The organism is Streptomyces sp. NPDC099050 (assembly GCF_044759865.1).
Classification (GTDB): Bacteria; Actinomycetota; Actinomycetes; order Streptomycetales; family Streptomycetaceae; genus Streptomyces.
The window spans coordinates 1-56,157 of sequence record NZ_JBIWAE010000005.1; the positions used below are offsets into that span (position 1 = coordinate 1).

49 protein-coding genes (1 of these 49 only partly in view) are annotated in these 56,157 nt (G+C 72.3%); 23 read left to right on the plus strand and 26 right to left on the minus strand.

Translation table 11 applies throughout. The features are described from left to right. The 5 genes from ACIQV3_RS10160 to ACIQV3_RS10180 all read right to left on the minus strand — a co-directional run. Positions 1-95, minus strand: a 95-nt coding sequence (locus tag ACIQV3_RS10160; protein WP_346073301.1) for a chorismate synthase, incomplete at its 3' end; no start/stop codon positions are given. After that, complete coding sequence (locus ACIQV3_RS10165; RefSeq protein ID WP_403711663.1) at positions 92-1,282, minus strand: 3-hydroxybenzoate 6-monooxygenase; 1,191 nt, start codon at positions 1,280-1,282, stop codon at positions 92-94. The genes ACIQV3_RS10160 and ACIQV3_RS10165, both read right to left, overlap by 4 nt. Positions 1,283-1,307: 25 nt before the next feature. Beyond that, positions 1,308-2,609: a 3-phosphoshikimate 1-carboxyvinyltransferase gene (gene aroA / locus ACIQV3_RS10170; RefSeq protein WP_403711665.1), complete on the minus strand. Its 1,302-nt coding sequence runs from the start codon at positions 2,607-2,609 to the stop codon at positions 1,308-1,310. Continuing rightward, entirely contained in the window at positions 2,606-4,735 is a 2,130-nt protein-coding gene (gene tkt, locus ACIQV3_RS10175) for a transketolase (protein ID WP_403711667.1), read from the minus strand. The genes aroA and tkt overlap by 4 nt, the downstream gene beginning before the upstream one ends. A gap of 53 nt (positions 4,736-4,788) precedes the next feature. Further along, on the minus strand, positions 4,789-5,490 hold the full coding sequence (locus tag ACIQV3_RS10180; RefSeq protein WP_403711669.1) for an SDR family NAD(P)-dependent oxidoreductase: 702 nt from the start codon (positions 5,488-5,490) through the stop codon (positions 4,789-4,791). 223 nt (positions 5,491-5,713) lie between these two features. Between ACIQV3_RS10180 and ACIQV3_RS10185 the strand changes: the two genes are divergently transcribed. After that, on the plus strand, positions 5,714-6,223 hold the full coding sequence (locus tag ACIQV3_RS10185; protein ID WP_403711671.1) for an AtaL-like protein: 510 nt from the start codon (positions 5,714-5,716) through the stop codon (positions 6,221-6,223). Positions 6,224-6,315: 92 nt separating this feature from the next. Here the strand turns inward: ACIQV3_RS10185 and ACIQV3_RS10190 are convergent, their stop codons facing one another. The 5 genes from ACIQV3_RS10190 to ACIQV3_RS10210 form a co-directional block, all read right to left on the minus strand. Next, positions 6,316-6,639, minus strand: a complete 324-nt coding sequence (locus tag ACIQV3_RS10190) for a hypothetical protein (RefSeq protein ID WP_403711673.1) — start codon at positions 6,637-6,639, stop codon at positions 6,316-6,318. Beyond that, positions 6,636-8,555, minus strand: a complete 1,920-nt coding sequence (locus ACIQV3_RS10195; protein ID WP_403711675.1) for an anthranilate synthase family protein — start codon at positions 8,553-8,555, stop codon at positions 6,636-6,638. Before ACIQV3_RS10195 ends, ACIQV3_RS10190 begins: the two co-directional genes overlap by 4 nt. Further along, positions 8,552-9,226, minus strand: coding sequence for an isochorismatase family protein (locus ACIQV3_RS10200; protein ID WP_403711677.1), 675 nt, complete (start codon positions 9,224-9,226; stop codon positions 8,552-8,554). The genes ACIQV3_RS10195 and ACIQV3_RS10200 overlap by 4 nt, the downstream gene beginning before the upstream one ends. A gap of 67 nt (positions 9,227-9,293) precedes the next feature. After that, entirely contained in the window at positions 9,294-10,064 is a 771-nt protein-coding gene (locus ACIQV3_RS10205) for a 2,3-dihydro-2,3-dihydroxybenzoate dehydrogenase (protein WP_403711679.1), read from the minus strand. A gap of 28 nt (positions 10,065-10,092) precedes the next feature. Next, complete coding sequence (locus ACIQV3_RS10210) at positions 10,093-11,190, minus strand: 3-deoxy-7-phosphoheptulonate synthase (RefSeq protein WP_403711681.1); 1,098 nt, start codon at positions 11,188-11,190, stop codon at positions 10,093-10,095. A 375-nt stretch (positions 11,191-11,565) separates the two neighbouring features. Here ACIQV3_RS10210 and ACIQV3_RS10215 point away from each other — a divergent pair, with 375 nt between their 5' ends. Beyond that, the gene (locus ACIQV3_RS10215) at positions 11,566-12,597 is read left to right on the plus strand and encodes a transaldolase family protein (RefSeq protein WP_403711683.1); all 1,032 of its coding nucleotides are present in this window, start codon (positions 11,566-11,568) and stop codon (positions 12,595-12,597) included. Here ACIQV3_RS10215 and pabB read toward each other — a convergent pair. Continuing rightward, a complete protein-coding gene (pabB, locus tag ACIQV3_RS10220; protein WP_403711685.1) occupies positions 12,518-14,656 on the minus strand; it encodes an aminodeoxychorismate synthase component I in 2,139 nt (712 codons plus the stop codon). The two genes, ACIQV3_RS10215 and pabB, sit on opposite strands and share 80 nt — an antisense overlap. 23 nt (positions 14,657-14,679) lie before the next feature. Further along, positions 14,680-15,429 (minus strand): methyltransferase domain-containing protein, encoded by a 750-nt coding sequence (locus ACIQV3_RS10225; protein WP_403711687.1) that lies wholly within the window; start codon positions 15,427-15,429, stop codon positions 14,680-14,682. Positions 15,430-15,713: 284 nt separating this feature from the next. Between ACIQV3_RS10225 and ACIQV3_RS10230 the strand changes: the two genes are divergently transcribed. Next, positions 15,714-17,639 (plus strand): helix-turn-helix domain-containing protein, encoded by a 1,926-nt coding sequence (locus ACIQV3_RS10230; protein WP_403711689.1) that lies wholly within the window; start codon positions 15,714-15,716, stop codon positions 17,637-17,639. Between the two features lie 77 nt (positions 17,640-17,716). Here ACIQV3_RS10230 and ACIQV3_RS10235 read toward each other — a convergent pair whose 3' ends face one another. From ACIQV3_RS10235 to pdhA (ACIQV3_RS10255), 5 genes are all read right to left on the minus strand, one after another. Next, a complete protein-coding gene (locus tag ACIQV3_RS10235) occupies positions 17,717-18,871 on the minus strand; it encodes an IS701 family transposase (protein ID WP_403711691.1) in 1,155 nt (384 codons plus the stop codon). Positions 18,872-19,181: 310 nt separating this feature from the next. After that, a complete protein-coding gene (locus ACIQV3_RS10240) occupies positions 19,182-20,129 on the minus strand; it encodes a GNAT family N-acetyltransferase (protein WP_403711693.1) in 948 nt (315 codons plus the stop codon). Between the two features lie 117 nt (positions 20,130-20,246). Then, positions 20,247-21,671, minus strand: a complete 1,425-nt coding sequence (locus tag ACIQV3_RS10245; protein ID WP_403711695.1) for a dihydrolipoamide acetyltransferase family protein — start codon at positions 21,669-21,671, stop codon at positions 20,247-20,249. A 13-nt stretch (positions 21,672-21,684) separates the two neighbouring features. Then, positions 21,685-22,665 (minus strand): alpha-ketoacid dehydrogenase subunit beta, encoded by a 981-nt coding sequence (locus ACIQV3_RS10250; RefSeq protein WP_388501272.1) that lies wholly within the window; start codon positions 22,663-22,665, stop codon positions 21,685-21,687. Between the two features lie 5 nt (positions 22,666-22,670). Further along, the gene (gene pdhA / locus ACIQV3_RS10255; protein ID WP_385367010.1) at positions 22,671-23,876 is read right to left on the minus strand and encodes a pyruvate dehydrogenase (acetyl-transferring) E1 component subunit alpha; all 1,206 of its coding nucleotides are present in this window, start codon (positions 23,874-23,876) and stop codon (positions 22,671-22,673) included. A 325-nt stretch (positions 23,877-24,201) separates the two neighbouring features. Between pdhA (ACIQV3_RS10255) and ACIQV3_RS10260 the strand changes: the two genes are divergently transcribed. Together ACIQV3_RS10260 and ACIQV3_RS10265 are read left to right on the plus strand one after the other, a co-directional pair. Continuing rightward, positions 24,202-24,864 carry a response regulator transcription factor gene (locus tag ACIQV3_RS10260; protein ID WP_266906697.1) on the plus strand — a complete coding sequence of 221 codons (663 nt, stop codon included), beginning with the start codon at positions 24,202-24,204 and terminating at the stop codon, positions 24,862-24,864. 145 nt (positions 24,865-25,009) lie between these two features. Then, positions 25,010-25,426 carry a pyridoxamine 5'-phosphate oxidase family protein gene (locus ACIQV3_RS10265; protein ID WP_383945415.1) on the plus strand — a complete coding sequence of 139 codons (417 nt, stop codon included), beginning with the start codon at positions 25,010-25,012 and terminating at the stop codon, positions 25,424-25,426. A 91-nt stretch (positions 25,427-25,517) separates the two neighbouring features. Here the strand turns inward: ACIQV3_RS10265 and ACIQV3_RS10270 are convergent, their stop codons facing one another. After that, positions 25,518-27,116 carry a protein kinase gene (locus tag ACIQV3_RS10270; protein WP_403711699.1) on the minus strand — a complete coding sequence of 533 codons (1,599 nt, stop codon included), beginning with the start codon at positions 27,114-27,116 and terminating at the stop codon, positions 25,518-25,520. Between the two features lie 262 nt (positions 27,117-27,378). Here ACIQV3_RS10270 and ACIQV3_RS10275 point away from each other — a divergent pair, with 262 nt between their 5' ends. The 10 genes from ACIQV3_RS10275 to ACIQV3_RS10320 all read left to right on the plus strand — a co-directional run bounded on the left by ACIQV3_RS10275 (position 27,379) and on the right by ACIQV3_RS10320 (position 39,775). Continuing rightward, positions 27,379-29,070 (plus strand): protein kinase, encoded by a 1,692-nt coding sequence (locus tag ACIQV3_RS10275; RefSeq protein WP_403711702.1) that lies wholly within the window; start codon positions 27,379-27,381, stop codon positions 29,068-29,070. A gap of 100 nt (positions 29,071-29,170) precedes the next feature. Further along, positions 29,171-29,746: a hypothetical protein gene (locus tag ACIQV3_RS10280; RefSeq protein WP_403711704.1), complete on the plus strand. Its 576-nt coding sequence runs from the start codon at positions 29,171-29,173 to the stop codon at positions 29,744-29,746. A gap of 130 nt (positions 29,747-29,876) precedes the next feature. Then, on the plus strand, positions 29,877-30,536 hold the full coding sequence (locus tag ACIQV3_RS10285) for a PadR family transcriptional regulator (protein WP_403711706.1): 660 nt from the start codon (positions 29,877-29,879) through the stop codon (positions 30,534-30,536). Positions 30,537-30,569: 33 nt separating this feature from the next. After that, positions 30,570-31,301 carry an ABC transporter ATP-binding protein gene (locus tag ACIQV3_RS10290; RefSeq protein ID WP_403711708.1) on the plus strand — a complete coding sequence of 244 codons (732 nt, stop codon included), beginning with the start codon at positions 30,570-30,572 and terminating at the stop codon, positions 31,299-31,301. Next, positions 31,298-34,147: an FtsX-like permease family protein gene (locus ACIQV3_RS10295; protein WP_403711710.1), complete on the plus strand. Its 2,850-nt coding sequence runs from the start codon at positions 31,298-31,300 to the stop codon at positions 34,145-34,147. The genes ACIQV3_RS10290 and ACIQV3_RS10295 overlap by 4 nt, the downstream gene beginning before the upstream one ends. A gap of 95 nt (positions 34,148-34,242) precedes the next feature. Further along, positions 34,243-34,782, plus strand: coding sequence for a bacterial proteasome activator family protein (locus ACIQV3_RS10300; RefSeq protein WP_356506752.1), 540 nt, complete (start codon positions 34,243-34,245; stop codon positions 34,780-34,782). A gap of 609 nt (positions 34,783-35,391) precedes the next feature. Continuing rightward, entirely contained in the window at positions 35,392-36,321 is a 930-nt protein-coding gene (locus ACIQV3_RS10305; protein ID WP_403711712.1) for an NTP transferase domain-containing protein, read from the plus strand. Beyond that, the gene (locus ACIQV3_RS10310; RefSeq protein WP_403711714.1) at positions 36,318-37,664 is read left to right on the plus strand and encodes a molybdopterin molybdotransferase MoeA; all 1,347 of its coding nucleotides are present in this window, start codon (positions 36,318-36,320) and stop codon (positions 37,662-37,664) included. Before ACIQV3_RS10305 ends, ACIQV3_RS10310 begins: the two co-directional genes overlap by 4 nt. Next, positions 37,652-38,752: a potassium channel family protein gene (locus ACIQV3_RS10315; RefSeq protein WP_403711716.1), complete on the plus strand. Its 1,101-nt coding sequence runs from the start codon at positions 37,652-37,654 to the stop codon at positions 38,750-38,752. Before ACIQV3_RS10310 ends, ACIQV3_RS10315 begins: the two co-directional genes overlap by 13 nt. A 45-nt stretch (positions 38,753-38,797) precedes the next feature. After that, complete coding sequence (locus tag ACIQV3_RS10320) at positions 38,798-39,775, plus strand: NAD(P)H-quinone oxidoreductase (RefSeq protein WP_403711718.1); 978 nt, start codon at positions 38,798-38,800, stop codon at positions 39,773-39,775. Between the two features lie 186 nt (positions 39,776-39,961). Here ACIQV3_RS10320 and ACIQV3_RS10325 read toward each other — a convergent pair whose 3' ends face one another. The 3 genes from ACIQV3_RS10325 to pdhA (ACIQV3_RS10335) are packed head-to-tail and all read right to left on the minus strand — an operon-like array spanning position 39,962 to position 43,514. Next, complete coding sequence (locus ACIQV3_RS10325; protein WP_403711720.1) at positions 39,962-41,353, minus strand: dihydrolipoamide acetyltransferase family protein; 1,392 nt, start codon at positions 41,351-41,353, stop codon at positions 39,962-39,964. Continuing rightward, positions 41,353-42,366, minus strand: coding sequence for an alpha-ketoacid dehydrogenase subunit beta (locus ACIQV3_RS10330; protein WP_403711722.1), 1,014 nt, complete (start codon positions 42,364-42,366; stop codon positions 41,353-41,355). The genes ACIQV3_RS10325 and ACIQV3_RS10330 overlap by 1 nt, the downstream gene beginning before the upstream one ends. After that, positions 42,363-43,514: a pyruvate dehydrogenase (acetyl-transferring) E1 component subunit alpha gene (gene pdhA / locus ACIQV3_RS10335; RefSeq protein ID WP_403712285.1), complete on the minus strand. Its 1,152-nt coding sequence runs from the start codon at positions 43,512-43,514 to the stop codon at positions 42,363-42,365. Before pdhA (ACIQV3_RS10335) ends, ACIQV3_RS10330 begins: the two co-directional genes overlap by 4 nt. A 177-nt stretch (positions 43,515-43,691) precedes the next feature. On the opposite strand from pdhA (ACIQV3_RS10335), the gene ACIQV3_RS10340 reads away from it, so the two are divergent. Then, positions 43,692-44,279, plus strand: coding sequence for an Lrp/AsnC family transcriptional regulator (locus ACIQV3_RS10340; RefSeq protein WP_403711724.1), 588 nt, complete (start codon positions 43,692-43,694; stop codon positions 44,277-44,279). A 114-nt stretch (positions 44,280-44,393) separates the two neighbouring features. Here ACIQV3_RS10340 and ACIQV3_RS10345 read toward each other — a convergent pair whose 3' ends face one another. Then, on the minus strand, positions 44,394-44,981 hold the full coding sequence (locus tag ACIQV3_RS10345) for a TetR/AcrR family transcriptional regulator (protein WP_403711726.1): 588 nt from the start codon (positions 44,979-44,981) through the stop codon (positions 44,394-44,396). Then, positions 44,978-46,561, minus strand: coding sequence for a 3-hydroxyacyl-CoA dehydrogenase (locus tag ACIQV3_RS10350; RefSeq protein WP_403711728.1), 1,584 nt, complete (start codon positions 46,559-46,561; stop codon positions 44,978-44,980). Before ACIQV3_RS10350 ends, ACIQV3_RS10345 begins: the two co-directional genes overlap by 4 nt. Positions 46,562-46,715: 154 nt before the next feature. Here ACIQV3_RS10350 and paaN point away from each other — a divergent pair, with 154 nt between their 5' ends. Continuing rightward, on the plus strand, positions 46,716-48,398 hold the full coding sequence (gene paaN, locus ACIQV3_RS10355; protein ID WP_403711730.1) for a phenylacetic acid degradation protein PaaN: 1,683 nt from the start codon (positions 46,716-46,718) through the stop codon (positions 48,396-48,398). 3 nt (positions 48,399-48,401) lie between these two features. Here the strand turns inward: paaN and ACIQV3_RS10360 are convergent, their stop codons facing one another. From ACIQV3_RS10360 to ACIQV3_RS10370, 3 genes are all read right to left on the minus strand, one after another. Next, positions 48,402-49,166, minus strand: coding sequence for a TrmH family RNA methyltransferase (locus ACIQV3_RS10360; protein WP_403711732.1), 765 nt, complete (start codon positions 49,164-49,166; stop codon positions 48,402-48,404). A gap of 193 nt (positions 49,167-49,359) precedes the next feature. Continuing rightward, positions 49,360-50,574, minus strand: coding sequence for an HTTM domain-containing protein (locus ACIQV3_RS10365; RefSeq protein WP_403711734.1), 1,215 nt, complete (start codon positions 50,572-50,574; stop codon positions 49,360-49,362). After that, complete coding sequence (locus ACIQV3_RS10370; protein ID WP_403711736.1) at positions 50,559-51,224, minus strand: DUF5819 family protein; 666 nt, start codon at positions 51,222-51,224, stop codon at positions 50,559-50,561. The genes ACIQV3_RS10365 and ACIQV3_RS10370 overlap by 16 nt, the downstream gene beginning before the upstream one ends. 145 nt (positions 51,225-51,369) lie before the next feature. Here ACIQV3_RS10370 and paaA point away from each other — a divergent pair, with 145 nt between their 5' ends. From paaA to ACIQV3_RS10400, 6 genes are all read left to right on the plus strand, one after another. Beyond that, positions 51,370-52,431: a 1,2-phenylacetyl-CoA epoxidase subunit PaaA gene (gene paaA, locus ACIQV3_RS10375; protein ID WP_403711738.1), complete on the plus strand. Its 1,062-nt coding sequence runs from the start codon at positions 51,370-51,372 to the stop codon at positions 52,429-52,431. Further along, on the plus strand, positions 52,428-52,712 hold the full coding sequence (gene paaB, locus ACIQV3_RS10380) for a 1,2-phenylacetyl-CoA epoxidase subunit PaaB (RefSeq protein WP_254382163.1): 285 nt from the start codon (positions 52,428-52,430) through the stop codon (positions 52,710-52,712). The genes paaA and paaB overlap by 4 nt, the downstream gene beginning before the upstream one ends. Beyond that, complete coding sequence (gene paaC, locus ACIQV3_RS10385; protein WP_403711740.1) at positions 52,709-53,467, plus strand: 1,2-phenylacetyl-CoA epoxidase subunit PaaC; 759 nt, start codon at positions 52,709-52,711, stop codon at positions 53,465-53,467. Before paaB ends, paaC begins: the two co-directional genes overlap by 4 nt. Then, a complete protein-coding gene (paaD, locus tag ACIQV3_RS10390; protein ID WP_403712287.1) occupies positions 53,464-53,964 on the plus strand; it encodes a 1,2-phenylacetyl-CoA epoxidase subunit PaaD in 501 nt (166 codons plus the stop codon). Before paaC ends, paaD begins: the two co-directional genes overlap by 4 nt. Continuing rightward, positions 53,965-55,110 carry a 2Fe-2S iron-sulfur cluster-binding protein gene (locus ACIQV3_RS10395; RefSeq protein ID WP_403711742.1) on the plus strand — a complete coding sequence of 382 codons (1,146 nt, stop codon included), beginning with the start codon at positions 53,965-53,967 and terminating at the stop codon, positions 55,108-55,110. Positions 55,111-55,225: 115 nt separating this feature from the next. Next, a protein-coding gene (locus ACIQV3_RS10400; RefSeq protein ID WP_403711744.1) for an acyl-CoA dehydrogenase family protein crosses the window boundary here: on the plus strand, positions 55,226-56,157 show its 5' portion. It continues 211 nt past the right edge of the window; 932 of the gene's 1,143 nt are visible here — the first part of the coding sequence; its start codon is at positions 55,226-55,228; its stop codon lies off the right edge, out of view.

The window sequence follows — 56,157 nt, forward strand, 5'->3', positions numbered from 1 at the left end:
GTGGTGACCGGAACGCCGGCGGGAAGCCCCTCCAGCGTCGCTACCAGAGCCGGGCCGTGAGATTCCCCGGCCGTCAGCCAACGCAACCTGCTCAATTTCCGTCTCCCCAAGCGAAGTCGTAGGCGCCGTGCAACCAGGCCGCCTTGTCGTACATGTCCTCGTCGGACAGCGCGGCCAGCATCGCGTTGCGCTCCACCCGCGCCTCTCCGGCCGCGTGGTAGAGCACGCGGCCCATCTCCCGCGCCACCAGCTGCACCCGGGCCGTACGCTCCCGGCGCGCCGCGTTGTACTTCTCCAGACGCTGAACGAAGTCGTCCTCGCTGCCGTCCAGCAGGACCGACAGCAGGACCGCGTCCTCGAGGGCCTGGCACGCACCCTGCGCCGCGTACTGGAGCATCGGATGCGCGGCGTCACCGAGGAGTGCGACCCGGCCCTCGGTCCAGCGGTCCACCGGGTCGCGGTCGCACAGCACCCAGGACTTCCAGTCCCGCCCCAGCTCCAGCACCCTGCGGGCCGGGCCGGGCAGTCCGGGGAAGGAGTCCATCACGTGGCCGTGCTCGGCCGGGACTCCGGCCAGGGCCTGCGCGGCTCCGTCGTCCCGGGTCGCGGCCAGATTGAAGTGGCTGCCACCCGTGACCGGGTAGTGCACGAGGTGCCACTTCGGGCCCGCCCACAGGACCACGTTGTTTCCCCGCAGGTCCTCGGGCACCTCCTCCACGGGGATCACCGAGCGGTAGATGGTGTGGCCGGAGATGCGCGGGGACCCGTCGCCGACCAGCTGTCGGCGGACCGCGGAGTGCAGGCCGTCGGCGCCGATGAGCGCGTCGCCGGTGCGCCGCCTGCCATCGGCGAGAACGGCCGTCACCCCGCCCGCCCACTGCTCGTACGCGACGACGTGGCACCCTCCGAGCAGTTCGATGCCGGGGGAACGGCGGGCGGCCTCCAGGAGCGGCAGGTAGAGGTCCACCCGGTGCACCACGGCGTACGGGTTGCCGAACCGGGCCCGGTACTTCTCCGTCACCGCGAGGGCCGCGACCTGCTCGCCGGTGACGCCGTCCATGAAGCGCAGTTCGTCGATGAGGACGGCGCGTTCGCGGACCTCCCGGCCCACTCCGAGCAGGTCGAGCGCGTGGAAGGCGTTCGGGCCGAGCTGGATGCCGGCGCCGACCTCCGTGAAGAGGTCCCTGCGCTCGAGGACCGTGACCTGGTGGCCGCGTCGCGCGAGCCCGAGTGCCGCAGCGAGTCCACCGATGCCACCACCGGCGATGAGTATGTCGGCCATGGGTGTCTCACCTTCCCTTTCCTGATCAGTGGCTGCCGGCGCGCGATCGATGCGCGCGGCTCGTGTGGGCCGGGAAGAGCCGCTCCAGCTCGGCGTGGAAGCCGGGGAAGGTCTTGCCGACGCAGGACGGATCGTCCAGCGTGATGCCGGGGACGCGCAGTCCGAGCACCGAGAACGCCATCGCGATCCGGTGGTCGCGGCGGCAGGCGATCCGGGCGGCCGTGGGGCGGCCCGGATGGACGGTGAGCCGGTCCGGACCCGATTCGGTACGGATCCCGCAGGCCCGCAGGTTCTCCTCGACCGCGGCGATCCGGTCGGACTCCTTGAGCCGCGCGTGCCCGATGCCGTGCACCGTGATGGGCGCGTCGGCGAGCGGGGCCACCGCCGCCAGCGTCATGAAGGTGTCGGAGATGTCGCCCATGTCGATGTCGAAGCCGCCGCGCAGCGGACCGGTACCGGTGACGGTCGTGGCCCGGTCGGTGATCTCCACGCGGGCGCCCGCCCGGGCCAGCACCCGGACGAAGCCGAGGTCGCCCTGGACGCTGTTCCTGCCGAGGCCCGGCACGGTGACGCCGCGCCCCGTGATCGCGGCCGCGGCGAAGGCGTACGAGGCGGTGGAGGCGTCCGGCTCGATGTCGAGGCGGGCGGCCCGGTAGCCGCCGGGCAGCACCTGGATCGTCCCGGCCCCGAACTCGTCGAAGGGGCCGAACTCGTCGACGTACGCGCCGAAGTGGCGCATCAGCGCCTGGGTCATGGTGATGTACGGACGGCTGACCAGTCCGGCGCCCCGTACGACCAGCGGCTGCCGCATCAGCGGGCCCGCCAGCAGCAGACCGGTGAGGTACTGGCTGCTGAGCGAGGCGTCCACGGTCAGCTCGCCGCCGGCCAGACCCCGGGCGGAGACCGTCAGCGGCAGTCCGCCCACCGGCTCGGCCACCCGGGCGTCGGCGCCGAGCCGGGCCAGCGCGTCGGCCAGCGGCCGCAGCGGCCGGGCCCGTAGCTGCTCGGTCCCGTCGAAGCCGAACTCGCCCTCGCCGGACGCCGCGAAGGGCGGCAGGAACCGGGCCGCCGTACCCGCGTCCTCGCACCACACGGAGCCGCCCCCGCTCGGGGCGCCGCCCGTTCCGGTCACCTGCCAGGCGCCGTCCTCGGCCGTCTCGATGTGCACTCCGAGCCCGGTCAGGGCCTCCCGGAAGGCCACCGTGTCCTCGCTGACCAGCGGATCCCGCAGCAGCGAGACGCCCTCGGCCGCGGCGGCCAGCAGCAGCGCCCGGTTGGTGATGCTCTTGGAGCCCGGGATCCGGGCGATCAGCGCCGGCTCGCTCACCGCGTGCCCCGCTGCGCCGCGACGCGGGCCAGGCTGGCCCGGGCGGTGGCGGCCACGTTGCCGGCGGTGAAGCCGTGGCGCTCGTACAGGGAGGTGTACGGGGCGCTGGCGCCGAACTGGTCGAGCCCCACCGGGATCCCGGCGTCGCCGAGCAGCTGGTACCAGCCGAGCGCGGATCCGGCCTCGACCGAGACCCGGGCCCGCACGGAGCTCGGCAGCACCTGCTCCCGGTACTCGGGGGTCTGCTCCTGGAACCATTCCAGGCACGGCATCGACACGACCCGGGTGGCGATGCCCTCGCCCTCCAGGACGGCGCGGGCGTCCAGCGCGATGTGCACCTCGCTGCCCGTGGCGATCAGCACCACGTCGGGGGCGCCGCCGGCGGCCTCGGCCAGGACGTAGCCGCCGCGTGCGGTGCCTTCGGCCGATTCCACACCGGAGGCGGCGGAGCGGTCGAGGACCGGCAGGTTCTGCCGGGACAGGCACAGGCCGGCGGGCCGGTCGTCGTGCTCCAGTACGGTGCGCCAGGCCACGGCCGTCTCGTTGGCGTCGGCCGGGCGTACGACGTCGAGGCCCGGGATGCCGCGCAGCCCCCACAGGTGCTCGATGGGCTGGTGGGTGGGTCCGTCTTCGCCGAGCCCGATGGAGTCGTGGGTCCAGACGTAGGTGACGGGCAGCTTCATCATGGCCGCGAGGCGCACGGCGGGGCGCATGTAGTCGGAGAAGACGAGGAAGGTGCCGCCGTAGGGGCGGGTTCCGCCGTGCAGGGCGATGCCGTTCAGGATCGCGCCCATGGCGTGCTCACGGATGCCGAAGTGCAGGGTCCGGCCGTACTGGTGGCCGGGGAAGGTCTCCGTCGCCCGGTCGGCGGGGACGAAGGAGGGTTCGCCCTTCATGGTGGTCAGGTTGGACTCGGCGAGGTCCGCGGAGCCGCCCCACAGTTCGGGCAGCGTCGCGGCCAGCGCGCTCAGCACCTCCCCGGACGCCTTGCGGGTGGCGACCTGCCCGCCCGCCTCGAAGACGGGCAGCGCCTCCCTCCACCCCGCGGGCAGTTCGCGCACGCTGATCCGGTCGAACTCGGCCGCCCGCCCGGGGGCGCCGGCGCGCCAGTCCGCGTAACGCTTCGCCCAGGCCTTCACGTCGGCGCGGGCCCGTTCGCCGACCTGCCGGGCGTGCGCGAGCACCTCGTCCGGTACCTCGAAGGAGCGCTCGGGGTCCAGGCCCATGGCCTTCTTGGTGGCCGCGGCCTCGGCCGCGCCGAGCGCCGAGCCGTGGATCTTTCCGCTGTTCTGCTTGCCCGGCGAAGGCCAGCCGATGATGGTGCGCAGCGCGACGAGCGAGGGCCGTCCGGTCTCCTCACGGGCGGCCGACAGGGCGTCGTGCAGGGCCGCCATGTCCTCCACGTACGCCCCGGTCACGGTCCAGTCGACTTGCTGCACGTGCCAGCCGTAACTGCGGTACCGCGCGGGCACGTCATCGGAGACCGCGATCAGCGTGTCGTCCTCGATGGAGATGCGGTTGTCGTCCCAGAGCACGACCAGGTTGCCCAGCCGCTGATGGCCGGCGAGGGAACCGGCCTCGTGGCTGATGCCCTCCTCCAGGTCGCCGTCGGAGACGAACGCCCAGACGGTGTGGTCGAAGGGGCTCTCGCCCGGGGAGGCGTCCGGATCGAACAGACCGCGCTCGCGGCGGGCCGCCATGGCCATCCCGACCGCGTTGCCCAGGCCCTGGCCGAGCGGACCGGTGGTGGTCTCGACGCCGGGGGTGTGCCCGTACTCGGGGTGCGCCGGGGTCAGACTGCCCTCGGTGCGCAGTGCCTTGAGGTCGTCGAGTTCCAGGCCGTAGCCGGAGAGGTAGAGCTGGGTGTAGAGGGTCAGGCTGGAGTGCCCGCAGGAGAGCACGAAGCGGTCGCGGCCGGCCCACTGGGGGTCGGCCGGGTTGTGCCGCAGCAGCTTCTGGAACAGCAGGTAGGCGGCCGGCGCCAGGCTCATGGCGGTACCCGGGTGGCCGTGGCCCGCGGCTTCCACGGCGTCGATCGCCAGCGCGCGGGCGGTGTCGACGGCGCGCCGGTCCAGGTCGCTCCACTCGAAGGTACGGGGGGATCTCTGCGCGGGGCTGCTCGTCATGGTGCTCGGGACTCCTCTGCTCGGCCGGGCCTCGGGGCTCGACTGGGTGCTGGTCACACGCTGGTCTTGCGGTCGAGTACGAGGTCGTGCCCGACGATGTACGCGGCCGCGTCGGAGGCCAGCCAGACGACGGTGTCGGCGATCTCCTCGGGGCTGCCTCCCCGGCCGAGCGGGCAGGGGCTGATGGCGTTGATGCGGATGGCCTTGCCGAAGTACTCCTTGGCGGCGGTCCGGGTGAGGGCGCTGACCGCCGCCGTGGACGCGGCGTACGCGCCCAGGCCCGGCAGCATGCCCTGAGAGCCGATGTTGCTGGCCGTGTTGACGATGACCCCGCCGCCGGCCAGCTCCATGTGGGCGATCTCGTGCTTCATGGACAGCCAGACGCCGGTCAGGTTGGCCGTCAGGCTCTGGGCCCAGGCGCTCTCGCTGATGTCGGCGACGCGTCGGTGCGGGCCCAGCTCCGTGGTGTTGTTGAAGGCCACGTGCAGGGCCCCGTGGCGGCGCACGGTCTCGGCGACGATGTGGGCGGCGCCCACGTCGGCGCCTTCCGTGGCGTCCGAGACCTCGCCGACCACGCTGTCGGCCTTGCCGCCTTCGTCGAGGATCTGCCGGACCGTTCCTTCGAGCGTCTCCGGGTGGCGGCCGGCGACCACCACCGTGGCTCCGAGCCGGGCGAAGGCCACCGCCGCTGCCCGGCCGATGCCTTCGCCTCCACCGGTAACGAGGACGACCCGGCCGTCGAACCGTTCAGACATCAGTGTTCTCCTGATTCTCCGCAGGGGGATCCGAGAGGGCGTTCACTCACACCGAACGCATTCGACCAGCGGCCACCTTGCAAGGATCCGGGCCTCTGGGGGCAGTGCCTTTCGGGCACTTCGTCAGGTCCTGGAGGCATCTGACGGACTGCCCGGACCCCCTTTGACACCGCGGTGCGGCCAGCCGATGCTGCACGCCGGTAAGCGGCCGAGAGGGAGATCAATGCTGACGCTTTCGTGGACCCGTCCGGTCGTCGACACAGGTCGGGAGGGTCAGGGCGGTCCCACCCGGGAGAACCTGTGGCAGGCCCTGCTGCACAAGGCGGAGCATCCGACGGACTACGTGCCCGCCATCGTGGAATGCCGGATCCACGACCGGTACGCGGACGGACTCCTCCGGGAGATCCGGCGCGGGCAGCACACGTTCCTCCAGCGGGTCACCGCCCAGGAGAGCGCCGGACGCATCGTCTACCGGCATCTGGACCCCACCGACATCGCGGAGATACGCAACGAGATCGGCGAGGACGAAGAGGGGCGGCTCACCCTGACGCTGAGCATCACCCTGACCGAGGGCAGGACGGCCGCGGTCCTGGTGCAGAACCCGTATCTGCGGGACCTGGACGGCGATTTCCACGGCACGCTGGACGCCATGACGGCCGTTCTGCGCAAGGTCTCGACGGAGCCCGCGACGGCGGGGACGCCAACGGCCCCTCCCGACCCGGACGGGTCGTGAGGGGCCGTTTCGCCCTCGTCCTCGGTACGGGCCCCGGACCGGGCCTCGCACCGAGCCTCACACCGGGCCTCACACCGGGCCTCGCACCGGCCTCAGATCAGGCCGGGGCCCGGCAGCCCGGGCAGCGTGTGGACGCCCTCGACCGTCGCCTCCACGTCGAACACCGTGTACTGCACCGGTGCCCGCCCGATGAGCTCGGCGGCCCGCGGGGCGAGCGGCCGGGCCGCCGCCTCCGCGGACTCCCACAGCAGCACCGCGCCCCAGCGCTCGGTCGCCGGATCCGCGATCCAGAACTTCAGCCGCAGACCCTCGACCGAAGCGAACCGGTCGACCGCCTCGTCGCGCAGGTACGACCGCAGCGACTCGATGCTGTGCCCCGAGCCGGCGAGGTCCCACCAGGCCACCGTCGCCTTCATACGAGCTGCTCCTGCTCCTGTTCCCGCTCCTGCTCCTGTTCCCGCTCCCGCAGCAGTCCGGCCAGGGCCTCGCCGACGATGCGGACACCGTCCTCGGTGAGCACCGACTCGGCGTGGAACTGCATGGACCGGAAGCCGGGCCCGCGCAGCGCGTGCACCTCGTCGGTCCCCGCCTCCCGGCACACCTGGACCGTGCCGACGCCGGGCACCTCGACCGTGTCCGAGGCGCTCTGCGCCGCGAAGGTGTTGTAGAAGCCCACGCGCTCGCGCCGCCCGAACAGCTCGATCTCCCGCTGCACCCCCTGGTTGGGCTGCTCCCTGCGCCGCAGGCCGAAACCGAGCTTGGTGCTGAGCACCTGGTGGCTGAGGCACACGGCGAGGAACGGCCGCCGCTCCGTGAGCAGGGTGTCGACCGCGGCCCGCAGGTGCGCGATCTTCGGGTGGTCCACCTCCCGCGGGTCACCCGGTCCCGGGCCCATGACGACGAGGTCGTACGGGGCGAAGTCGTAGGGCTCGTCGAAGCGGGTGACGGTGACCTGCGCGTCCAGGGCCCGCAGCTGGTGCTCGATCATCGCGGTGAAGGTGTCCTCCGCGTCGACCACCAGCACCTTGCGGCCCGCGAGCAGCGCGACCGGGCGGGCCCGGTCGGCTTCGTCGTCCAGCCAGAAACCGGCGATCGTGTCGTTGCGCCGGCTGAGCGCCGCCCGTACCTCGGGGTGGTCGCCGAACCGGCTCGGTCCGGCCTCCTCGAACACGGCCAGCAGACCGGACGCCTTGGCGCGGGTCTCGGCGACCTCGGACAGCGGGTCGGAGTGGCGCACGAGGGTGGCGCCGACGCCGATCCGCATCCGCCCCCCGTCGTCGATGTCGGCGGTCCGGATGAGGATCGCCGAGTCCAGCGTGCGCTCACTGTTCTCGTCCTGGCCGATGAGGGCCAGGACGCCGCTGTAGTAGCCGCGCCCCTGCGGCTCGTACTTCTTGATGACCCGGCCCGCGCTCTCCAGCGGGGACCCGGTGACCGTCGGCGCGAACAGCGTCTCGTGGAGGATCTCGCGCGGGTCGCGGGAGGTGCGGCCCTCGATGAAGTACTCGGTGTGCGCGAGCCGGGCCATCTCCTTCAGATAGGGCCCGACGACCCGGCCGCCCGACTCGCAGATCCGGGCCATCATCTTGAGTTCCTCGTCGACGACCATGTACAGCTCGTCGGCCTCCTTGCGGTCGGCGAGGAAGTCCATGACACCGCTCAGTTCGGGTCCCGAGGCGGGGAAGCGGTAGGTGCCGCTGATGGGGTTCATCACGGCACGGCCGCCCGACACGCTCATGTGGCGCTCGGGAGAGGCGCCGACGAGCGTGCGGTCGCCGGTGTGCACGACGAAGGTCCAGTACGCGCCGGTCTCCCGCTCCAGCAGCCGGCGGAAGATCCGCAGCGCCGTGGCGACGGAGTAGTCGCCCACGTCGGCCACGAACGAGCGCTTCAGCACGAAGTTGGCGCCCTCGCCGGTGCCGATCTCGTCCGCGATGACACGGCGGACCGTTTCGGCGTACGTGTCGTCGTCGATGTCGAAGTCTCCGCCGGGCACGAGGCGGACGGGGCCGTCGGGGATCTGCCGCAGCACGGCGTCGAGCGGCACCTTCGTCTGCTCGTCGATCACCATGGCGAGCAGCGGGGTGCCGTCGTCCGGTGCCTCGAAGCCGCGCTCGGCGAGCTGCCGGTACGGGATCAGGGTGAGGACGTCCTGACGCGCGCCGGCACCTTCCAGGACCTCGCCGAGGGGTACGTCGGCCAGGGTCGCGGCCTCGGTGAACGAACCGAGGAACAGGTCGAGCCGGCCGCTGGGATCGGTCTCCGGACGGTGGATCAGCGCGAAGGCCGGCGGCCGGTCGCTCAGGATCCGGCCCAGCTGGTCCGCAGTCATGCCGAAACCCTTTCCGCGTGCGCGTCCGCCCGGTCCGGGAGGGACGTGAGGAGCTGCTTCGTGGTGGTCAGGGCGGCGCACCGGCCGGCCGCGTACTCCAGCGCCATCCGGTGCTCCTCCCAGCTGAAGTCGGCGACGGCATCGGCGACCAGGAAGGGCTGGATGTCGTTGGTGAAGGCCTCCACCGCCGTCATCAGGACGCCCACGTGGGCGTACACGCCGCAGATGATCAGCTGGTCGCGGCCGTGTGCGCGCATCCGCTCCAGCAGATCGGTCTTGAAGAAGGCGCTGTAGCGCCACTTGGTGAGCATCCAGTCCCCGGGGGCCGGTGCCACCGGGTCCACGACCTGGCGGTGTTCGGGGCTCGGCCGCATGCCCGGGCCCCAGAAGTCGGCGAGCAGGCCGCGCTCCTGGGGGGTCATGCCGCCGGGCTGCGCCGTGTAGGCCACCGGGATGCCGAGCGCCGCCGCGCGCGTGCGCAGCTCTCCGGCGTTGCGGGTCAGGTCCACGACGGGCTGCTCACCGGCAGGGAAGGCGGTCAGGAAGAACTTCTGCAGGTCGTGCACCAGCAGGACGGCGCGGTCCGGGTCGACTTCCCAGTCGACGGCGGCGGCGGGCAGGTCGGCTGCCGAGGGCATCGGATACGGGCTGATAGCAGGTATGCCTGCCATGCGTTTCTCCCTCTCGTTCACGGTCTCGTTGACGGTTGGTCGACTGGTCACACCGGTCACACCGGTCTCAGGCACCCAGGGCCGCACCGCCGTCCACGGTGAGGTCGTGCATCGTGATGTGCGCGGCCTTGTCGGAGAGCAGGAAGACCACCGCCTCGGCGACGTCCTCGGGGCGGGCGATCTTGCCCAGCGGGATGCCGACGCGGTAGGAGCCCGGCACCCCTTCGATGGAGGCCTTCGAACTGCTCTCGTCCTGCCACATCGAGGTGAGCATCGGGGTGTCCGTGGACCCCGGCGCGACGATGTTCGCGCGGATCCCGAACTTGGCGACTTCCAGGCCCAGACACTTGGTGAACATGGTCGCGGCCGCCTTCGAAGCGGCGTAGGCGGCCATTTCCGTACGCGCGGTGCCCGCGGAGTTGGAGGCGATCGTGACGATCGCACCGCGTCCGCGCGGCACCATGCGGTTGACGACGGCGCGCGAGACGAGGAACACGCCCGTGGTGTTGACCGCGAACGTCGTGCTCCACTCCTGGTCGGTGAGGGCGCGGACCTCGGCGAGCCGCAGCACTCCGGCGGCGTTGACGAGGAAGTCGAGCGGCCCCACGAGCGTCTCCACGTCGTCCACCAGCGCCTCGACGTCCGCACTGGAGGTGACGTCGCCCGGGAATGCTTCGACGCGGCCTCCTTCCTCGATCACCGACTTGGCCAGGTCGCGCAGCCGGGTCGCGTCCATGTCGACGGCGGCCACCCGGACACCCTGGGTGGCCAGCGCGCGGACAATGGCCGCGCCTATACCGCCGGCCGCTCCGGTGACGAGAGCGATTTTTCCTTCCATGACGGGAACGCCCCTCTTTATTTCAGCCTCAGCCGCGCCAGGCGGATACGACTTCGACAGCCTGGTCGGAATTGAGGCGCGGGTCGCAGAACGAGGTGTACTTCTCGCCCAGCTCGCTGACGTGGTATTCGTCGCGCACGCATTCGCGCACGGCGTCGGGAGTGGTCTCCAGGTGAAGTCCGGCCGCGATTCCGCCGTTATCGACGACGGCCGCCTGGAATTCCTGGACCTCACGCACGACCGCGGTGATGTAGCGGGTCTTGTAGCCGCCGGCCGCACTGACGGTGTTTCCGTGCATGGGGTCGCACATCCAGAGCACGGGGTGCCCGGCCTCGCGGACCGCGTGGACCAGTTCCGGCAGCTTTTCGGCAGCCGTGCCCTCCCCCATCCGGGAAATCAGCGTCAGCCGGCCCGGCTCGCGCAGCGGGTCGAGGCGGCCGCACAGCTCGACCAGCTCGGCCGGGGTCATCTTCGGGCCGACCTTGGTGGCGACGGGGTTGGAAATCGACGCGAACAGCTCGACGTGGGCGCCGCCCAGCTCGCGCGTGCGCTCGCCCATCCAGGGCCAGTGCGTCGACGTGAGCAGCACCGAGCCGTCGGGCTGGGTGCGCAGCATCGGGACCTCGTAGTCCAGCAGCAGGGCCTCGTGGCTCGTCCACACCGGGGCCTCGGCCGCGGACGGCCGCTGCTCGCCGTGCCAGCCCAGGGACCGCATGGCGGCCGCGGCCGCGCGGTAGCCGGAGACCAGCCGCTGCGGGTCAGGCCTGCGCAGCTCGGCATCGGGCTCCGGACTGTTGACCATGTGGCCGCGGTACACGGGGAGTTCGACGCCGTGGACGATCTCGGTGTTGCTGGATCGGGGCTTGCCGAACTGCCCCGCGAGCCGGCCCACCCGCAGGACGGGCTTGAGCGTGCGCGTCTTCATGACGCCGGCCAGCACGTCGAGGAGCGCCGCCTTGCGCGCCACGTATCCGGGGGTGCACTCGGCGGGGTCCTCCGCGCAGTCCCCGCCCTGGACGATCTGTACCTCTCCCCGCGAGGCCGCGGCCAGCAGCGCCCGCAGGGCCTCGACGTCCTCCGCGCGTACCAGAGCGGGCGAGTCCTCGATTTCGGCCCTCGCATTCACCAGAGCGTCTTCATTGGGCCAAACGGGCTGCTGGCCCGCCGGCGCTGATTTCAAGCGCGCGACACCGTACATGTGGCACCTCCCGGTACTGAACCTGCCGTGACATCGGATGCAGCGAGAAGCCTGCGAAGAAAAGAATGAGTCAACCACCAGAGATTCACCGATTCGTCAGGTGCCGACACATTCGGTCACGTCGGCCCGCCGGCCGGAAATTCGACATGACGCATTACCCGGATCCGTGGGAGCCGCCGGCGGGAAACGCATTAAAGTCCGCGCGCGTCCCGGAGGGGGATCGCGGGCGCCGGTCCACTGCCACCTGACACAGAGCCGGCCGTGAAATGACGACGCATGTCGTGGACGCCTAAGGTCGGGACCGTGGTGAGTCAAGAAGCGCGAGACCTGCTGAAACAACTGGTGTCCGAAGGCGTCTCGCCATGGCTGAGTGCGCACGACCCCGAAGAGTTCGAGACGAGCGTCCGGCCTCCGGTCCTGGGCGTGGATTTCCACAACGCCCTGGCACCCCCGGGCAGCACCCTCAAGCTGCTCCGGCGGACCTGCGACCTGCTGCGGCCCGTGTTCGAGGCGACCGACGGCGCCGTCGGCCACGTCTCCGTGCCGGTGTCCCCCCTGTGGGCCGACGACGCGCACTCGCTCCGGTCCGCGGCCCGCGCCCTGCACGGGCAACTGGCGCGCCCCAACGTGCTCGTACGGATCCCCGCGACCCCGGCGGGACTGGAGGCCCTGGCCGACTGTCTGGCCGAGGGCATCGGGGTGCACGCCTCGATGGTCTTCTCGGCCGAGCGGTACGCCGAGGTGCTCGATGCCTACGTCGACGGGCTGGAACGCTCCCTCGCGTCCGGCCGCTCGCTGGGCGAGGCCCTGATGGTCGCCTCGTTCCCGGTGGGGGTCTTCGACGCGGAGATCGAATCCCGGCTGGACGAGCTGGGGGTCGGCCCGGACGACGAGGTCCGGGGCGCGGCGGGTCTGGCCGTCGCCCGCGCGATGTACCGGCTCCGTGAGCAGCGGCTGTCCGGGGGCTGGTGGCGGGTGCTGCGGGCCAACGGCGCTCCGCAGCCCAGGCTGTTGTGGACCAGGGGCGGCACCGACGTGGGCGCGCTCATCGGCTGGAACACCGCGCTCGCGCTGTCGGTGGACACCCTGGAAGAAGCCGCGCGCCGGCCGAACTTGAGCGGAGACACCCTGCTCACGAGGGAGGGCGAGGCGAAGGGGGCGCTGCTCGCCCTGGAGCGGCTCGGCATCCCCTCCGCCCGGGTCGCGGCCGTGCTGGAGACGGCGGAACTCAGCCGCCTCCAGCACGACTGGGACCTCATGACGAGATCGTCTGGCGCTGCCCCTGCCTCTCCGGGAAGCGGGCGTTCGTCAGGGCCAGGAACGGGGCAGCCTTGACCGCCGTCTCCTCGTACTCCGCGTCCGGGTCGGACAGGGCCACCACGGCGCCTCCGACGCCGTACCGGACCCGGTCCGGCGTGATCGTGGCGGTACGGATCACGATGCTCAGGTCCGCGGCGCCGGAGAGCGAGAAGTAGCCGATGGCTCCGGAGTACACCCCGCGCGGGCCCGCCTCGAGGCGGTCGATGATCTGCATGGTGCGGATCTTGGGAGCGCCGGTCATCGAGCCGCCGGGGAACGCGGCGCGCACGCAGTCCAGCGCGCTCAGCTCGGGCCGCATCCGCGCCCGTACGGTGCTCACCAGTTGATGGACCGTGGCGTAGTGCTCGACCCGGAAGAGGTCATCGGCCTCGACCGAGCCCGGTACCGCGCAGCGGCCGAGGTCGTTGCGGACCAGGTCGACGATCATCAGGTTCTCCGAGCGGTCCTTCTCGTCGCTCAGCAGATCCGCCACCAGGGCCGCGTCCTCCTCGGGAGTGGCGCCGCGCGGACGGGTGCCCTTGATGGGCGAGGACTCCATCAGCCCGTCGCGGGAGACCCGCAGGAACCGCTCGGGCGAACTGCTCAGCACGGAGAGCTCACCGAACTGGAGCAGGGCGGCGAACGGCGCCGGGCTGGTGCGCCGCATCGCGCGGTACGCCGCCCAGGGGTCGACGGTGGTGTCGGACTCCGCCATGTTGGTCAGGCAGACCTCGTAGCTCTCCCCCGCGGAGATCTCCTCCAGGCAGGAGCCGATGAGCCCCAGGTAGGCGCTGCGGTCGTGGCGCAGCCGGATCTCACCGCCCGAACCGGAGGACTGGGGAGCCGGCAGCCGCAGCCCCGACAGGCGCGCGAGGCGCTCCGCCGTCCCGGCCAGCCAGCTCCGGGCCTCGGCGTCGTCCCCCTCCGCGAGCGCGAGGAGGTGGGTGGTGTTCGTGACGTGGTCGAACACCAGGGCCCGGTCGGCGAAGACCATGGTGGCGTCGGCCACGGGCGAGCGGTGCACGAGATCGCCGCCGCACTCGGCCTTCAGCTCGTAGCCGAGGTAGCCGACCCAGCCGAGCGCGAAGTCGAAGGGCAGCTCGTCCTCTCCGGTGGGGAGTTCGGTGTGGATCGAGCGCAGGTCGCGGTCGATCCACTCCATGAAGGGTCCCGCGACGAGCCCGCCGTCGCCGCCCCGCGACTCCACGGTCACGACCTTGCTCCACACGTCGGCCGTGGCCACCCGGGCGAGCGGGCCGGTGGCGTCGCCCATGACGGAGAACCGGCCGCGCTCGGCTCCGGGCAGGCTGCTGTCCAGCCAGTAGGCGTGGTCGTTGCCCCGGAAGAGCCGGTCGTACACGGCCTCGGCGTCCCAGTCGGTGGTCAAGCGGCTGGTCACCAGCCTCAGTTCACGGGTCGGCGCGGGCTCGGACGGCGGAGCCGGCGCGGGCGCGGGAGCGAGTACGGGCGGCGCGGGCGCCAGTACGGGCGCGGGTGCGGTCACCGCGCGGCGTGCTCCGTACGCCCTGCTCAACCGGGCGAAGTTCGCCAGCAGTTCCGTGCCGTACTCACTGCAGATCGATTCGGGGTGGAACTGCACCCCCCACATCGGGCGCCTCCGGTGCCGCAGCCCCATCAGGATTCCGTCCGGAGTCCACGCGGTGGCCTCCAGCTCGTCGGGGAGGTCCGTCACGGCGAGCGAGTGGTACCGCACCACCTCCATGGGCGACGGCAGCCCCGCGAACAGGTCGGTGCCCTCGTGCAGGACGGGCGAGGTGCGCCCGTGCCGCGGCTGCGGCGCGCGGTCCACGGTGGCGCCGTGCATCAGGCCGATGCCCTGGTGTCCGAGGCAGATGCCCAGCAGCGGCAGGTCAGTCCGCTGGATGGTCTCCGCGCAGATGCCGAAGTCGGCGGCCCGGCCCGGGGTCCCGGGGCCCGGCGAGACGACGATGTTGTCGAAGGCGGCGAGGTGCCCGGCCCTCCAGTGCGGGTCGTCGTTGCGGACGACTTCCGGCTCCCTGCCGTTCACCTCGGTCAGTAGGTGGAACAGGTTGTACGTAAAAGAGTCGTAGTTGTCGATAAGCAGCGTACGCATGATGTGACTCCCCCGGTTTTGATTCAGACTCCGAACGGAACGATCTCGAGGAGCATGTGCTCGACCATGTCCTCGCCGTACTCGCCCTCACGGACCCGCTGACCTGCCACCAGGCGCAGCTCGCGCCCGCAGTCGGCGGCGATCTCGTGGAGCGCGGCCAGGTCACCGCGGTCGCTGAAGTGCAGCAGCACGGAACCGCCCGGGGTGGTCCAGTGCACGGACTGTTCCAGGAACCGGCGGTGCGTCTGGTAGCCGGTGTCCACGTACGCCCGCTCGTGCACCGACTTGTACTCGTAGCTCTCGGGGCCCATGACGTAGTTGGAGCTCCAGAAGATGACGTCGAAGCGCTCGTCCTCGCCCAGGCCCGAGAACAGGTCGCTGTGCACGGCCCGCAGACGGTCCGTCACCCCGTGCCGGTCCGCGTTGACGTGCGCGTTCTCCACGGCGGAGGGGCTGATGTCGGCCGCCACCACCCGGTCGTAACCCGCCAGCGCGCTCATCACGGCCACGACCCCGGTGCCGCAGCCGACCTCCAGGAACGCACCCGATCGCGGGGTCTCCTGCGGGTGGCCGAGCCCCAGGAGCTCCAGGGCGACCCCGGTGGAGGGGGAGTAGACGGGGGCGAAGACCTCGTCGAACAGGTCCCAGTTACGGCCGGCCAGCGTGAACTCCCGCGGACGGTCCTCGCGGGTCAGTGACAGGTGGCTGCGCAGCAGGGACCGCTCAAAGCTCTTGAGCCGGGCCGCGTCATGGATCTCGGACACCTGGGGCATGGGACTTCTCCAACATCGGCAGTGACGGTCGCGCTGGTGACGGCACCGGAGCGCTCGGTGATCACACTGCCGTCGCGGCAGCTCCTGCCAGAAGGTGTCCAGATGACAGCGTCGGTCATGGGGAGTGGTGGCCCGATCACCCTCCGCGTCTCTGACCTCGATCAACGCCCACGAGATTCTTGACCAGATCTTGCCTAAAGAGCTACGTTCATGCAGGCCAGAGAGCGATTGGACCGTCAAAGGTCCGGTTGTGAACGGCTTGTTACCCAGGGGGCGGTATAGACGTGGTCGACCATGCCTACGAGATGCTGGAACTACTGAACAGAGAGGCGCCCGCCTCCGCGTTCGAGGACGTGGTACGCAAGGCGCGCGAATCCGGCATGTCCGGGGCCGCCCTCGCCCAATTGACCAGGGCGAGGGACCAAAGCCTCGGAGTCCGGGCCCTGTTCGTCCGGCGCCAGCAGCGCGAGGCCGGCCTCGCCGCTCTCGTGGACACCGCGCGCGACCTGACGCTTCCCTACGACGTGGACGCCCTGCTCAAAGTCATCACCCGGCGGGCCCGGCTGCTGCTGGGGCTCGACATGGCCTGGGTCGCCCTCGACGACGCCGAGAGCGGCTGCTCCCTGGTGCGTTCGGCGGACGGCCACGCCTCGGCGCTGACGATCGGGTTCGCCGTCCCCCTCGACGGCGGCGTCGGCAAGCGCGCCGTCGACGGAGCCTCGCCGTTCTGGTCGGCCGACTACATGAACGACCAGAGCTTCCGGCACAGCAAGGTGATCGACGAAGTGGTGGAGGCCGAGGGCCTGCGCGCCGTCATGGCCATCCCGCTCAGGCACCAGGGCACCACGTGGGGCGCCCTGTACGTCGCGGACCGCAACATCAGGCACTTCACGCCCGACGAGACCTCCCTCATGAGCTCCCTCGCCGACCTCGCGACGGTCGCGATCGAGAAGGCCCGGCTGCTGGAGCAGACCCGGTACGAGGTCGTCGAGCTGGAACAGAACACCTCCCGCGCCAAGGACTCCTCCACCACCGCCCGCCGGCTCCGCGAGACGCACGGCCGCCTGCTCGACCTCGTGCTGCGCGGCGACGGTCTCGGCAGCCTGGCCTCCGAGGCGGTCAAGGACCTCGGCGGCACCCTCCTCGTACGGGACGCGGCCGGCCGGACCCTCGCCTGCCCGGGCGCCACCCTCCCGGAGCTGGACGAGGCCAAGGTCCGTACCGCCCTGCTGGACGCGCACACCGACCGGCAGCCCCGGAGCGCGGGCGACGGGGTCTGGGTCGCCTCGGTCGCCGCGGGCGACGAGATGCTGGGCACGCTCGTCCTGGCCGCCGACGCGCCGATCACCGACCACCGCCTGCAGCTGCTGGCGCTCACCGCCCAAGTGACCGCCGTCGTCCTGCTGATGAACCAGGGCATGGCCGCCGCCGAAGGACACATACGCGACGAGTTCTTCCACGACCTGCTGCGCGGCCCGTCGCTGTCGCCGGCGCTGATCGCGGAGCAGAGCCGCCGCCTCGGGCTCAACCTGGACGAACCCCACGTCATCGTGATCGCCCGCCCCGAAGGGGGGGTCCAGGGCCGCGTGGCCGCCTGGGCCGCCTCGTACGCCAACCGCCACCACGGCCTCAAGAGCGTGGACGGCGACCTCGTGGTGCTGCTGCTCCCCGGCACCGCGTCGGGCGACATCGCCAGGACGGCGGCCAAGGAGCTCTCCGAGGTGCTCGGCAAGCCGGTGACCGCCGGTTCGGCCGGCCCCACCGACAGCCCTGCGGCGATCGTCCACCTGTACCAGGAGGCCCGGCGCTGCCTCGACGCGGTGGCCGCGCTCACCGGCCCCGGCAGCAGCGCCTCCCCCGAAGAGCTCGGCTTCCTCGGTGTCCTGCTCTCCGAGAAGCCGAACATCGACGGGTTCATCAACGACACCATCGGTCCGGTGCTCGACTACGACGACCAGCAGTACACCGAGCTGATCCGCACCATGGAGGCGTACTTCGCCTCCGCCAACAGCCCTTCCCGAGCGGCGGAGTCGCTGCACGTCCACCCCAACACCGTCTCCCGCAGGCTGGAGCGGATCACCGAGATCCTCGGCGAGGACTGGCAGAAGCCGACCCAGGCCCTCCAGGTGCAGCTGGCCCTCCAGCTGCAGCGCACCCGCAAGGCCCTCAACCAGGAGCGGCGGCGGCAGAACCGGCAGCCCATCGGCTGATCGCGCCTGATCCCGGCTGATCCCGGCTGATCCCGGCCGATCCCGCCTGATCCCGGCTGATCCCGTGGGCGGGCCCGCTAGTGGTCCGCGGCCCGCTGGGTGAGGACCCGGACCGCGTGCGCGGCGGAGGCCAGGGTGGTGTGCCGGTGCCAGCCCTCGAAGGAGCGCCCGCCGAAGTCGGTGAGGCCCACCTCCTGGGCGACGCCGGTGAAGTCCGCTTCGACCTGCCGCGCCTGCTTCGCCAGCCGGAGCAGCACACCCGGTTGCGCCTGCGTCATGTCGGTGACCCAGCACTGGTCGGGCCAGCCGCGCGGATCGCTCCACTCGCCGAACAGGAGCTGCGGCTTGGAAGAGTTCGGCAGCTCCACGCGTACGGCGACCACCAGGCTGACGCGCGGCCCGCCGGTCGACGGATCGCGCCAGGTCACCGGCCGGCGCAGCGTACGGGCCATCAGGAGCAGTTGGTGCGCGGCGAGTTCGCGGTTGGCCGCGCCCGGCAGGACCGCGTCCACGCACCGGACCCGCAGGGAACCGCGGGCCGTCGCCACGAAGTGCGTCCCGCCCGGCCCGAAGCGCCGGGCGACCGCCGCGGGGTCGAGGTCGGGAAGGTCGAGCACCACGGGCCGGCGGGTCTGACCCACCCAGCCGCGCAGTTCCTCCACGGCTCCGGCGATCAACTCCAGCGGAGTGGCCGCCAGTTCGGACTCCTCGGTGTGCGGCGACAGCGGACCGAGGCTGTCCCGCCACTTCCGGGAGAGGGTCAGGCGCCAGTTCACCGGGCAGCTCTGCCCCTCCCCGACCGACCAGACCCCGTAGGCGGCCTGACTGTTGACGACCTGGCCGAGCTCGGGCACGAACCGGCGGTCGACGCCCACCGACTCCGTGCCGGCCTTGGAGATCACCATCGGCTGCACCACCCAGGCCTGCGGCCGCAGCGACCGCTCCAGGTAGCCGGCGAGCGCGGCCCGTACCCGGCCCCAGTCCCAGGTGGAGGAGACGACGAAGTGGTGCAGGCTCTGCTCGGCCGCCCGGTCTCCGACGTACGCGGCGATGTTCCGGATCGACTTGCGCCCCTCGGCCTGCAGCAGGCCGCGCAAGTACAGCTCCCCCTTGCGCCGCTGGTCGCTCCGCGGCAGCGAGGCGAACAGCTCGGCACAGAGCTCGCCCACGACCAGGTCCGGTACGAACCGGCTGCTCAGCGTGTCCAGGCGTTCAAGACTCGTGACGGTCATTGCGGATCCATCCCTTCCCCCGTGTACTCCGACGCTCCTCAACCCTGCGGCTGGGAACGGTCCGAGAACCAGGTGGACCCGTCACACACATTCGCCCGTGCGTGCAGGGCGGACCATCAGACCGGCATGTTCCGCGGCGTCCCGCCGATCACCCGACGGGGACCCCGGTACGGGCTTTCGCCTGGCCGGAGGGGGTCCGGCCGGGCAGGCCCCGCCGGGACCGTCCGGCGGCGCCGCCCGATGGTGGCCGGGCCACCATCCGCGCCGCCCCGGAGGCCGTGGCGCGGTGGTCCCGTCACCGGACTCCAGGTCAGGCGGTGGCTCCGGCCGATGCCTCCAGGACCAGGCGGATCTCCGTGACCTCGTAGCCGGCGCGGGTGAAGGCGGCGGCCATCGGGGCGTTCACGGTGTCCGTGGTGGCGGTGATGCGGTCGGCTCCCTCGGAGGCGTGGAAGCGGGTGATCTCGGCGAGGATCTCGTCGATCAGGCCCCGGCCGCGCTGCTCGGGGACCACGCCGAGGTAGCCGACGTTGCGGTGGTACGGGGTCGCGGAGGGGATCGCCATTCCGGCGAGCGTGCCGTCGGGCAGGTGGGCCAGCCGCCACCAGGAGCGCTCGCCCGGGCAGCCGGTGTAGAACTCGATGTCGGCGCGCGCCAGTTCCTCGGCGTCGATCCTGCGGAGCTCGTTCTGCGTGTGCAGGTCCAGGCTGCCGGACGAGAGGCGGACGAAGGCGTCGAGGAACTCCTCGTCGGTGCCTTCGCGGAAGGCGAGGCGCCCGGTGGGCTCGGCGGTGCCGGCGGCCGGGGTCCACTCGAAGCGGAGCCGCTCGATCTCGCGGACCAGACCGGCGGAGGCGGCGGCCTTCTGCCGCCAGGCGACCGCGTCGGCCAGGCCGTCCGGGGAGGTGCGCCAGTCGCGCGGCAGCGAGATGTTGTAGTCGGGGAGCTTGCCGAAGGCCTCGTGCCCGGCGGCGAGCAGCCCGGCCGCGACGGCGGCCGGGTCGGCCACGGAGCTGTGTACCTGGAGGCAGTCGAGCGCGAGCGGGCGCTCGCTGTCGGCGCGGCCCCACCACAGGGCGCGGGCCAGGACCTCGCCGTTCTCGTCCTCGGCGAACCAGGTCCACTCGGGGCGCATCTGGCCCGCGGCGAACTCCTCGCGGACCTTCTCGGGGGTGAGGGCGGGAACGGGGCCGTCGGCCGGGTAGGCGAGGGCGCGGTCCAGGTCGGTGGGGTCTGCTGCGGCAGCGCGAAAATGCATGGGCAGATCATCACACCGGATGGAACCGCTCCACAACGCGTTTCCGCACGTCAGAGGCGGTTTGGTGCGGAATTCCGGCCTCCGGGTGGAACACCCGGAGGCCGGTCCGCCGGGCCGTCAGGACCAGGTGATCAGACGGCGCGGGTGCTCCAGGACGGCGGCGATGTCCGCGAGGAAGCGGGAGCCGAGTTCGCCGTCGACGAGGCGGTGGTCGAAGGACAGCGCCAGGGTGGTGACGTGGCGCGCCTTGACCTTGCCCTTGTGGACCCAGGGCTGGAGCTTGATCGCGCCGACCGCGAGGATCGCGGACTCTCCGGGGTTCAGGATGGGCGTACCGGTGTCGACGCCGAAGACGCCGACGTTGGTGATGGTGATCGTGCCGTGCTGCATGTCGGCCGGGGAGGTCTTGCCCTCGCGGGCCGTGGCGACCAGCCCGGACAGCGCCTGCGACAGCTCGCCGAGCGTCTTGGCGTGGGCGTCCTTGATGTTCGGGACGATCAGCCCCCGGGGGGTGGCCGCCGCGATGCCCAAGTTGACGTAGTGCTTGAGCACGATCTCCTGGGCCGCCTCGTCCCAGGACGCGTTGACGTCCGGATTGCGGCGGATCGCCACGAGGACGGCCTTGGCGATCAGGAGCAGCGGGTTGATCCGGAGCCCCGCGAGGTCCGGGTCCTCCTTGAGCTCCTGGACCAGCTTCATCGTGCGGGTCACGTCGAAGGTGATGAACTCGGTGACGTGCGGCGCGGTGAAGGCGGAGCCGACCATGGCCTGGGCGGTGACCTTGCGGACGCCCTTGACCGGGATGCGGGTCTCCCGGGCGGAGCCGGCCGCCCCGGCCGGAGCCTGGGCCACGGCCGGAGCCTGGGCCTGTACGGGAGCGGCCGGAGCCGCCTGGGCCACCGGGACCGCCGGGGAAACGGCCTGCGGGGTGATGGCCGCCGCGGCCGCCGCGTGCACGTCCTCGCGGGTCACGACCCCGCCCTCGCCGGTGGGGACCACCGCGGCCAGGTCGATGCCGAGGTCCTTGGCGAGCTTGCGCACCGGCGGCTTCGCCAGTGCCTTGCCCGCGCCGCCCTGTGCGGGGACCACCACGGGGGCGGCCGGAGCCGCCTGCGCGCTGCCGGTGCCGTTCTGCGCGGCGACCGCCGGCTGCGGGGCCTTGCGCGGGCGGCGCTTCGTAGAGGCGGTGGAGACTCCGTAGCCGACCAGGACGGGCTGGCGGGCCGCCGGGGCCTCGGGCTCCGCCGCCGCCGCGACCGGGGCGGCCACGGCGGGAGCCGCTGCCGGAGCCTCGTCGGCCGGGCCCGTCCGTACCGAGATGATGACCTGGCCGACGTCGACCGTGACGCCCTCCTCGAAGAGGAGCGCGTGCACGACCCCGTCGAAGGGGATCGGCAGCTCGACGGCCGCCTTCGCCGTCTCCACCTCGCACACGACCTGGCCGTCGGTGACGGTGTCACCCGGCTGGACGTACCACTTGAGGATCTCGGCCTCGGTGAGGCCCTCGCCCACATCGGGCATCTTGAATTCGCTGATCGTCATCGCAGGGCTCTCCTCAGTACGCCAGCGAGCGGTCGACTGCGTCGAGCACCCTGTCCAGGCCCGGCAGGTACTCGTCCTCCAGGCGGGCCGGCGGGTACGGGGCGTGGTAGCCGCCCACGCGCAGCACGGGCGCCTCCAGGTGGTAGAAGCACCGCTCCGTGATGCGAGCGGCGATCTCCGAACCCACACCGAGGAACACCGGTGCCTCGTGGACCACCACGAGCCGGCGGGTCTTCTCCACCGACGCCTGGATCCCGTCGAAGTCGACCGGGGACATCGAGCGCAGGTCGACGACCTCCACCGACTTGCCCTCCTCGGCGGCGGCCGCCGCGGCCTCCAGACAGACCTTCACCATGGGCCCGTAGGCCGCCAGGGTGATGTCGGTGCCCGTACGGGCCACCCGCGAGCCGTGCAGCGCGTCGGGGATGGCCTCGGTGTCGACCTCGCCCTTGTCCCAGTAGCGGCGCTTCGGCTCGAAGAAGATCACCGGGTCGTCGCTGAGGATCGCCTGCTGGAGCATCCAGTAGGCGTCGCTCGCGTTGGACGGCGAGACCACCTTCAGGCCCGGGACGTGCGCGAACAGCGTCTCCGGGGACTCCGAGTGGTGCTCGACCGCGCCGATGCCGCCCGCGTAGGGGATGCGGATGACGACCGGCATCTTGATGGTGCCGAGCGAGCGCGCGTGCATCTTGGCGAGCTGCGTGACGATCTGGTCGTACGCGGGGAAGACGAACCCGTCGAACTGGATCTCCACGACCGGCCGGTACCCGCGCAGGGCCAGGCCGATCGCGGTGCCGACGATGCCGGACTCGGCGAGCGGGGTGTCGATGACCCGCTCCTCGCCGAAGTCCTTCTGGAGTCCGTCGGTGATGCGGAAGACGCCGCCGAGCTTGCCGACGTCCTCGCCCATGATCAGGACCTTGGGGTCCTCTTCCAGGGCCTTGCGCAGGGAGTCGTTGAGCGCCTTGGCGATGGTGAGCTTCTGTACGGCCATGACGGTCACTCCCCGCCTTCGAAGGACGCGAGGTAGGCGGCGAACTGCGCGCGCTCCTCGTCGACGAGCGCGTGCCCGTCCGCGTAGACGTTCTCGAAGATCGCCATCGTGTCGGGGTCGGGCATCGAGCGCACGACCTCGCGCACCCGCTTGCCGAGCGCCTCGCTCTCCACCTCCAGCTGCTCGAAGTACGCCTCGTCGGCGCCTCCGGTGGCCAGCAGGTGGGCCTTCAGGCGCAGGATCGGGTCCTTGGCCTCCCAGGCCGCCGTCTCCTCGTCGCGCCGGTACTTCGTCGGGTCGTCGGAGGTGGTGTGCGCACCCATCCGGTACGTGAAGGCCTCCACCAGCGTGGGCCCCTCACCCCGGCGGGCCCGCTCCAGCGCCCAGCGGGTGACCGCGAGGCAGGCCAGTACGTCGTTGCCGTCCACCCGGACGCCCGGGAAGCCGAAGCCCTGCGCGCGCTGGTAGAGCGGCACGCGCATCTGGCGCTCGGTGGGCTCGGAGATGGCCCACTGGTTGTTCTGGCAGAAGAACACCACCGGCGAGTTGTAGACCGCCGAGAAGGTGAAGGCCTCCGCCACGTCGCCCTGGCTGGACGCGCCGTCGCCGAAGTAGGCGATGACGGCCGAGTCCGCGCCGTCCTTGGCCACGCCCATCGCGTACCCGGTCGCGTGCAGCGTCTGGGAGCCGATGACGATCGTGTACAGGTGGAAGTTGTTGGTGGTCGGGTCCCAGCCACCGTGGTTCACACCGCGGAACATGCCGAGCAGATTGGTCGGGTCGACCCCCCGGCACCAGGCGACACCGTGCTCGCGGTACGTCGGGAAGACGTAGTCGTCGTCGCGCAGGGCCCGGCCGGAGCCGATCTGGGCGGCCTCCTGCCCGAGCAGCGAGGCCCACAGGCCCAGCTCGCCCTGGCGCTGGAGGGCGGTCGCCTCACCGTCGAAACGGCGGGTCATGACCATGTCGCGGTACAGACCGCGCAGGTCGTCGGTGGTGATGTCGGCGACGAAGGGCGCGAATTCCGCGACGTCGGGATTCTCCGCGACGTCGACGCGCACCCCCTCGGGCGTCAGCAGCTGTACGAGCTGAGGCTCGGCGTCATGCGTCTTCGCGGTGGCAGCGGCGGGCTTGGCGGCGCTTGCCGCGCCGGCCGGCCGCTTGGTGCCGCTGCGGCGCGGCTTGCGCGCGGCAGTGCTCTCCACGGTCACGATTGCTCCTCCGTCGGTCCGGCACCCGGGTTCTCCGGGGACCAGTGCGGCTCACCTGGATCTCTGCCCGCGCACGGGGTGGGTGCGCTCCGGGTCTGGGATTCAGGCGTGACAGGTGCCCCGGCGAGTGCCCTGCGCAATGCACGTTACCCAGTGCGTCGCATAACTGCGAAACCCCGTTTGACCTGCGATTTTGCTTGGATTTCCAAGTAAATCGGCGGAACCGGGAACAACCACTGGTCACAGCCTTGCAGGGGGCCGGAACAACGGCACGTTATCCCGCTCGCCACCGGCAGGGAAGGGGTGAGTGTGTGAAACTGAGTTCGTGCGCGAAAACGGAAAAATCAAGGTATTCCTCCTGGACGACCACGAAGTGGTACGTCGGGGTGTTCACGAGCTGTTGTCGATGGAATCGGACATCGAGGTGGTGGGTGAGGCCGGTACGGCCGCCGACGCACTGGTCCGGATCCCCGCCACCCGCCCCGACGTGGCCGTCCTCGACGTCCGGCTGCCCGACGGCAGCGGCGTGGAGGTGTGCCGCGAGGTGCGCTCCCAGAACGAGGACATCAAGTGCCTGATGCTCACCTCGTTCGCCGATGACGAGGCGCTGTTCGACGCGATCATGGCCGGCGCCTCGGGCTACGTGCTCAAGGCGATCCGCGGCAACGAGCTGCTCAACGCGGTGCGCGACGTGGCGGCCGGCAAGTCCCTGCTGGACCCCGTGGCCACGGCCCGGGTACTGGAGCGGCTGCGCGACGGCAAGAACGGCAAGGGCGACGACCGGCTGTCGAACCTCACCGAGCAGGAGCGCAAGATCCTCGACCTGATCGGCGAGGGCCTGACGAACCGCGTGATCGGCGAGCGGCTGCACCTGGCCGAGAAGACGATCAAGAACTACGTCTCCAGCCTGCTGTCGAAGCTCGGCATGGAGCGCCGGTCCCAGGCCGCCGCGTACGTGGCCCGCCTGCAGGCCGAGAAGGGGCGCTAATTGCGCCTGGGATTCCGTAACCCAGTGTGACGCCCCGTGGTGCACGATTCCACGGGGCGCACTGTTTAATTCGGGACCAACGTCCTTGATCTGCGGGGCGGGCTCCTCTATTCCGGCACGGTGTCGGTACCGGACAGTGGATGACATGTCCCCAGAGGAACTCCACGCCATCGAACTGCTGCGCCGCGTGCCGTACGGCCGAGCCGCCACCAGCATGCGCGCGCTGCCCTTCCTCGCCGTCGCGCGCCACATCGTGGTGAACGGCAAGGTCGTCCTGAGAATGCACGCCGGTTTCGGCTACCACCACGCCTGCAACGGCAGCGTGGTCTCGTACGGAGCCGACAACTTCAATTCCGGCGATTCCCAGCTGTGGTCGGTGCAGTTCACCGGCACCGCGAACCTCGTCGAACCCACCACCGCCGAACTGGAACTGTTCGGACCCGGTCCGCACTTCGTGGACGGCGCGGTCTTCGACCCCGTCTACATGCGGATCGAGCCCCACCTGGTCACCGTCCACACCCTCGCGGGCAATCTGGACCGGCAGTACCAGCACGCGCTCTGAGCAGCGCCCCGCGGGACTTTGGTCCCGAGAGAAACGGCCCGGCGGCCCACTCATCGAGAGGGGCCGCCGGGCCGTTATCCGTGACTCAGGGCTACTCGCCGACTTCCCCGCCCTCGTCGTCCACGGGCGGCTTCGTCGGGGTGGTCGGCGGCGACGTCGGCTTCGACGGGCTCGGCGTGGGCGACGGCGTCGGAGTGGGCGTCGGGGTGGGCGTCGGCGTCGGCGTCGGCGACGGGGAGTACGACGGCGAGTACGAGTAGCTCGGCGTGGAGGACTTGCTGCGGCTCGGGCCCGGCGTGTACGAGGTCTCCGGCGTCCACTTGGACGTCGAGGTCTCCGGCTCCGGAGTGTCCTGCGTCGTACCCGCCGGGGAGGACACGGAGCTCGACGACGGGGTCGTACCCGTGCCGGGGGCCTTCTTGTTGCCGCCGAAGTTGTCGACCGCGTACGCCACGCCGCCCGCGACCGCGAGGACGGCGAGGACCGCGAACAGCCACATCTTCCACTTGCCGCCGCCGGAGCGGTCGTCGTACCCGCCGGAGCCGTTGTACCCGCCGTTCCCGCCGTGGCCGTTGCCGCCACCGCCGGGGTAGGCGGAGCCGTCGTCCGGGTTCAGCGGCGGCACCATCGGCTGCTGGAACTGCGAGGTGTTGGAGTGCGAGCCGTACGGCGGCTGCCCCTGGCCGGGCGTCGCCATCGCCGTGGTCTGCGCCGGGCCGCGCCCGTGCGGCAGCGCCATGGTGACCGGGCCGGTGTTCCAGGTGCCGGTGTTGGCCCCCTGGTCGTGCAGCATCTGCAGGGCGTACTGGACCAGCCCGCGCATCTCCTCGGCGCTCTGGAACCGGTCGTCCGGGTCCTTGGCGAGGGAGCGCATGACGAGCCCGTCGAGCTCCTGCGGGATCTGACCGCCCTCCGGCAGCTGCGAGGGCGGGATCGGCGCGTCCTGCACGTGCTGGTAGACCACCGACAGCGGGGTCTCCCCGGTGAACGGGGGACGCAGCGAGAGGAGTTCGTACAGCAGGCAGCCCGTCGCGTACAGGTCGGAGCGGTGGTCCACGGCCTTGCCGAGGGCCTGTTCGGGCGAGAGGTACTGCGGCGTGCCCATGACCATGCCGGTCTGGGTCATCGTCGACTGCGCGCCGTGCAGGGCGCGCGCGATGCCGAAGTCCATCACCTTGACCGCGCCGGTGTCCGTGATGATCACGTTGGCGGGCTTGATGTCACGGTGAACGATGCCGTGCTGGTGCGAGTACGCGAGCGCTTCCAGCACGCCGGAGGTGATGATCAGCGCCTGGTCGGGGCCCGGGGCCTCGGCACTGATCAGCAGGTCGCGGATGGTGCGCCCCTCGACCAGTTCCATGACGATGTAGGGGACGACGTTCGGGCCGACCCGGTCCTCGCCCGAGTCGTACACGGCGACCACCGCATGGTGGTTGAGGCCGGCGACCGACTGCGCCTCGCGCGTGAAGCGGGCCTTGGACACCGGGTCCTCGGCCAGGTCCGGGCGCAGCAGCTTGACGGCGACGGTCCGGCCCAGCCGGACGTCCTCCGCGGCGAAGACCTCGGCCATGCCGCCCCGGCCCAGACGGTGGGTCAGCCGGTAACGGCCGTCGCCCACCAGGCCGCCCGCGCCCCAGTGCTCAGGACCCTCTGCCATCCCGGCGCCGCTTCCCTCGGGTTCGGGTGCCATCAGTCCTCACCGTCGTCTGTCTCGGCCGCCGCTCAGCGGATGGGTCCTCGTCGTGTGCTCCGACGAACGCTACAGCCTCAGAACCGCTCACCGTTCGGACGAGGGCGCCCCCGGTCGACGTCACAGGACGCCTGTGGACCCCCTGTGGCCTTGTGGTCACGGAACGGGAACCTGGCTTGACGTGTGCTTGCCCTCCGGCAGACTGAGCCCGACATGCGCTCAGCCAGGGGCGTGGGGACCATCCCGAGGGGAAGCAACAGTCATGAGCCAGGACGGCACTCAGGGCCCGTACGCGGGCGGCTCTCTGGCCGGTGGCCGTTACCAGCTGAGGGACTTGCTCGGCGAGGGAGGCATGGCCTCCGTTTACCTCGCCTACGACTCGGCGCTCGACCGCCAGGTCGCCATCAAGACCCTGCACAGCGAGCTGGGTCGCGAACAGTCCTTCCGCGAACGCTTCCGGCGCGAGGCGCAGGCTGTAGCGAAACTGTCGCACACCAACATCGTCTCGGTCTTCGACACCGGTGAGGGAGTCGTCTCCTTCGCGAACCCGGCGGTGGCCGACGGTGCGGTCATGCCGTACATCGTCATGGAGTACGTCGAGGGGCAGCCGCTCGGCTCCGTCCTGGACGGCGACATCAGGCAGTACGGGGCCATGCCGGCCGACAAGGCGCTGAAGGTGACGGCCGACGTGCTGGCGGCCCTGGAGAGCAGCCACGAGATGGGGCTGGTCCACCGCGACATCAAGCCGGGCAACGTCATGATGACGCGGCGCGGAGTGGTGAAGGTCATGGACTTCGGCATCGCGCGGGCCATGCAGTCGGGGGTCACCTCGATGACGCAGACCGGCATGGTCGTCGGCACCCCGCAGTACCTCTCCCCCGAGCAGGCGCTCGGGCGGGCCGTGGACGCCCGCTCCGACCTGTACTCGGTGGGCATCATGCTCTTCGAGCTGCTGACCGGACGGGTCCCCTTCGTCGCGGACTCGGCGCTGGGCATGGCGTACGCGCACGTGCAGGAGGAGCCGGTCGCGCCCTCCTCCATCAACCGCTCGGTCACCCCGGCGATGGACGCGCTGGTGGCGCGGGCCCTGAAGAAGAACCCGAACGAGCGTTTCCCCACCGCCGCCGCCATGCTCGACGAGGTCGCGCGGGTGGCGGGCGCCGGGCACACCGGGGCCCCGGTCATCGTCCCGGGCGCACACCCCACCAACAGCGGTGCCGGGCTCGGCTCGGCCGTGTTCCCGCCGGTGGACTCCGCCCTGCAGGCGCCGCCGCACTCGGTGCAGCATCCGTACCAGGCGCCGCACACCCCGGTGCCGTCCGCGTACGCGCCGACGCCGCCTCCGGCGCCGCAGTCCGGGACGTACGGGTACCCGCAGCAGCACCAGCCGCTGCACCAGCAGCCGCAGACCCCGGCTCCGTACGCGGCCTCGACCCCGCCTCCGTACACGCTCTCGCCGCACGGCGGGCAGGGCGGGAGCGGCGGGACCGGACGGAAGAAGAACAACTCGGTGGTGATCGGGGCCGTCGTGGTGGCGCTGGTCGCCATCGGCGGGCTGATCGCCGTACTGAAGCTGGGCGGCGACGGCGACAAGGACAAGGCCGGGCCGTCGACCCCCGGGTCCTCCACTTCGGCGTCCTCCTCGGCCTCCGCCCCGGCGAAGCCCGGGCACAAGGGTCCGGACCCCTCGAAGACGATCAAGGAAGAGAAGTGCAAGGAGGCGCGGAAGGGAGACGACCCGGCCAAGGTGGTGGCACCGGACCTCCGGTACATCGACCAGGTCTCGGTGAAGGCGTGCATCCGGGCCGCCGGCTGGAAGTACGACCCCAAGCCGAAGGACGAGGCGGTCTACGGCGAGGGGACCGTCGTCCAGCAGCAGCCGGAACCCAACATGGAGTTCGACCCGGCGAAGGACACCATCACCCTGTGGATCTCGACGGGCGACCCGGAGTAGACGCGGCGGCGGCCTTCTGACATCGACCTTCTGAGGGGGCCGGCATCCCGAACGGCCTGTACGGGATGCCGGTTTTGTCCGGTTATGTAAATCTGAGTCCGTGACCTACGCCCGCGCGCTGCGCTGGACCGCCGGGGCAGCGATGGCAACAGCCGCGCTGCTGATCACGGCGCCCGCGCACGCCGCGGCCCCGACGTCGGCCCACGGCTCCCCGGCCGCCTCCGCCTTCTCCGCCTTCTCCGCCTTCTCCACCGCCGCCACCTTCTCCGCCACCACCGCCGCCAGCTTCTCCGCGACGCCGTCGGGCGACCCCGCGACCTCGGGCGGGGGCGCGGGCGGGGGCCCGGGCGCGGGCGACCGGGCCTTCGAGGACCTCGCCGGAAGCGCGGCCGGGGCCGGCCGGGAGCGGCCCGGGCGGCCGGTGGGCGAACCCGCCAACCCCGAGACCGTGCTCGCCGCCCGCCCCGTCCCGGCGCACCCGCGCACCGAACCGCTCCCGCAGGTTCCCGCGACCCCCGCCGAGCCCACGGCGACCCCGATGGTCGGCGCGCTCGGCACCGAGCCGAACGAGCGGGCCGCCGACCTGGCCGCGCACATACTGCCGCTCGGAACGGGATTCGCCCTGATGGGGCTGGGTCTCGGATTCATGGGAATGCGGCTGCGCCGGGGCATGTAGCCCCCGGCCCATCCCCCGCCCGTCCCCGGCCCGTCCCCCGCTCCCACCCCCGGCTTTATCCCCGGTCCCCCTTGGGACGTAGGCCTCAAGATGGTTGCGGAGCCGGGCATACTCGGTATACATACTGAGTATGTCGATCCGCCACGGCCTTCTCGCCCTACTGGAACGGGGCCCCAGGTACGGCTCTCAACTCCGCACCGAATTCGAGTCCCGCACCGGTTCCACCTGGCCCCTCAACGTCGGGCAGGTGTACACGACGCTCGCCCGGCTGGAGCGCGACGGCCTCGTCGCCCCCGGCGGTGAGGACACCGCCGGGCACACCCTGTACGCCATCACCGAAACGGGGCGGCGCGAACTGCACGCGTGGTACGAGCGTCCCGTCGACCGGGCCAACCCGCCCCGGGACGAGCTCGCCATCAAGCTCGCCATGGCGGTCGGCGCACCCGGCGTGGACATCCGTGCCGTCATCCAGTCCCAGCGGCACGCCACCGTCCAGGCCATGCAGGACTACACCCGGCTCAAGGCGCAGGCGCTCGCCGCCATCGAGAGCGGGCGCTCCGGCGAGCGCGACGACATCGCCTGGCTGCTGGTCCTGGAACAGCTGATCTTCCAGACCGAGGCCGAGGCCCGCTGGCTCGACCACTGCGAGTCCCGGCTCGTACGGCTGTCCGCGCGCGGGGAGCGCGCGCCGGCCGAGGCCGAGCCGCCCGAGGGCGGCACCACCGACCCGACCACACCCACGACCACCGACCGGTCTCTGTCCCGTACCGCGCGCACGCGCCGGGTCTGAACCACCGCTCCACGTCCCAGGGGGGAACCCTTCATGCCCGACCAGCCCGTATTGCAGCTGGACCAGCTCGTCCGCATTCACGGCAGCGGCGCCACCGAGGTGCACGCCCTGCGCGGAATCGACCTCTCCGTGTACCCCGGCGAACTCGTCGCCGTCATGGGCCCCTCCGGGTCCGGCAAGTCCACGCTGCTGACCCTCGCCGGCGGACTCGACACCCCGAGCGGCGGCAGGGTGATCGTCGAAGGCACCGACATCACCACCGCCAGCCGCAAGCAGCTGGCCGCCCTGCGCCGCCGCAGCATCGGGTACGTCTTCCAGGACTACAACCTGATCCCGGCACTCACCGCCGCCGAGAACGTCTCCCTGCCGCTCGAACTCGACGGAGTCTCCGCCCGCAAGGCCCGCGTCGCGGCGCTCGCGGCCCTGGAGGAGATGAACCTCGGTCAGCTCGCCGACCGCTTCCCCGACGAGATGTCAGGCGGCCAGCAGCAGCGCGTGGCCATCGCCCGCGCGCTGGTCGGCGACCGCCGCCTGGTCCTCGCCGACGAGCCGACCGGCGCCCTCGACTCCGAGACCGGTGAGTCCGTACTCGCCCTGCTGCGCTCGCGCTGCGACGCCGGCGCGGCCGGGATCCTGGTCACCCACGAGCCGCGCTTCGCCGCGTGGGCCGACCGCGTGGTCTTCCTGCGCGACGGCAGCGTCGTGGACGAGACCCTGCGCAGCCAGGCCGACTCCCTGCTCTCCGGGCAGGCGGCCGCTCAGTGATCTCCACGTACCACTCCTGGATCGCGGCGATCCGGATAGCCCGCCGCGACGCCTGGCGCTCCAAGGGCCGCAGCGCCCTCGTCCTGGCCATGATCGCCCTGCCGATCGTCGGCGTGAGCGCCGTAGACCTCACCATCCGCAGCTCGGAACTCTCCACCGAGCAGCGCATCGACCGGGTGCTCGGCGCCGCCGACGCCAAGCTGACCTCGTCCCACATGGACGCGCCCATCTACCAGGCCCCCGACGCGCAGAACTACGCCCCGGTCGGCGGCTACGACAAGTACAACGAGAGCTCGGGCGGCATGGGCAAGCCCGCCGCCGAGCCCGAACTCCCGGCCGGCATGCAGTCCGTCAAGGACAGCAGGACCTACGCCAAGGTCCGCAGCCGGCACGGAATCATGCACGCCGAGCTCCGCGAGGTGGACCCGGCGAGCCCGCTGGTGAAGGGCCTGTGGACGCTCGAGCGCGGCCGGCTGCCGAAGGCCGCCGGCGAGGTCCTCGCCACCAGCGCCTTCCTGGAGGAGTCCGGGTACTTCCTCGGCTCCAGCGTGACCCCGCGCGAGTCGACCACCCCGTACAAGATCGTCGGCGTCTACGAGATGCCCGACGACCTGCACAACTCACAGCTCCTGGCCCTGCCGGGGACCCTGCTCGCCCCCCTCGACCGGGACCGCAAGGCCGCCGGCGGCACGGGCCTGGACCCCCAGGACGTGTACCTGGTGAAGGTCGGCGGCGAAGGTTTCACGTGGAACATGGTCAAGGAGACCAACGCCAAGCTGCACCTCCTCGTCGAATCGCGCGTCGTGCTGCTCGACCCGCCGGCCGACTCCGAAGTGCCGCTCTACACGCAGCAGCCCAAGGACATGTGGCAGCCCGGAGGCACCATCGGAGCCACCGAACTGGCCATCGTCTCCACCGTCGTGGGCCTGGCCATGCTGGAGATCTGCCTGCTGGCCGGACCCGCCTTCGCGGTCGGCGCCCGGCGCTCGCGCCGCCAGCTCGGCCTGGTCGGCGCCAACGGCGGTGACCGGCGGCACATCCGGGCCATCGTGCTCTCCGGCGGCCTCGTCATCGGCGCCGCGGCGGCCGTCATCGGCACCGCCGTCGGCATCGCCCTCACCATCGGGCTCCGCCCGGTGCTGGAGGACACGATCGGCAAGCGGTTCGGCAGCTTCGACGTCCGCCCGCTGGAACTCCTCGGCATCGGCCTGCTCGCCGTCCTGACCGGCCTGCTGGCCGCGATCGTCCCGGCCGTCAACGCCTCCCGGCAGACCGTACTGGCCTCCCTCACCGGACGCCGCGGCGTGCGCCGGGCCAACCGGGTGCTGCCCGTCCTCGGCCTGATCGCCATCGCGGGCGGGGCCGCCATCGCCCTGTTCGGCTCCGTCTCCGACATGGGCTCCACCGTCGTCGCCGGCGGCAGCGCCATCGCCGAGCTCGGCGTCGTCGCCCTCACGCCCACCCTGGTCGGCCTGTTCGGCCGGGCCGGCCGGTGGCTTCCGCTGTCGCCCCGCCTCGCGCTGCGCGACGCCGTCCGCAACCGGGGGCGTACGGCGCCGGCCGTGGCCGCCGTCCTGGCCGCCGTCGCCGGCACCGTCGCCGTGGCCACGTACCAGCACAGCAGGGAGATCCAGGCGCGGCACGAGTACGTCGCCACCCTCCCGTACGGCTCCGGTCTGATCGAGAGCAACGAGTTCACCGCCTACCGGGACGTGCCCGCGGTGCGCGAGACCCTCTCGAAGGAACTCCCGCTGGCCGTACGGGCCGACGTGGACCGGCTCGTCGTCGGCAAGCCGGGCTGCTCCCCGTACGGGGACGACGCGGAGTGCGGGCAGGCCCAGGTCATCATCCCGAAGGAGCAGCGCTGCCCGCTCTACTCGGCCGTGAACGGACCGGAATCGTTCTCCGTGGCCGAGCGCAAGAAGCTGATGGCCGACTGGCGGTGCCGGCACGACCGCTTCGGCGTCCAGTACTCGCTGGTCGTCGCCGACCAGAAGCTGATGTCCGTCCTGGGGGTCGAGGACCCCGGCGCCGCGGCCGCGCTGAAGGCGGGCAAGGCCGTCTCCTTCAAGAAGCAGAACGTGCGCGACGACAAGGTCACCGTGCGGCTGGTCAAGGGCCGCGGCGAGACCGCCCCCGGTTCCGCGCCCGATGAGCCGCCGCCGGGCAAGGACAAGGTCTTCGCCGCGTACCAGGTGCCCGAGTCGGTGAAGGGCTACGGCGTGGAGCTGGTGCTGCCGCCCGCGGCGGCGAAGAGCGCCGGCATCGCCACCGTCCCCTTCGGCTCGTACTTCGCCCTCGACGGCGACGCGAGCTCCGAGCAGCGCCAGCGCCTGGAAGGGGCCCTGGACAAGCTGGGCATGGACACGAGCGTCCGGATCGAGAAGGGCTACGAGGGCGACGACAGCCTGGTCATGCTCGTCCTGACCGTCTTCGCGGGCCTGGTCACCATCGGCGCGGCCGGCATCGCGACCGGCCTGGCCCAGGCGGACGCCGAGGGCGACCTCAAGACCCTGGCGGCGGTCGGCGCACCGCCGCGGGTGCGGCGCACGCTCAGCGGCTTCCAGTGCGGGGTGGTCGCCCTGATGGGCGTGATCCTCGGCTCGGCGGCCGGCCTGCTGCCCGCGGTCGGGCTCCGGCTCACCGAACGGCGGGCCGCGGCCGACATGGTCCGGTCCGGCATCGAGAGCGGATACGAGGTGGCCTCCGAGGCCATCCCGTACATCCCGATCGCGGTGCCGTGGACCACGCTGGGCGGCCTGCTGATCGTCGTCCCGGTGGGCGCGGCGCTGCTGGCGGCCCTGGTCACCCGTTCGAGCGGAGCACTGGCCCGCCGCGAGGCCTGACGGTTCCGGCGCCGGTTGGTGCCCCCGCACAGGGTGGATCACGCCCGTGCGGGGGCACACCGTGTGAATACGAAGGTGTGCGAGAGAATGACGGCATGGAGATGCCGAGGAGTGAACGGTCGCAGGACAGCCCCCCGCCCGGCCTGATCGTGGGGCAGGACGGGTTGCCGGTCGGCGGCGCCGATGACGAGTCGCGCGAGGTCCCGGTGACGGAGATGGTCGAACAGCCCGCCAAGGTCATGCGGATCGGCAGCATGATCAAGCAACTCCTGGAAGAGGTACGCGCCGCACCTCTGGACGAGGCCAGCCGGGTCCGTCTCAAGGACATCCACGCGGCGTCCGTGAAGGAGCTGGAAGACGGCCTGGCTCCCGAGCTGGTCGAGGAACTGGAGCGCCTCTCCCTCCCCTTCACGGAAGAGGCCATCCCCTCCGAAGCGGAACTGCGCATCGCGCAGGCCCAGTTGGTGGGCTGGCTGGAAGGCCTGTTCCACGGCATCCAGACGGCCCTGTTCGCGCAGCAGATGGCGGCGCGGGCCCAGCTGGAACAGATGCGCCGCGCCCTCCCGCCGGGCTCCTCCCACGAGGACGACGAGGACGGCCCCCACGGCGCGATCCGCTCGGGCCCGTACCTCTAACCCACCCCTCCGGGGCCGCCCCACGGCGGCCCCGGACCCACGTCCGACCCCACGGGGCCCCGTTCAGCCCCCGGAGCCGTCCGGCCTCCGGAGCCCGTTCAGCCCCCGGAGCCGTCCGGCCTCCGGAGCCCGTTCAGCCCCCGGAGCCGTCCGGCCTCCGGAGCCCGTTCAGCCCTCGGAGCCGTCCGGCCTCCGGGGCCCGGGGCCTTCCAGCCGTCCGGCGTTCGAAGCCCGGGCTGAAGCCTTTCAGCCGTCCGGCGCTTGAGGACCGGGGTCTGGGGCGGAGCCCCAGGGGGGTCCGGGCGCAGCCCGGTACCCCTCCCCAGCCCGTCCGGCATTTGAGGCCCGGGGCCCGGGGCGGAGCCCCAGAGGGGTCCGGGCGCAGCCCGGTACCCCTCCAGCCCGTCCGGCGCTTGAGGACCGGGGTCCGGGCAGCGCCCGGGGAACGGTGGAAGGGTGGGTAGGGGACTCCGCCCGCGCAGCGGCAAAGGTCGCAGCGCGGCTCCGCCCCGCGCAGCGGCCGCACCCCCCAGCCACCCGCGGGCACCGGGTTAAGAACCCGGTAAACGCCACAGCCCATCCGGCCCCGACCCCCCGCATACTCGGGGAATGACCTACGACGCCATCGTCCTGGCGGGCGGCGCCGCAAGACGCCTCGGCGGAGCCGACAAGCCCGGCCTCCTCGTCGGCGGCCGCCCCCTCCTCGACCGCGTCCTCGACGCCTGCGCGGACGCCCGCACCACCGTCGTGGTAGCCGGCCGCAGGCCCACCGCCCGGCCCGTGCGCTGGGCCCGGGAGGACCCCCCCGGCAGCGGCCCCCTCGCCGCGCTGGACGCCGGGCTGCGGCACACCACCGCCCCGCTGGTCCTCGTACTCTCCGCCGATCTGCCGTTCCTGAACCGGGACACGGTCGCCTCCCTCCTCGGGGCCCTCGACGCGCCCGGACAGCGGGCCCGTGACGGAGCCCTGCTCCGGGATCCGGGCGGCCGCGACCAGCCCCTGGTCGCCGCGTACCGCGCCGAGCCCCTGCGCAGGGAAATCGCCCTGCTGGCCACCGAACACGGCTCGGTGAACGGCCTCCCCCTGCGCGCCCTCACCGCCGAACTCGACCTCACCCCGGTCACCGCGGCCGCCCCGCTCGCCTCCTTCGACTGCGACACCTGGGACGATCTCGCCGCCGCCCGCGCCCGAATCAGAGAGCATGGAACCGTGCTGGAGCAATGGATCACCGCCGTCAAGAACGAGCTGGGCATCGACGTCGCCGTCGACACCAAGACCCTGCTCGACCTCGCCCGTGACGCCGCGCACGGCGTCGCCCGGCCCGCCGCCCCGCTGACGACCTTCCTCGTCGGCTACGCGGCGGCCCACGCCGAAGCCACCGGCGCCGACCCCGAGCAGGCCGTGGCCGAGGCCTCCCGCAAGGCCGCCGAACTGGCCCTGCGCTGGGCCGCGGAGGGCGAGGCCGCGGGGCCCCCCGAGGCCGCGCCGGCCCCCGAGGCCCCGGGAGCCACCGACCCCGAAGCGGCCGGCTCAGGATGACCGCCAACCCCGCCGCCGACCCCGCCGCCGACGCCGCCGCCGACGCCGACCGCGACCTCGACCAGGCCCTCGCGCTGGTCAGCCGCGACCCCCGTACCGACGCCACCGCCGGCGCCCCCACCGCCGGCGGCGGCCACCGCGCCGCGCCCTGGCTCCGGGCCCGGGAGACCGCGACCCGCGCCGGTTCGGCCGTCCGCGGCCGCACCCACCGGGTCCCCCTGGCGGCCGCCCTCGGCGAGGTGCTGGCCGCGCCCCTCGACGCCCTGGGCGACCTGCCGTCCTTCGACACCTCCGCGATGGACGGCTGGGCCGTCGCCGGGCCCGGCCCCTGGACGATCCGCCCCGGCGAGAGCGCCCTGGCCGGGAGCGAGCGCCCCGCGCCCCTCGCGGACGGCGAGGCCGTACGGATCGCCACCGGCGCCCGGATCCCCGCGGACACCAGCGCCGTGATCCGCAGCGAGCACTCCCGCGAGGCCGGCACCCTGCTGCACGCGGAGCGGCCCGTCGCCACCGGACAGGACATCCGCCCGCGCGGCCAGGAGTGCCGCACGGGCGACCTGTTGCTGCCCCCCGGATCCCTGGTGACCCCGGCCGTCCTCGGCCTCGCCGCGGCCGCCGGGTACGACGAGCTCACCACCCGGCCCCGGCCGAGGGTGGAGATCCTCGTCCTCGGCGACGAACTGCTCACCGAAGGCCCCCCGCACGACGGCCTCATCCGCGACGCCCTGAGCCCCATGCTGGGCCCCTGGCTGACCCGGCTCGGCGCCGAGGTCGTCTCCGTCCGACGGCTCGGCGACGACCCGGAGGGCGCCGCAGCACTGCTGGCGGCCGTCACCGGCTCCACCGCCGACGTGGTCATCACCACCGGCGGCACCGCCTCCGGCCCCGTCGACCACGTGCACCCCGTGCTCGCCAAGGCCGGCGCCGAACTGCTCGTCGACGGGGTGGCCGTACGCCCCGGGCACCCGATGCTGCTGGCCCGCATCGGCGACCGTGCCGACGGCCGCCACCTGGTGGGACTCCCCGGCAACCCGCTGGCCGCCGTCTCCGGGCTGCTCACCCTCGCCGAACCGCTGCTGCGCGCCCTCGCCGGGCGCCGCCCGCGCCCCCGGTACGTGGTGCCCGTGGAGGGCGACGTACCCGGTCACCCGCACGACACCCGGCTCGTACCGGTCCTGCTGACCGAGGACCACGCCGTACCGCTGCGCTACAACGGGCCGGCGATGCTGCGCGGGGTGGCCGCCGCCGACGCGCTGGCCGTCGTACCCCCGAACGGGGCACGGTCGGGGCGGGAGTTGGAGATCCTCGATCTCCCGTGGGCTTCGGGGGGATGTTTCACGTGAAACTTCACGGATCCGACGCGATGGCACGCGGCGCCGACGAGAAACTCGTCTCGCGCCGCATCAAACTGCCCAGGCGCATCGTCGAGAAACCGCTCCGGCAGGTCTCCCGGCGGCTGTTGATGGCGCTGTTCGTGATGGCCCTGACGGTCCTGATCGTGTGGATCGACCGCGACGGCTACCACGACAACGCCAACGACAAGGTCGACTTCCTCGACTGCGTCTACTACGCGACCGTCACCCTGTCGACGACCGGCTACGGCGACATCGTCCCGTACAGCGACAGCGCGCGGCTGGTCAACATCCTGCTGATCACTCCGCTGCGCGTGCTGTTCCTGATCATCCTGGTCGGCACCACCCTGGAAGTCCTCACCGAGCGCACCAGGGAAGAGTGGCGGCTCAGCCGCTGGAGGAAGAACTTGCGAGACCACACGGTCGTCGTCGGCTTCGGCACGAAGGGCCGCTCCGCCCTGCAGACCCTGCTGGCCACCGGCCTCAGCAAGGAACAGGTCGTCATCGTCGACCCCAGCGCCAAGGTGATCGACATCGCCAGCGCGGAGGGGTTCACGGGGGTCGTCGGCGATGCCACGCGCTCCGAAGTCCTGCTGCGTGCCGAGATCCAGAAGGCCCGTCAGATCGTCATCGCCACCCAGCGCGACGACACGGCGGTCCTGGTCACCCTGACGGCCCGCCAGCTCAACCGCGGTGCGAAGATCGTCGCGGCCGTGCGGGAAGAGGAGAACGCACCGCTGCTGAAGCAGTCGGGCGCGGACGCCGTCATCACCAGCGCGAGCGCGGCGGGCCGGCTGCTCGGGCTCTCGGTGCTCAGTCCGAGCGCGGGCACGGTGATGGAGGACCTCATCCAGCAGGGCAGCGGCCTCGATCTGATCGAGCGTCCGGTCAACCGCGGGGAGGTCGGCAAATCGGTCCGGGACACCGATGACCTGGTCGTCAGCGTCCTGCGCGGCCACCGCCTGCTCCCGTACGACGATCCGCACGCGAGCCCGCTCCAGCTGACGGACCGCGTGATCACGATCGTCCGCGCGGCCCCGTCGGCCACGCCACCCGTGGTCCTGGGTTCGCCGGACTGAGCTGACCGACCGGACCGAGCGGGCCGGGGGCGGTAGCCTCCGGCCATGCATGCGATCACCATCGAAAAGCCCGGCGGCCCCGAGTCCCTGGTGTGGGCCGAAGCACCCGACCCGGTGGCCGGCGACGGCGAGGTCCTCGTCGAAGTGACGGCGAGCGCCGTGAACCGCGCCGACGTCCTGCAGCGGCAGGGTTTCTACAACCCTCCGCCCGGCGCCTCGCCCCATCCCGGCCTGGAGTGCTCCGGGCGGATCTCCGCGATCGGGGCCGGGGTCTCCGGCTGGTCGGTCGGCGACGAGGTGTGCGCGCTGCTCTCCGGCGGCGGGTACGCGCAGCGGGTGGCCGTCCCGGCGGGCCAGCTGCTGCCCGTCCCGGCGGGCGTGGACCTGGTGACGGCGGCGGCCCTCCCCGAAGTCGTCTCCACCGTCTGGTCGAACGTGTTCATGGTGGCCGGCCTTCGCCCGGGCGAGACCCTCCTCGTGCACGGCGGATCGAGCGGCATCGGGACGATGGCGATCCAGCTCGCGAAGGCCGTGGGCGCGCGGGTCGCGGTCACCGCGGGCGGCAAGGAGAAGCTGGCGCGCTGCGCCGAGCTGGGCGCCGACATCCTGATCGACTACCGCGAGCAGGACTTCGTGGAGGAGGTCCGGACGGCCACGGACGGCGCCGGGGCGGACGTGATCCTGGACATCATGGGCGCGAAGTACCTGACCCGGAACGTGGACGCGCTGGCCTTGAACGGCCGCCTCGCGATCATCGGGCTCCAGGGCGGGGTCAAGGCGGAGCTCAACCTGGCCGCCCTGCTGGCGAAGCGGGCGGCCATCACCGCCACCACGCTCCGTGCCCGCCCCCTGGAGGAAAAGGCCGCGATCGTCGCGGCCGTACGCGAACACGTCTGGCCCCTGATCGCCTCGGGCCGCATCCACCCGGTGGTGCACGGCACCTTCCCGATGCGGGAGGCGGCCGAAGCCCATCGCGTCCTGGAATCCAGCACCCACGTGGGCAAACTCCTCCTGACCACCTGACCACCTGCCCCCCACGACCAGCCTCTCCGGCGTTTGAGGAGAGCGGGGGTCCGGGGGCCGGCCCCCGGGAACGGCGCGGCACGCGGGAACGGGGCCGGGCGAAGCCCGGGGAACGGTGGAAGGGCGGGTAGGGGACTTGGCCCCGCAGGGCCCACCGCCCGTACCCGCCCCACCCCGCCCGCGGAGCTACAGGCTGCGCAGCAGCACCGAGGGCGACTCGACGCAGTCGGCGACGTACCGCAGGAACCCACCCGCGGTCCCCCCGTCACACACCCGGTGATCGAACGTCAGCGACAGCTGGACGACCTGCCGCACCGCCAGCTCCCCCTGGTACACCCAGGGCTTCGGGATGATCCGCCCCACACCGAGCATCGCCGCCTCGGGATGGTTGATGATCGGCGTGGAGCCGTCGACCCCGAACACCCCGTAGTTGTTCAGGGTGAAGGTGCCACCGGTGAGGTCGGCCGGGGCCAGCTTCCCCGCCCGGGCCAGCTCGGTGAGCCGGGCGAACTCCGCCGACAGCGACTCCGCGCTGCGCGCCTGCGCGTCCCGGACCACCGGCACCATCAGCCCCCGCTCCGTCTGCGCGGCGAAGCCCAGGTGCACGGCCGGCAGCCGGACGATCTCGTTCGCCGCGAGGTCCACCGTGGAGTTGAGTTCCGGGTGGCGGGCCAGCGCCGCCGTGCAGATCCGGGCGAGCAGCGCGAGCACCGAGATCTTGGGGCCGCCCGCGGCGTTCATCGCCGCCCGGGTCGCCATCAGTTCGGTGGCGTCCGCGTCCACCCAGCAGGTGGCGTCCGGAATCTCGCGCCGGCTGCGCGACAGCTTGTCCGCGACCGCCCCGCGCACCCCCTTGAGGGGGATCCGCGTGGCACCCCCGGGCACTGCGGGGGCACCGGCGGGGGCAGCGGTGGAGGCACCGGCGGGGGCCACTACGACCGGCGCAGGCGCCGGCTCCCGCAGGGCCGTCTCGACGTCCGCGCGCAGGATCAGTCCCTCGGGCCCCGATCCGCGCAGGGCCCGCAGGTCCACCCCGTGGTCCCGGGCCAGCTTGCGCACCAGCGGCGAGATGACCGGCACCGGCCCGGCGACGACGGCCGGTGCGGCGGCCGCCGGTGCCGTGACGGCGGGTGCCGAGACCGCCGCGACCGCGACCACGGCCGGAGCCGGACCCGCGGGAGCGGCCCCCGGCGCGGCGGAGCCGGGTCGCACCCGCCTCCGACGCGCCGGACGTGAAGGATCGGAGCCGTACCCGATCAAGGGCCGGGGCGCGTTCGCGGAGTCCGCGTCCGCGGCCCCCTCCGGGGCGACGACATCGTCCGGCCCGCACTGCGCACCCACCGCCACCGTGATCAGCGGTGCACCGACGGGCAGTTCGGTCCCCTCCTCGCCGAAGCGGGCGGTGACCACGCCCCCGTACGGACAGGGGACCTCCACCATCGCCTTGGCCGTCTCGACCTCGACGACGGGCTGGTCGATGGCCACGACGTCGCCGACCGCCACCAGCCAGCGGACGATCTCCGCCTCGGTCAGTCCCTCGCCCAGGTCCGGCAGCTTGAACTCCATGACCTGCGGCATCAGTTCTCCCACTGCAGACGGGCCACGGTGTCCAGGATCCGGTCCACTCCAGGCAGGTGGTACTTCTCCAGCATCGGCGGCGGATACGGGATGTCGAAGCCGGTGACGCGCAGCACGGGCGCCTCCAGGTGGTGGAAGCACCGCTCGGTGACCCGGGCGGCGATCTCCGCGCCCGGTCCGCCGAAGCCGCCGGACTCGTGGACCACCACCGCGCGCCCGGTCCGGCGTACGGAGGCCACGACGGTCTCCTCGTCGAAGGGGACCAGCGAGCGCAGGTCCACGACCTCCAGGTCCCAGCCCTCCTCGCGGGCCGCCTCGGCCGCCTCCAGGCACACCGGCAGGGAGGGCCCGTAGGTGATCAGCGTCGCGCTCGTGCCGGTCCGCCGGACGAGCGCCTCGCCGATCCCGGGCACCGCCGCGGGCGCCTCGGGCGACCAGTCGGACTTGGACCAGTACAGCCGCTTCGGCTCCAGGAAGATCACCGGGTCGTCGCTGGCTATCGAGGCGCGCAGCAGTCCGTACGCGTCCTCGACGGTCGCCGGGGTCACCACGGTGAGGCCGGGGGTGGCCACGTAGTACGCCTCGGAGGAGTCGCAGTGGTGCTCCACCCCGCCGATCCCGCCGCCGTACGGCACCCGGATCGTGATCGGGAGCGGCATCGCGCCGCGGGTGCGGTTGCGCATCTTGGCCACGTGCGAGATCAGCTGCTCGAAGGCCGGGTACGCGAAGGCGTCGAACTGCATCTCCACGACCGGCCGCAGCCCGTACATGGCCATGCCGACGGCAGCGCCGAGTATGCCGGCCTCGGCGAGCGGGGTGTCCGTGCAGCGGTCCTCGCCGAACTCCTTCGCGAGGCCGTCCGTGATGCGGAAGACCCCGCCGAGCGCCCCGACGTCCTCGCCCATGACGTGGACCGTCGGGTCCTCGGCCATCGCGTCGCGCATGGCCCGGTTCAGGGCCTGGGCCATGGTCGCCGGCTTCGTGGCCGCCGGCTTCACCGCCACCGTGGTCATGATCCGTCCCCCTCTTCCTGCTCGGCCGCGTCCAGCTCGGCACGGAGCATGGCCGCCTGTTCGCGCAGCCGGCCGGTCTGCTGCGCGTAGACGTTTTCGAAGAGGTCCATCGGGTCGAGCACCGGCTCCGCGTTCATCCCGTCCCTCAGCGCCGCCGCCATCGCCTCGGCCGCGTCCTTGGCGGCCTTGATGCCCGCCTCGTCCAGCAGTCCGCGCGCGGTCAGCTCGCGCTCCAGCAGCTCGATCGGGTCGTGCGCCTTCCACGCCTCGACCTCGGCGTCGCCCCGGTAGCGTGTGGCGTCGTCGGCGTTGGTGTGGGCCTCTATGCGGTACGTGACCGCCTCGATCATGGTCGGTCCGCCGCCGGACCGGGCCCGCCGGACCGCCTCGGACAGCACCTCGTGCATGGCGGCGATGTCGTTGCCGTCGACGAGGCGGCCGGGCATCCCGTACCCCACGGCCTTGTGGGCCAGGGTCGGGGCGGCGGTCTGCTTGGCGAGCGGGACGGAGATCGCGAAGCCGTTGTTCTGCACGAGGAAGACCACCGGCGCCTGCCATACGGCGGCGAAGTTCATGGCCTCGTGGAAATCGCCCTCGCTGGTGCCGCCGTCGCCGACCATGGCGAGGGCGACCACGTCGTCCCCGCGCAGCCGCGCGGCGTGCGCCAGGCCGACCGCGTGCGGCAGCTGGGTGGCCAGCGGCGTCGAGAGCGGGGCTATCCGGTGCTCGCGCGGGTCGTACCCGGTGTGCCAGTCGCCGCGCAGCAGCGTCAGGGCCTGTACGGGATCCAGTCCGCGCGCCACGGCCGCGAGGGTGTCGCGGTAGCTCGGGAAGAGCCAGTCCTGCTCCTCCAGGACCATCGCGGCGGCGATCTCGCACGCCTCCTGGCCGACGGTGGAGGGATATACGGCCAGACGGCCCTGCCGGGTGAGGGCGGTGGCCTGGGCGTTGTAGCGGCGGCCGCGCACCAGCTCGGCGTAGCACCGGCGCATCAGCTCGGGGTCGAGCCGGTCGGCGGCCGGGGTGCCCAGCACCCGGTACGGCTCGGGGTCCGGGAGCAGCGGGGCGGCATCCGTACGGGGCCTCCAGGCGGGCGGCGGGGTGGAGCGGTGGGACGCACCGGCACCGGGCAGCTCTTGGACCGTCATGGCGGCGTACACCTCCTCGTGGGAAGCGGGCAGGGAGGCCTCGGGTGTGAGGCCCCTCACCTACCGATTGTTCGGTTGTCCGGGCAATTTGGCTACAGGCGGCGCCAGGCTGTGGACAAAGTGGCGCCGACGCCCTGGTATGGGTGCAGGACGTCCAGGAGAGGCAGGCATCGGGCGATGACGGATGAACAAATGGCCGGAGCGGGTTCCGGGGCGACCTCCCCGGCGGGGGGCGCGCTCGGGGGCGCGCCCGTACCGTCGGTAGCCCCTGGGCCGCCGTCGGCGCCGCCCCGCCCCCTCGACCCGATCGACCGGTCGATCGTGCGCCTGCTCCAGGCGGACGGCCGCGCCTCGATACGCTCCGTCGCCGAGCAGGTCCACGTGTCGCGGGCCAATGCCTACGCCCGGATCAACCGGCTCATCGACGACGGGGTGATCCGCGGGTTCACCGCCCGCGTCAACCACGAACGCGCGGGTCAGGGCGCCTCCGCCTATATCACCCTGAAGATCGTCCAGAACTCCTGGCGCACGGTCCGCGAACAGCTCCGCGAGCTCCCCGGCGCCGCCCACATCGCCCTGGTCAGCGGCGATTTCGACGTCCTGCTCCTGGTGCACACCCCGGACAACCGCACCCTGCGCGAGCTGGTCCTGACCCGCCTCCAGTCCATCCCGGAGGTGCTCTCCACGCGCACCCTGCTGGTGTTCGAAGAAACGGATCTGCTGGCCCGCGACCAGACCGCCGGCCCCACGATCGCCGAGGACTGAGGTCCACCCCCAGGGGGCCGTCCAGGACCCGTGCGGCCCGAAGGGGGGCAGGTCCTCGTGCGGTTCCCAGGTCCCGGGCGGGGACCCGGAACGGACGGGCTCCCGTGTCCGGCTTCAGCGCTGGGTGCGCAGGCCGTCCAGGGCCATGCTGACCACCGCGTCCGCGAGCTGGTCGGGGGTGGTGCCGGGGTGCGGGCGGTACCACTCCACCAGGGAGTTGACCATGCCGAAGAGCAGCCGGGTGGCGAGCCGGATGTCCACGTCCGCCCGCAGGTCGCCCTCGGCGGCGGCGGCCTTCAGCAGCTCCGCGACCTGGTGGTCGAACTCGCGGCGGCGCTCCAGGGCCCAGCGCTCGGTACGGGTGTTGCCGCGGACCCGCAGCAGCAGGGTCACGTAGGGGAGCTCCGAGACGAGGACCTCGACCGTGCGGCGCGTGACGTACTCGACGCGTTCGACCGCGCGGCCCCGTATCGCCCCCGGCTCCGCCAGGACGGCGAAGAGTTCGTCCAGGGCCCGGCTGACGGCGCGGTGGAGCAGCTCCTCCTTGCCGGCGACGTGGTGGTAGATCGAGGACTTGGAGATGCCGGCGGCCTTGGAGAGGTGCTCCATCGAGGTGCCGTCGTAGCCGCGCTCGTTGAAGACCTGGACGGCGACGGACAGGAGCGTCTCGGGCGTGTACGTGTCCCGCTTGGCCGTGGTCATTCCGACTCCCCCGCCTCGTCGTCGGCCTCGTCGTGGCCGGAGTCGCCCGCGTCGTCGCCCGCGTCGTCGACCTCGTCGTCGCCCGCCGCGTAGCCGAGCTTGTACAGCGCCAGCGACGGCGCGTACCGGCCGCCGGGACACCGCTCGTCGAGGTGGTGCAGCAGGTCGTACGCCCAGTCGCGGCCCAGCCGGTCGTGCCATTCGGCCGGGCCCACCGGGTAGTTGACCCCGAGCCGCATCGCCGTGTCGATGTCCTCGGCGCCCGCGACCCCGCGTGCGACGGCGTCGGCGGTGAGGTCGATCAGCATCGCGACCGTCCGGGCGACGATCATGCCCGGCACGTCGCCGATGACGGAGACCTTCTTGCCGAGCTTCTGGAACAGCCCGACGGCCTCTCGGAGCGTCCGCTCGCTCGTGTCCTCGCTGACGGAGAGCGCGATCCGGGTGGCGTCGCGGTAGTCGAAGGCGAGGTCGAAATAGACGACGTCGGCGAACTCGATCGCCGTCTTGCCGTCGGCGAGCACGAGCTGCCCCTCGCCGGGCAGCTGGATGTACGGGCCCCCGTGCGGGGCGGCCGTGACCTCGATCCCGGCCTCCTCCAGCAGGTCGAGGAGGCTGGCCGCCGGTCCGAGGTCGCCGACGACGGTCACCTTCGCGGGCGCGTCGGACGGGTCGCCGGGGGCCGCGGTGTGCGGGGCCGGGGCCTTCGCGTCCGGGCCGTACGGGTACCAGCCGTGGCCCGACTTGCGGCCGAGGCGGCCCGACTGGACCAGCCGGCGCTGCGCGAGGGACGGGGTGAACTTGGGGCTGCGGAAGAAGGACTCCCACACCGAGCGGGTGACGGCCTCGTTGACGTCCTGGCCGATCAGGTCGGTCAGCGCGAAGGGGCCCATCTTGAAGCCGCCGCTCTCGCGGAGCACGGCGTCGATGGTGGCCGGGTCGGCGCCCTGCTCCTCGTACACCGCGAAGGCCTCGGCGTAGAAGGGCCGAGCGATCCGGTTGACGATGAAGCCCGGGGTGTCGGCGCAGCGCACCGGCGTCTTTCCCCAGGTCAGGACGGTGGCGTACGCGCGGCTCGCGGCGGCCGGGTCCGTGGAGAACCCGGAGACCACCTCGACCAGCGGCAGCAGCGGGGCCGGGTTGAAGAAGTGCAGGCCCAGGAAGCGGCCGGGGTGCGCGAGTCCGGCGGCGAGCTCGGTGACGGAGAGGGAGGAGGTGTTGGTGGCCAGCAAGGTGTCCGGCGAAACCACCTCTTCGAGCGCCGCGAACAGCGCCCGCTTGACGGTGACGTCCTCGACGACCGCCTCCACGACGAGGGCGGCCTCGGCCAGATCGGAGAGCGCGGACGCGGAACCGATCCGGCCGATCGCGGCCTCGGCCTCGGCACGGTCCAGCCGGCCCTTCGCGGCCATCCGTTCGACCCGGTCCTGGACGAACCCGACCGCGTCGGAGGCGAGCGCGGCGTTGATGTCGTAGATCAGCACGCGGTGACCTGCGAGAAGGGCGACCTGGGCGATGCCCTGTCCCATGGTGCCGGCGCCGACGACCGCCACTGTGCGGGACCGCTCGATTGCTGTCATGCCCAGATCCTCCCGCACCGACTTGTCCACAGGCCTGCCGGGCCCTCTTGTCCCGACCGATCGTTCGGTTACTCTAACTCCAGTCTGCTCTTGTTCATCCCTTGCCTGCCCCGATCGCCTGATCCCGCCCGGCTCAAAGAGGAGTTGGTCCCTGATGGCCGCCGAGCTCACCGTCCCCCAGCTGTCCGCCAAGCACCGGCCCACTCTGGACCAGGCGCTGGCCACCATCCGCAGCCGCGCCTACTGGTCCCCGCACCCCGAGCACCCCAAGGCGTACGGGGAGACCGCGCCGGCCGACGGCCTCGCCGCCTTCGAGGCGCTGCGCGGCACCCGGCTCGACCTCGGACAGCCCGGCACCGACGGCTGGACGGGCGCGGAGACCTCCCCGTACGGCGTGGAGCTCGGCGTCGAGTACCCGCACGTGGACCCGGAGGTGCTGCTGCCCGCGATGCGGGCCGGCATGGGCGCCTGGCGGGACGCCGGGCCCGAGGCGCGCGCCCTGGTCTGCATCGAGATCCTGGCCCGGATCTCGGCGCGGACGCACGAGTTCGCGCACGCCGTCATGCACACCAGCGGCCAGGCCTTCATGATGGCGTTCCAGGCGGGCGGCCCGCACGCACAGGACCGCGGTCTGGAAGCGGTGGCCTACGCCTACGAGGAGCAGACCCGCGTCCCGGGGCAGGCCGACTGGTCGAAGCCGCAGGGCAAGAAGGACCCCCTCGAACTCGGCAAGACCTTCACCGCCGTCCCGCGCGGCATCTCCCTGATGATCGGCTGCAACACCTTCCCCACCTGGAACGGCTACCCGGGCATCTTCGCCTCCCTGGCCACGGGCAACCCGGTGCTGGTCAAGCCGCACCCGCGCGCCGTGCTCCCGCTGGCGCTGACCGTCCAGGTGGCCCGCGAGGTCCTCTCCGACGCCGGCTTCGACCCGAACCTGGTCGCGCTGGCCGTGGAGCGGCCCGGCGAGGGCATCGCCAAGGAGCTCGCCGTCCGGCCCGAGATCAAGGTCATCGACTACACCGGGTCCACCGAGTTCGGCGACTGGCTGGAGACCAACGCCCGCCAGGCGCAGGTCTACACGGAGAAGGCCGGCGTGAACACCGTCGTCCTGGACTCCACCGACAACTACAAGGGCATGCTGTCCAACCTGGCCTTCTCCCTCTCCCTCTACAGCGGCCAGATGTGCACCACCCCGCAGAACCTGCTGATCCCGCGCGACGGCATCGAGACCGACGCCGGGCACAAGTCCTACGACGAGGTGGTCTCGGACCTCGCGGGCGCGATCGGCGGTCTGCTCGGCGACGACGCGCGGGCCAACGCCCTGCTCGGCGCCCTGGTCAACCCGGACGTGAAGGCCCGCCTGGAGGCCGCGGCCGGGCTCGGCGAGGTCGCACTGGCCTCGCGCGAGGTCACGCACCCCGACTTCCCGGGCGCGGTCGTGCGCACCCCGGTGATGGTGAAGCTGGACTCGGCCAAGCCGGACGACTCCGCCCCCTACCTCTCCGAGTGCTTCGGCCCGGTCTCCTTCGCGGTGGCGGTCGACTCCACGGCGGACGCCCTCGCACTGCTGCGGCGCACCGTCCGCGAGAAGGGCGCCATGACGGTCGGGGCGTACACCACGTCCGCGGACACCGAGCGGGCCATCGAGGAGGTCTGCCTGGAGGAGTCGGCGCAGCTCTCGCTGAACCTGACCGGCGGGGTCTATGTGAACCAGACCGCGGCCTTCTCCGACTTCCACGGCTCCGGCGGCAACCCGGCGGCGAACGCCGCGCTGTGTGACGGGGCGTTCGTGTCGAACCGCTTCCGCGTGGTGGAGGTCCGCCGCCAGGGCTGATCCCTAGGAGCTCTCCTCGGGCCCGCCCCAGTGGAAGAGGGTCATGGCCACGCTGGTGGCCAGGTTGTAGCTGGAGACCTGCGGCCGCATCGGCAGGGACACCAGGTGATCGGCGCGGGCGCGCAGCTCGGGCGAGATGCCGTGGCGTTCGGAGCCGAAAGCGAGCAGGGCCTCGTCCGGGAGGGTGAGGGCGCGGATGTCCTCGCCCTCCGGGTCGAGCGCGTACAGCGGGCCGGGCGGCAGCATGGCGAGCTCCACCCGGTCCACGGTGGTGGCGTAGTGCAGCCCCGCGCCGGCCCGGACCACATTGGGGTGCCAGGGGTCCAGATCCCCCCTGGTCACCACGCCGGTGGCACCGAAGCCCGCGGCGAGCCGGACGACGGCTCCGACGTTGCCCAGGTTGCGCGGGTTGTCGAGGAGCACGATCGGGGCCGTCCTGGGCCGTGCGTCGAGCCGGGCCCGTCCCTCGGCCCGCCCGGGCCGGACCGCGAGGGCCGCCACCCCGGTGGGGTGCACCCGCGCCAGCAGCCCCTTGAGCGGAGCCTCGCGCACGAGCCGCGCCACGTCCGCCTCCACGTCCCCGGCCAGCTCGTGCGCGAGGCCCCGTACGGCTTCCGGGTCGTCGGCGACGGCGATCCGCACGTCCGCCCCGAACCGCAGGGCGTGCTTCAGGGCATGGAACCCGTCGAGGAGCACCAGATCCTCCCGCGCGACGGCCTCCCGCCACTGCCGTTCGGTCTCGTCGACGCTCCCGCGCTGCTCACTCATACCGCCGACCCTACGGTCCCCCGGCCAAACCCAACCCCGCCGCCCCAATCCAGCCCCTCCGGCCCCTCCGGCCCGATCCAGCCCCTCCGGCGTTTGAGGAGCGGGGTCTGGGGCGGAGCCCCAGGGGGGTCCGGGGCGCAGCCCCGGGGAACGGTGGAAGGGCGGGTAGGGGACACGCCCCGCAGGGCCGGCCTCAGCGCGGGACGGCGCTGGGGAGCGCAGGCTCCGGATCCGGCTCCGGATCCGCACAGGTCTCCGGGTCCGGAACAGCCCGCCCCCACCGCACCCGCCGCGCAGCGACCACCGCCCCGAGCCACACCAGGAACCCGGTCGGCAGGAACACCGCGTCGGCGGCGATCATCGCCAGCGAGAAGAACGGCAGCCCCAGCAACACCGCGATCCCCGCGTGCTCCAGCATCATCAGCGCCAGCAGCACGTTCTTGATCCGCCGGTTGAACAGCGTGAACGGAAACGCCACCTGCACCGCGACCGTCCCGTACGAGAGCAGCATCACCACCGTCCCGCTGCTCGCGAGGAAGGCCGAGACACCTGGCCACGGGGTGAAGTAGTCCAGGTTCAGCGGGTAGTACAGCGCCGTGCCGTCCTGCCACCGCGAACCCTGGATCTTGTACCAGCCGGCCGTCGCGTAGATCAGGCAGACCTCCACCATGATCACCAGCATCCCGGCGTTGTGCAGCAGGTTGGCCAGCACGTCGAGGACGGCCCGCCCCTCCCCCCCGGGCTCGTAGCGGTCGACCGTCCACCACAGCGCGGCGAGCACCCACAGGGCCGCGAAGAACATCATCCAGCCGGTACTGAACCCCCCGGTCACGGCCCCGTACGCGAGCACCGCGCCGAGCGCGCCCCACAGCGCCGGCCCCGCCGGCCCGGCGGAGGCCGTGCCGAGGCGGCGGGCGCGGCGGGCGTCCAGTGACCAGACCCGCGCGCACCGGGTCAGCACCAGGTAGATCGCCATCAGGTGGATGACGTTGTCCCCGCCGTCGCCCATGAAGACGCTGCGGTTCTGCAGGGACAGCACGCCGACCATGAACACCACGGAGGTCGCCCGGGTGCGCCAGCCCAGCATCAGCAGGGCGGACGACAGCACGGCCACGGCGTAGACGATCTCGAACCAGAGCGCCGAGTCCGACCACATCAGCACCGTGAAGGCGTGGTTCGAGTCGATCAGCCGCCGCGCCAGCTCCCAGCTCCACGGCCCGTCCGGCCCGTACAGCTCGTGGCGGTGGGGGAACTCCCGCAGCAGGAAGAACAGCCAGGTCCCGGCGAATCCGATGCGGACCACGGCGCTCTGGTACGGGCCCAGCGCCTGCCCGCTGACCCGGGCCAGCGCACGCCCTCCGGAGGCCTTGAGCCCCTTCGCGCCGGACCCGGTCACACCGTCCACCACGGCAGCTCCCGGTAGTACGTCTGGGTGTCGGCCTTCTCGTCGGACCACGGGGGCGCGGCGACCTCCGTCGTCGCCCCGCGCACCTGGATCCGTACGATCCGGCCCTCCGCGACCCGACCGGGCTCCAGCCGGTCCAGGGCGATCCGGCGCAGGTACTCCTCGGCGAGTTCGCCGCGGTCGCCGGTGGACTTGTTGTCCTCGTCGTGGGAGGCGGTGAAGAAGTCCCAGGCCCGGCGGAGCTCGTTCTGCTCGGTGTGGCTCGGCAGCAGGCTGTGGCGGATGGCCGCGCCGTCCTCGGCGGACAGCCCGCGCCAGTTGCCCGTCACCAGTCGGCCGTCGTCCGTCCGCACTTCCGCGCGCACCTCCACGGCGATGTTCTGCTGGAGCGGGTTAGGGGCGAAGAGCTTCCAGTTCTGTTCGAACTCGGGGTAGATCCAGTAGTCGATCAGGCCCGCGTTGCGCTTGCTGACCGTGTTGGACGGGGCCACGTGCAGGAAGACGAGGGCCAGGTGGAAGCAGGCGGCCACCGCCACCGCCCCGAGGGCGAGGGCCGTGACGACCCGGTACGGGGTGGACAGGCCCGCGATTCCGGGCGCCCTGGGCGGGGGCGGAGCCGCTTCCGGGAGGGGCTCGCGCGCGTTCGAATCCATCCCGCCCCGATCATCCGGTGTCCACAGGGTTGACCACAGAGGTTGACACCCTACGGGCCCTCGTCCCACCATTGAAGAGGATGAACCGAACGATCGGTCGGTCGGTCGGGACAAGGCGGGAAGAGACCTCTGACAGGGGGCCGTGATGGTGGCAGTGACCCCGGCAGCGACATCGGGGACGGGGGGCCGGACCGCGAAGCAGGACACCGCGCGAGACGCGGGGATCGGCGTGAGCGCCGACCTCGGCGCGCAGCTCGCGGCGGCCTTCGACGCGGCCGTGGCGGCCGACGAGCGGGTGGAGCCGCGCGACTGGATGCCCGACGAGTACCGCGCGTCCCTGGTCCGCCAGATGGCCCAGCACGCCCACTCCGAGATCATCGGCATGCAGCCCGAGGCGAACTGGATCACCCGCGCGCCTTCGCTCCGCCGCAAGGCGATCCTGATGGCGAAGGTCCAGGACGAGGCCGGCCACGGCCTGTACCTGTACAGCGCCGCCGAGACCCTGGGCACCAGCCGCGACGAGCTCCTCGACAAGCTCCACGCCGGGAAGCAGAAGTACTCCTCGATCTTCAACTACCCCACGCTGACCTGGGCCGACGTGGGCGCGATCGGCTGGCTCGTGGACGGCGCGGCGATCACCAACCAGGTCCCGATCTGCCGCTGCTCCTACGGGCCGTACGCACGGGCCATGGTCCGGATCTGCAAGGAGGAGTCCTTCCACCAGCGCCAGGGGTACGAGCTGCTCCTCGCCCTCTCCCGGGGCACCGAGGCCCAGCACGCGATGGCCCAGGACGCCGTGGACCGCTGGTGGTGGCCCTCGCTGATGATGTTCGGCCCGCCGGACGCCGAATCGGGGCACTCCGCGCAGTCGATGGCCTGGCGGATCAAGCGCCACACCAATGACGACCTGCGCCAGCGCTTCGTGGACATCGCCGTCCCGCAGGCCGAGTCGCTGGGGCTGACCCTGCCCGACCCGGACCTGAAGTGGAACGAGGAGCGCGGGCACCACGACTTCGGAGCCATCGACTGGGCGGAGTTCTGGGAGGTCCTCAAGGGCAACGGCCCGTGCAACGAGGAGCGGATAGGGCAGCGCCGCACGGCGCACGAGGAAGGCGCCTGGGTGCGCGACGCGGCCGCGGCGTATGCGGAGAAGCAGGCGGCGGCCACGGCCGCCGCGGCGACCATCGGAAGCGAGGCTCGGGTATGACGCGGAACTGGCCCCTGTGGGAGGTGTTCGTCCGCTCGCGGCGCGGCCTCTCGCACACGCACGCGGGCAGCCTGCACGCCCCCGACGCGGAGATGGCCCTGCGCAACGCCCGCGATCTCTACACCCGGCGCGGCGAGGGCATCTCCATCTGGGTGGTGCCCTCCACGGAGATCACCGCCTCCTCCCCGGACGAGCGGGACCCGTTCTTCGCCCCGTCCGCCGACAAGCCCTACCGGCACCCCACCTTCTACGAGATCCCCGAGGGGGTGCAGCACCTGTGACGAGCACCGGGACGAGCACCGAGACGAGCACCGCACCGGGAACGGACGCCGTGGCGGCGGCCCTGGCCCTCGGCGACGACGCGCTGATCCTTTCGCACCGCCTCGCCGAGTGGGCGGGCCACGCGCCCGTCCTGGAGGAGGAGGTCGCCCTGGCCAACATCGCCCTCGACCTCCTCGGCCAGGCCCGCGTCCTGCTGTCGACGGCCGGCGACGAGGACGAGCTGGCCTACCTCCGCGAGGAGCGGTCCTTCCGCAACCTCCAGCTGGTCGAGCAGCCCAACGGCGACTTCGCCCGCACCATCGCGCGCCAGCTCTACTTCTCGCTCTACCAGCACGAGCTCTACGGCGAACTCGCGCGCGGCGACGGCCCGTTCGCGCCGCTCGCCGCCAAGGCGGTCAAGGAGACCGCCTACCACCGCGACCACGCCGAGCAGTGGACGCTGCGGCTCGGCGACGGCACCGAGGAGAGCCGGCGCCGGATGCGGGCCGGCCTGGACGGGCTGTGGAAGTACACCGGGGAGATGTTCCGGCCGGTGGCGGGGGTCGACGAGCTCGACTGGGCCGCCCTGGAAGGCCGCTGGCTGGCCGCGCTGGGAGGCGTACTGGAGCGGGCCGGACTGGAACTGCCGCAGGGGGCCCGGCACGGCGCCTGGGCCGCCGGAGCCGGCCGGCAGGGACTGCACACCGAGTCCTTCGGCCGGCTGCTCGCGGAGATGCAGCACCTGCACCGCAGCCACCCGGGGGCATCGTGGTGACCAGCGCCGAGCAGACCCGGCTGGAGGTGGAGCTGGCCGCGCTGGCCGGCTCCGTCCCCGACCCGGAGCTGCCCGTGCTCACCCTCGCCGAGCTCGGCGTGATGCGCGGGGTACGGATGCACGAGGACGGCCACGTGGAGGTCACCCTGACCCCCACCTACACCGGCTGCCCGGCCATCGAGGCCATGTCCGCCGACATCGAGCGGGTCCTGACCGACCACGGCATAGCGGAGGTCCATGTCCGGACCGTGCTGGCCCCCGCCTGGTCCACCGATGACATCAGCGCCGAAGGCCGCCGCAAACTGGCGGAGTTCGGCATCGCCCCGCCGCGGCCGCACGCCGCCGGCGGACCGGTCCCGCTCACCCTGTCCGTCCGCTGCCCGAACTGCGGATCGACCGACACCGAGCTGCTCAGCCGGTTCTCCTCCACCGCATGCAAGGCGCTGCGCCGCTGCACCGCCTGCCGTGAACCGTTCGACCACTTCAAGGAGCTGTAGATGGCCGTGTCACCGCCGTCAGCCACACCGGTGTCCGCGAACCCGGTGCGCCCCGCGCGCCACGGCGCGTTCCACACCTTGACGGTGACGGCGGTCGACCGGCTCACCGAGGACTCCGTGGCCCTGACCCTGGCCGTCCCGCCGGAGCTGCGCGCCGAGTACCGGCACTCCCCCGGCCAGCACCTCACCCTGCGCCGGGGCGGAGCGGGCGGCTCGGAGGTGCGGCGCACCTACTCGATCTGCTCCGCCGCGCCGGCCGCGGACGGGCCCGGTCCCACCGCGCTGCGGGTCGGGGTGCGGCTGGTGGAGGGCGGGGAGTTCTCCTCCTTCGCCCACAAGGAGATCGCCCCGGGGGACGTCCTGGACGTGATGGTCCCGGCGGGCCGGTTCGTCCTGGACCCCGCGGCGGCGCCGCCCGCCGCGCACTACGCCGCGATCGTCGGCGGCAGCGGCATCACCCCGGTGCTGTCGATCGCCGCCACCCTCCTCGCCGCCCGCCCCGACGCCCGGTTCTGCCTGGTGCGCAGCGACCGCAGCGCGGCCTCGACGATGTTCCTGGAGGAGGTCGCCGACCTCAAGGACCGCCATCCCGACCGGTTCCAGCTCGTCACCGTGCTGTCCCGGGAGGAGCAGGAGGCCGGGCTGCCCTCCGGACGGCTCGGCGAGGAGCGGCTGACGGAGCTGCTGCCCGCCCTGCTGCCGGTCACCGAGGTGACGGGCTGGTTCCTGTGCGGCCCGTACGGCCTGGTGACGGGGGCGGAGCAGGCGCTGGCCACCCTCGGTGTCGTGCGGAGCCGGGTCCACGAGGAGGTCTTCCACGTCGAGGACACCAACCCGCGCCCCGCGTCCACCGCTTCGGCCGAGGCCACCAGCGGCCGGGTCACGGCGCGCCTCGACGGGCGCTCGGGCACCTGGCCGGTGCGCGACGGGGAGTCCCTGCTCGACGCGGTGCTCCGGGCCCGGGCGGACGCCCCGTACGCCTGTAAGGGCGGGGTGTGCGGCACCTGCCGGGCGTTCCTCGTCTCGGGCGAGGTGCGGATGGAGCGCAACTTCGCGCTGGAGGAGCGAGAGACGGAGGCCGGGTTCGTACTGGCCTGCCAGTCGCACCCGGTGTCGGAGGACGTGGAGATCGACTTCGATCGCTGAGCCGGGCTTCCGCCCGGCGCGGTCCCGCTGCCGCCCCCTGTCAAATTTTAAGAACGTGTTCTATCTTGACGCACCGTCAGACAGAGCACGATTCGGGTACGCGGGAGGACAGGCAGTGGACTTCACCTTCACCGAGGAGCAGCAGGCCGCCGTCGAGGCGGCCAAGGCCGTGTTCGCGAACGTGGCCCCGGACGGCGTGCCCAGCCCCGCGCTCACCCCGAGGGCGGTGGCCGAGGAGTTCGACCGCGAGCTGTGGGCCAAGCTCGCGGACTCCGACCTGCTGAGCCTGGTCCTCACCGAGGAGCACGGCGGCTCCGGCCTCGACGTCATCGCCCTGTGCCTGGTCCTGCGCGAGGCGGCGAGGGTCCTGGCCCGGGTGCCGCTGCTGGAGCACTGCGCCACCGCCATGGCCGTCCAGGCCCACGGCAGCCCCGAGCTGGCCGGCGCCCTGCTGCCCGGCGCCGGGAACGGCGGCCTCGTCCTCACCGTCGCCGCGCACGGCCGCAGCGGCCACGACCCGGCCGAACTGGCCGTCACCGCACGGCGGGACGGGGACGCCTGGGTCCTGGAGGGCATGCAGACGGCCGTCGCCTGGGCGCACAGCGCCGACTGGACCGCCGTACCGGCCCACACCGGGGAGGGCGAGGCGGTCCTCGCGTTCGTCCCCCGGGGCGCCGGCGGCCTGTCCCTCGCGGAGCAGTACTCCACCAGCGGGGAGCGGCTCGCCGAGCTCACCCTCGACGGCGTACGGGTCCCGGCCGCGCACCTGATCGAGGCACCGGACGCCTGGGACCACCTGCGCCAGCTCCTGGCCACCGGAACCTGCGCGCTCGCGCTGGGCCTCGGCGAGAACGTGCTCACCATGACCAGCCAGTACACGAGCAAGCGCGAGCAGTTCGGCTTCCCGGTGGCCAGTTTCCAGGCCGTGGCCGTCCAGGCCGCCGACCGCTACATCGATCTGCGCGCCATGGAGGTCACCCTCTGGCAGGCCGCCTGGCGGCTCGACGCCGCCACGGGCGGAGCGGGCGGCCCGCTGCCGAGCGCCGG

Bases quoted from the DNA above. Each gene is read 5' to 3' on its own strand.
- ACIQV3_RS10165 (WP_403711663.1), bottom strand. From the start codon at position 1,282: ATGGCCGACATACTCATCGCCGGTGGTGGCATCGGTGGACTCGCTGCG.
- tkt (WP_403711667.1), bottom strand. From the start codon at position 4,735: ATGACGAGCAGCCCCGCGCAGAGATCCCCCCGTACCTTCGAGTGGAGC.
- ACIQV3_RS10180 (WP_403711669.1), bottom strand. From the start codon at position 5,490: ATGTCTGAACGGTTCGACGGCCGGGTCGTCCTCGTTACCGGTGGAGGC.
- ACIQV3_RS10185 (WP_403711671.1), top strand. From the start codon at position 5,714: ATGCTGACGCTTTCGTGGACCCGTCCGGTCGTCGACACAGGTCGGGAG.
- ACIQV3_RS10190 (WP_403711673.1), bottom strand. From the start codon at position 6,639: ATGAAGGCGACGGTGGCCTGGTGGGACCTCGCCGGCTCGGGGCACAGC.
- ACIQV3_RS10195 (WP_403711675.1), bottom strand. From the start codon at position 8,555: ATGACTGCGGACCAGCTGGGCCGGATCCTGAGCGACCGGCCGCCGGCC.
- ACIQV3_RS10200 (WP_403711677.1), bottom strand. From the start codon at position 9,226: ATGGCAGGCATACCTGCTATCAGCCCGTATCCGATGCCCTCGGCAGCC.
- ACIQV3_RS10205 (WP_403711679.1), bottom strand. From the start codon at position 10,064: ATGGAAGGAAAAATCGCTCTCGTCACCGGAGCGGCCGGCGGTATAGGC.
- pabB (WP_403711685.1), bottom strand. From the start codon at position 14,656: ATGCGTACGCTGCTTATCGACAACTACGACTCTTTTACGTACAACCTG.
- ACIQV3_RS10225 (WP_403711687.1), bottom strand. From the start codon at position 15,429: ATGCCCCAGGTGTCCGAGATCCATGACGCGGCCCGGCTCAAGAGCTTT.
- ACIQV3_RS10235 (WP_403711691.1), bottom strand. From the start codon at position 18,871: ATGACCGTCACGAGTCTTGAACGCCTGGACACGCTGAGCAGCCGGTTC.
- ACIQV3_RS10240 (WP_403711693.1), bottom strand. From the start codon at position 20,129: ATGCATTTTCGCGCTGCCGCAGCAGACCCCACCGACCTGGACCGCGCC.
- ACIQV3_RS10245 (WP_403711695.1), bottom strand. From the start codon at position 21,671: ATGACGATCAGCGAATTCAAGATGCCCGATGTGGGCGAGGGCCTCACC.
- ACIQV3_RS10250 (WP_388501272.1), bottom strand. From the start codon at position 22,665: ATGGCCGTACAGAAGCTCACCATCGCCAAGGCGCTCAACGACTCCCTG.
- ACIQV3_RS10265 (WP_383945415.1), top strand. From the start codon at position 25,010: ATGTCCCCAGAGGAACTCCACGCCATCGAACTGCTGCGCCGCGTGCCG.
- ACIQV3_RS10270 (WP_403711699.1), bottom strand. From the start codon at position 27,116: ATGGCACCCGAACCCGAGGGAAGCGGCGCCGGGATGGCAGAGGGTCCT.
- ACIQV3_RS10275 (WP_403711702.1), top strand. From the start codon at position 27,379: ATGAGCCAGGACGGCACTCAGGGCCCGTACGCGGGCGGCTCTCTGGCC.
- ACIQV3_RS10285 (WP_403711706.1), top strand. From the start codon at position 29,877: ATGTCGATCCGCCACGGCCTTCTCGCCCTACTGGAACGGGGCCCCAGG.
- ACIQV3_RS10290 (WP_403711708.1), top strand. From the start codon at position 30,570: ATGCCCGACCAGCCCGTATTGCAGCTGGACCAGCTCGTCCGCATTCAC.
- ACIQV3_RS10300 (WP_356506752.1), top strand. From the start codon at position 34,243: ATGGAGATGCCGAGGAGTGAACGGTCGCAGGACAGCCCCCCGCCCGGC.
- ACIQV3_RS10305 (WP_403711712.1), top strand. From the start codon at position 35,392: ATGACCTACGACGCCATCGTCCTGGCGGGCGGCGCCGCAAGACGCCTC.
- ACIQV3_RS10310 (WP_403711714.1), top strand. From the start codon at position 36,318: ATGACCGCCAACCCCGCCGCCGACCCCGCCGCCGACGCCGCCGCCGAC.
- ACIQV3_RS10315 (WP_403711716.1), top strand. From the start codon at position 37,652: ATGTTTCACGTGAAACTTCACGGATCCGACGCGATGGCACGCGGCGCC.
- ACIQV3_RS10320 (WP_403711718.1), top strand. From the start codon at position 38,798: ATGCATGCGATCACCATCGAAAAGCCCGGCGGCCCCGAGTCCCTGGTG.
- ACIQV3_RS10325 (WP_403711720.1), bottom strand. From the start codon at position 41,353: ATGCCGCAGGTCATGGAGTTCAAGCTGCCGGACCTGGGCGAGGGACTG.
- ACIQV3_RS10330 (WP_403711722.1), bottom strand. From the start codon at position 42,366: ATGACCACGGTGGCGGTGAAGCCGGCGGCCACGAAGCCGGCGACCATG.
- pdhA (WP_403712285.1), bottom strand. From the start codon at position 43,514: ATGACGGTCCAAGAGCTGCCCGGTGCCGGTGCGTCCCACCGCTCCACC.
- ACIQV3_RS10340 (WP_403711724.1), top strand. From the start codon at position 43,692: ATGACGGATGAACAAATGGCCGGAGCGGGTTCCGGGGCGACCTCCCCG.
- ACIQV3_RS10345 (WP_403711726.1), bottom strand. From the start codon at position 44,981: ATGACCACGGCCAAGCGGGACACGTACACGCCCGAGACGCTCCTGTCC.
- ACIQV3_RS10350 (WP_403711728.1), bottom strand. From the start codon at position 46,561: ATGACAGCAATCGAGCGGTCCCGCACAGTGGCGGTCGTCGGCGCCGGC.
- paaN (WP_403711730.1), top strand. From the start codon at position 46,716: ATGGCCGCCGAGCTCACCGTCCCCCAGCTGTCCGCCAAGCACCGGCCC.
- ACIQV3_RS10360 (WP_403711732.1), bottom strand. From the start codon at position 49,166: ATGAGTGAGCAGCGCGGGAGCGTCGACGAGACCGAACGGCAGTGGCGG.
- ACIQV3_RS10370 (WP_403711736.1), bottom strand. From the start codon at position 51,224: ATGGATTCGAACGCGCGCGAGCCCCTCCCGGAAGCGGCTCCGCCCCCG.
- paaA (WP_403711738.1), top strand. From the start codon at position 51,370: ATGGTGGCAGTGACCCCGGCAGCGACATCGGGGACGGGGGGCCGGACC.
- paaB (WP_254382163.1), top strand. From the start codon at position 52,428: ATGACGCGGAACTGGCCCCTGTGGGAGGTGTTCGTCCGCTCGCGGCGC.
- ACIQV3_RS10395 (WP_403711742.1), top strand. From the start codon at position 53,965: ATGGCCGTGTCACCGCCGTCAGCCACACCGGTGTCCGCGAACCCGGTG.